Below are 51,059 nucleotides of genomic sequence, written 5' to 3' on the forward strand. Positions count from 1 at the left end.
TGACCAACATCAATGGCACACTCTACTTTGTGGCAGATGACGGTACTGGTGAGGAGTTGTGGAAGATAAACGGCCCTGGAGTTAACTCTTCACCCATAGTAGCCAATGCGATCGCTGACCAAACAGCCACCGCCAACTCCGTCTTTACCTTCCAATTTGCCAATAATGCCTTTAGTGATGTAGAGGACGGCACCAACCTCACCTACACCGCCACCCTAGCAGATGATAGTCCCTTACCCGCTTGGTTAACCTTTAACCCAGATACTCGCACCTTCTCTGGTGAAACCACAACAGCAGACACATACACCATCAAAGTTACAGCCACAGATACAGCCAATGCAACTGTCAGTGATGAGTTTGTCTTAACCTTCAAAAATCTCATTTCTGGCGCAACAGCAGACCGAGACATCCTCAGAGGCAGCAACAACGACGACATCATCAACGGTGGCGAAGGTAACGACTACCTGCTAGGAGGTGGAGGTAAAGACGACCTCGATGGCGGCACTGGTAATGACTACGTATTCGGTGGCGCAGGGGATGACATCATTAACGGTGGCGACGATGCCGGCTTTGACCTACTCTACGGCAACGAAGGTAATGACACCCTCGATGGTGGCGACGGTGACGACAACCTCGACGGTGGAACCGGTGATGATAGCCTTGTTGGTGGAACAGGTAATGATAACTATACTGTCGATAGTGTTGGCGACACCGTAGTTGAGAATGACGGTGAAGGCAGAGATAAAGTTAACTCTTTCATCGACTACACACTCGGAAATCACTTAGAAAATCTCACCCTCTTGGGTAACGCCGCTAATGGTATTGGTAACAGCCTCAATAACCACATCATTGGTAATAATGCGGTCAATACCTTAGACGGTGATTTGGGTGATGATTGGTTAATGGGTAAGGGCGGTAACGACACCCTGTATGGTGGTGATGGTAATGACCGACTTGACGGTGGTAGTGGTGATGATAGTCTGGTTGGTGGTGCTGATAATGATATCTACGAAGTCGATAGTGCAGGCGACACGATTGTTGAACTCGCCGATGAAGGTATTGATACAGTCATCTCTATCATCAATTTCTCTTTAGGTGATAACGTAGAAAACCTCACCTTGGTGAGAAATGCTATCATAGGTCTAGGTAATGAACTCGATAACCGCATCTTTGGTAACAATCAAAATAATGTCTTGGTTGGTTTAGAAGGTGATGATTTTCTCTCTGGGGGAGCAGGGGAAGATTTCTTGGTTGGTGGTATTGGTTATGATACCCTAGATGGTGGTCGTGGTGCAGATATCTTTGACTTGACTGGTTTTCTGGATGATGGTAGTTTTGATACTATCAAAGATTTCCGCGCCAGTGACGGTGATATTATCCAACTGTCTGCATCTGAGTTGGGTATCACCGCAGAAATGGTAGCTGCTAATAACTGGTTTACCTTGGGTACAAGTGCGACTGAAACAACTCACCGCTTTATCTACGATCAAACTACAGGCGGACTATTTTATGATGCTGATGGTAGTGGTGATACTGCACAGGTACAAGTTGGCTTGTTCTCCAATCGTGCGGTGTTAACTGCTGCTAGTTTTAATGTAGTCGCAGCAGTTGAGCCAGCCTAACATAGCATAGCACAACAAATAGATTCCTGATTGATGTTAGGATTCAGGAATCTAGGTAATTGCCCCTCGCACTAATATGACTGTGCTATCTATACCAGAGGCGATCGCTTCTGGTATATTGCCTTGTATAGCCTGTTGTAATAAGCCCTCACGGGATGCACCCAAAACCACTACATCAAATCCTTCATTTTCTACTAAATTAATCACACCCTCAGCTACAGAATCAGCTTGTACTGGTGTCGCTACTACTGTACTCGCTAATTGACGGCGACGCATCAGTTGACGGATAGCTTGTTCTATCACTTGCATATCCGGCTTAAATTCTAATGGTTTAAATACCCGCGTTAAACAAATCTGCGGATGTTCTCCCAAGGTGACTAATGCTGGTAACAATTTTATTGCAATTCTGGCATTGGGGCCGCCAGCCATTGGCACTAGCCAACGGTTGAATTGGGGACTGGGGACTGGGGACTGGGGACTAGGGACTGGGGACTGGGAACTGCTACCTAGTTTGACTAGGACTACATCACAGGTGGCTTGACGGATGATAGTATCTACTACGTTACCGAAAATCCGTCCGGGTGTGGATGTGTTACCTTTCCAGCCCATGAGAATTAAATCTATGTGACGTTCGTTGATGGTTTCTAGAATGGCTTGGGCTGTATCGTGGGCGACACGGATTTGGGTATGTATAGGGATGTGCCATTTTTTGGCTAAGGCTTCGGCTTGTCTTAATAGGCGGCGACTTTTGGCGGTTCTAACTGTGGTTTCTGAGGGGGAACTGTGGCGCGATACTAAGATAACTTGTACACATTCTAGTTCATAGTGGCGATCGCGGGCAATGGCGGCGGCCATTTGTAATAATGTGCTGGCGGTGTCGGGGTTGGCGACGGGAACTAATAATCTACCTCTGCCAATACTAGGCGATCGCGTCTGGTAAACTACATAAGAAGGTTCAGGCTGTGGCCCTGGGGTAGCGTTTTGACCATTCAGATGATCTGCTTCAGCCCGGATAATGTCTGCACGGGTAATAATTCCAATCAGTTTTTTTCCTTCTACCACTGGTAAGCGACTCAGTTGATATCTATCCAGTAAATACAACACGTTACTTAAGTTATGCAGAGGTGTTACCGTCATTGGGTTGGCGGTCATAATCTCTTTTAAAAAGGTATCCTTTTGTAAGTGGCGATTTTGGATTTTAGTTAAATCTGATTGAGTGACAATTCCTACAAGTTTATTATTTTCTACCACAGGAAAGCCACGATGATGAGAACTGGAAAAGGCTTGTGTGACTTCTTCGAGTGTGATGTCTGCGTCTAGGGTTTCTACCCGTTGCTGCATCACATCTTTAGCTGTTAATTTGTTTAACACGCCTTCTACAGACACTTCTTTAGTCAAAGTGATGCCATTGAGTTGCAACAGCTTTTCATATAATGAACCAGGGAAGACTTTATCTGCGACTAAATAAGCTGTCACCGCCACAATCATCAAAGGTAACACCAGATTAAAATCGGTGGTCATTTCAAATATAATCACAATGGCGGTGATTGGTACTTTAGACACCGCACTAAAAAATCCGCCCATACCGGCTAAAGCATAGGTAATCGGCGCACCTTGAGCTAAAATCTGTTGAGAAAATACGCCTACCAAGTGACCCAAAACTGAACCTAAAATCAGACTGGGTGCAAATAACCCCCCTGGTGCGCCAGAACCCACAGCGATTAAGGTGAGGATAAATTGCGAAACAAAGGCGATCGCAGCTATGCTAGGATTAGCGTTACCAGTAATAATATATTCTCGTAAACCCGTATTATCTCGAAAAGATGCGGGCAAGAAAGAGACGACAAGTCCAGAAATTAACCCGGCTAAAGCCATCCTTAACGGTAAACTAATATGCAACCGTCGATAAAATTTGATACTAAAAATTATGCCTCGGTTAAATAACGCCCCTAGTACCCCAGCTAAAACACCCAACAACAAAAAGAAGGGAATTTCTGGCAAGGAAAAGCGACTCGCATAGTAAATTAATTCAATATTTAAGTTAAAACTGCCACCACCCAACAACCGAGACACGACCCCACCAATAAACGCTGCAATAATGGCAGTTCCTAGCGTCAGACCTGATAAATCTTGCAGTAATTCCTCAATAATAAATAATACACCAGCCAGGGGAGCATTAAACGCTGCTGCCAAACCTGCCCCAGCACCCGCCGCAATCATTTGTCGGCGATGGTCGGGAGAAGTAGGAACTAAGCGACTCATTCCCGCCGCCAAAGCTGCCCCCACTTGTACAGTCGGCCCTTGTCTGCCCAAAGTCATCCCCGAACCGAGGGTAATAATAGCAGTGCATAGCTTCACCAATGCTACCCGCCAAGATAATTTAGTGGGAACATTTGCCAAAGTGGCTTTAACTTGGGGAATACCACTACCCGCCGCCTGTGGTGCTAACCTCTGCACCAACCAGCCAGCCAAAAATCCAAAACTTAGCCCGATTAGAGGTAGTGCCAGCCACGCGGGTAAAATATGGGAACTCTGAACGCGGAATGCACCCAGCCAACCTGACCCCATCTTCAAGCAGACGGCAGATAAGGCAGCCACTAACCCAATAATACAAGCTTCTGCGATCGCTAAACCCCTTCTCGGCTGTAACCAGCTACGCAATAGCATAAAAATAGTCAATTGTCAAGAGTTATTAGTCATTAGTTATTAGTCATTAGTCATTAGTTATTAGTCATTAGTCATTAGATTTTCTCCCCTACTTCCCCTGCTGCCTCCGCTCCCCTGCTCAAGAGCTTCTTAACGCTCTCTCCCGGTTGTAGATAGTCCTGCCACGATTAAAGATGGAGTGTAACAAGAGCCATTCCAATCAGCATCACTACCTAATTCTACTTCTTTGAGGGCGGTGTAGATATTACCTGCGACCATCGTATCTTTAATACGTCCGATTACTTCGCCTTTGCGGACGCGATAACCTAATTCAATGTTGATGGAAAAGTCGCCCGAAATACTACCACCGCCACCTAACATCTGATCGACTATTAGACCATCATCAATTGTTTGAATTAACTCGTCTAGTGATGCTGTACCTGGCTGTATGAGGAAATTAAATAAACCAGGGGTGGGATAGCTTGCCAAACTAGGACGGAAACCATTCCCAGTTGTACCAGTACCTAACTTGCGTCCGGTGGTGCGATCGCAATAATAATGCTCTAAGATGCCATTGTTCACAAACACTAACGGAGAAGTAGGCGTACCCTCATCATCAAAAGGACAACTATAAGGCCCTGCTAGGGGATCTTGATAAAGCGTCAGACAAGAAGCCATAACTGGTTTACTGATGCGTTCAGCCCAAGGGGAGGCTGACTCTAACACCCGCTTACCATTTAAAGCAGCTTGGGCTGTTCCCCAAAGCATATCAGCTGCTTTAGAAGTAAATAATACCGGCAGGCGACCGTTAGGAGATGGGACATTTTCCTTCGCCCACATCAATCTTTGTAAGATTTGCTGGGCTAATTTTTCCGGTTCGAGAATATGACGCTGAGTTTGTCCATCGGAAACACTCAAAAAATCATCACCCCGTACCCACTCGGCTGACATATAACAACTCAGAGTAGTATCGGTGTAATGACAATCTAAACCTTGACTATTGACAATTCTGGTAATTTCTGTATCACATTCCCAGTCACTATTACAGACGACATCGGGGTAAGCATCACGGATAATCGCGATCGCTTCTTTGCCCCAATTTACCAAAACTTCTACAGGTACTGCTGCACCCAAGTCTGGGTAAGCTGGCTGAGAATTGCTGACTAATTCCAAAACTTCTGGTTGATTAAGATAGCTCAAAGCGATCGCTTTTTCTACCATTGCTTGTGGTTCTACAGAACCATAAGCTACCGTAAGTCCTGGACGGCCATTGCGCCATAGCCGCAGTACAGTGCCTTCAGATTGACTGGTTTCTAACTGCTTGAGTCGATTAGCCTCAAAAAACACTGGACGAGAAAACGTGAGCGACTGATACACCTCAGCTGCTTCTGCTCCCGATTTGATAGCTAACTCCAGCAGATATTCTGCTAGTGTATCCTGTGACAAATTTTCAGAACCCATGACATCGGTAAATTATGGATTTTGGATTTTGAACCGCCGAGCAACGCAGATCATTATCCCAAATATTGGGGACTGGGGATTGGAAGGGATTGGAAGGGACTGGAAGAGACTGGGGACTGGGAAATAATTTCTTCCTCCGCTCCCCCTGCTCTTCCTGCTCCCCCTGCTCCCCCTGCTCCGAAAGCACCGAAAGCACCCCTACATCCCTGTTAAGGCAAATTAATCTCTTGCAACAGCCAAAATCCAGCGAAAGCTTCCGCTTGGGGATCGGATTGCACACCCAGAAAATGCACACCATTGGCTTGTTGTTTGGTGGCTTCAAATCCTTTAGCTTCGGCTAAGGTGGTGGAATTTTTGATATTGGCTAAAATCCAACTTTCTGTAGAACCTGTTTCTAAAACTAATCTGGTTCCTTGATTGGAATCAACCCGCAAAAATGCCAACTCTAAACCAGACATCCAGCCAGCTACAGGTAAGGCTCTGGGTGAAAACATTAATACCCCAGGAATGCGGGTTTCCGGGGATAACTGCGCCAACTCTAGGGGAAAGGCTTCCTTAAAACCAATGTCCCATTCTGGCATTTCTGCTAACTCTGCCGCCGACAAGGAGACAAATACCCATTTTTGCCCTTCTAAAGCATCGGGTAATCTTTGCGGCAAGGGATTGTCTAACCGCACTGAGGGATTTGTCCCACCTTGATAGCCAGGCTCTTGCGGATAAACCTCGCTCATACGCTGATCTAACCATTGATTTAGTACCAATGTCCGACGACTGGGTAAGGCAGGAATACCCAAATCTTGGCAAGCTTTGGTAATCATATTGTTCATTTGACGGCGGAAAAAGCGAATTTTGATTGGTGCTTCTCCGGCTTGATCGATTGCTTCCTGTAACGCTGTGCGTAACCAAACAGAGTTTACCTGTGTACTAGGACAATATTTTGCATAGCGAAATAAAGAATCTAAGTTTGTGCGGATATCTGAGGGACTTTCACAGACTAAGACTTCCCAAACTTTTTTTTGATTTTCGTCCAAAATCGGACGCGAGTAAAAATCTATTTCCCAAATACTGCCCATGTTGTGCCGTAAAAATCTGGCGATTTGATATTTTGCTTATACTTTCACTCTACCCCTTCGGGGAATTCAAAAGTCAAAATTAGTTAGTCATTAGTCATTAGTCATTAGTCATTAGTCGTTAGTTTCTCTCCCCCTGCCTCAAGAGCCTCCCTAGTCCCTAGGTTCATAATACCGGCAACCCTGACAAGGGCCACTGGGGTTGATAGCACAACGGAGATAGCCAGAACGAGCATTAAATTTACAACTGATGTCACCAATTAAGAAGCCTACCCCTTCTAGATAATAGCGATCGCCTTCTATTGGTCTGAAATTTTGCCTGATTCTACCCCTAGAGGCATTGATGGCGGCTTGTATTAACCGGGAACGTGTCCTTAAGCGGGTTTTACGAATTACCCACAGGGAAATCAGGGACGGTAACAAACCGATGGTAATTACCAAAAGTGTTTTTAACACCTTGTCTCAACCTCTTTTATATGCCGAGCGATCGTCCTGTTTGCTTTCTCCAGTCTTGTGTTTAACTAGGACACAGTGACTATACTTCCACAGTAAACCAATCTCGGATCTTGCTGTATGGATTCTTCTTTAGTCATTAGTCATTAGTAAAAGTTCTTCTCCCCTGCTCCTAAAGAGTCCCCAATACCCAGTCATTCTTTCCGAAAAATTTTAATCCTGCTTTGGAGCTAAAGGTATCTTGTTGAGAGGTTTTTGATGAGATTACTGAAGCAACGACTGCAATTTTGGCAATTTGTACCGTCGCCAAATGTTGCTGAAAAATTAGCACAGCCATACAATCTTTCACCTTTGGAACAACGAGTGGTAGAGGAGATGAACAAAGTTCGCACAAATCCCCGCACGTATCTGCCAATCTTAGAAAATTATCGTCGGTGCTTTCAGGGTGATCAAGTCAAACTTGCTGAGTTCATGTATTTGCAAACCCAAGAAGGGGTAACAGCAGTTGATGAGGCGATCGCTTTTCTCCAATCAACCCATGCTCTAGGATCATTAACTATCTCTCAAGGTCTATCTTTAGCAGCTAAAGATCATGTTAAAGACCAAGGCTTAACAGGTGCCACAGGTCATCATGGTAGCGATGGGAGCAACCCCTTCACTCGTATGAGTCGCTACGGTAAATGGTTAATTACGGCAGGCGAAAACATCAGCTACGGTTCTCACACTGCCCAAGATATAGTCATGCAATTAATTATCGATGATGGAGTGCGATCGCGCGGTCATCGCACCAATATTTTTAACCCAGCTTTTCAGGTGACAGGAGTAGCTTTTGGTATTCACCCCACTTACAGACAAATCTGTGTAATTACCTATGCTGGAGGATACAGCACCTAGTCTATAAGTTACAGACAAATTTGATTAATGCTCTGTGGTATGGGGATGATGCTTGTTCCCAATCATCTGCTATGGTTGTGTAGTTAACCCGTGTAGCTGATTCAAAGCTTCCTAGTCGTACTGCACGAAAAAAACGAGTTTGGCAATTCGTTTGTACTCGTGCATACCCACTATCGGGATTAATCAAGTCATAGGTTAATATGTTGCCATTCTTTTCGATGCCATTCACGTTAATATACGCAGGTTCATCGAATTCACCTTGATCTGCCAATTTTGTCCCTGGAACTTCTCGCCAAGCCGGATTCTTGATTTCTCCCATCTCCGCTTTTGCTGGTATCGGGAGAAATAAAACAGCCATGAATAAAAATCCAGACATCAAACTTGATGCACTGATCACCTGAGTAGGCTTCTTCATCAGAAGTATAGAGGTTACTTAATGTTGCGGGTTTTCACCTGATTCACTGTAATTATATCACAAAAATGATTCGGTTTCTTCTGATTCAGCGTGAGCAATTGTTAGTAACTGTTAGCTTTTCGGCTACTGTTCATTAACCTCTGATGGGTTTGAAAATAAATTCGTATAATCGTTGTGTCTGTGGTCTGCTAGCTATAAGAAATTCTTACTTCAGCAGCACCAATATTACTCAGCACCTAACCACAATGCCTGATAGTTATACGAAAGCTGCTAATCTCAAAGTTGACATTCAAGGTCAAGGATTTCCGATTCTGGCATTACACGGTCATCCTGGTTGTGGTCGGAGTCTTTCAGTTTTTACTAATCACTTATCAAAACGTTATCAAACTTTTGCTCCTGATTTACGTGGATACGGCAAAAGTCGCTTTCAGGGGAATTTTGCCATGCAGGAGCATTTAACCGACTTAGAAGCCCTTTTAGACCGTTTCCAGATAGAAAAATGTTTGCTATTGGGATGGTCGTTAGGTGGTATTCTGGCGATGGAGTTGGCGTTGCGTCTACCACAACGGGTGACGGGTTTAATTTTGGTAGCGACAGCTGCTAGACCCCGTGGGAATCATCCTCCAATTACTTGGCAGGATAATTTATATACGGGTGTGGCGGGGCTGTTGAATTATATTAAACCTAGCTGGCGTTGGAATATCGAAACTTTTGGCAAGCGATCGCTATTTCGTCATCTGATCCAACAACACACACCTACAGCCTATAGTTATATTGCCCAAGAAGCAGTACCAGCCTACTTACAAACTTCCCCGGCTGCTACTCGCGCTCTTTACAATGCCCTGCGTTTAGGATATAACCGACTCCCAGACCTAGAGCTAATTAATTGTCCTAGTCTGGTGATGGCTGGTGGTCAAGACCGCCATATTACTGCTGAGTCAAGTTTAGAAACTGCTCAACATCTCAAATATAGTCAGTGGCGATGCTACCCTCACACCGCCCATCTGTTTCCCTGGGAAATACCCCAGCAGGTATTAAGCGATATTGACCATTGGTTAGCCAAGCACCCCCAGGTAATTGTTAGTCAGTAGTTCACAGTCCCATAACTAATGACTAATGACTAATGACTAATGACTAATCACCAATGACTAATTATTGCCTCACTTAAATCTGACCGCTAAAGGCAGGCGTTACTTTGCGGTCAAAAATTTCCCCCAGGTCATCAGCAATGGTCAAATTATCTGGCTTGCAACGTTTGACATTGACTACTATTCCTTGCGCTCCTTCCGCTTCTAAATCTTCTACATAGCCTTTGATTTCGATTTTGGCTTCAGTAGAACTGAGATATGGCCCAAAGTAGTAGGTACAACGGGGGTTTTGAGTTTCAATCTCTATCCACCAAGCCAAGCCGAATACACTGAGCGTATTAATTCCAGTTTCCTTCAGGTTATGCCAAATTGTTGTCATGGTTGCCGCCATTTGATCAAAGTGGTACTGAATGTTTGATTAGTTGTGCTGTTTGTTCTCGTTACATTTCTTTATACTCTTTTACTCGTGATTTTCAAAGAGGTTTTTGTAACTTATCTAGGTATAAAGTGTTTAAAGCACGTTGCCGGAAAATCTCATAGAGTGCCATACCAGCTGCAACTGAGGCATTCAGGCTAGGGGTTTTACCTAGGAGTGGAATTGAAACCAACACATCACAGGAACGCTGTGTCAACATACTCAGACCTTCGCCTTCTGAACCGATGACCAAGGCAATTGGCCCACGGAAGCTAACGGTGTGTAAGGGTTCGCTGCCATCTGCCGCCGTGCCGTAAATCCAAAAGCCGGCTTGTTTCAAGTCTTCTAAGGAACGGCTGAGGTTGACTACTCTGGCTACGGGGAAGTTTTCTAATGCACCTGCGGCTACTTTGACAACGGTGGAAGTAATGCCTGATGCCCGTCTTTGGGGAATGACTAAGCCTTGCGCGCCGATGGCTTCGGCTGTGCGAATGATTGCCCCTAAATTATGCGGGTCAGTGATCCCATCAGCTACGACAATTACGGGATCGGTGAGTGACTTAGCTTGCTCAATTAAGTCATGTAACTCTATGTAGCTGTAGGGCGCAATTTGGGCGGCGATGCCTTGGTGATTGGCTTGGTCTGTGATTTGGTCTAGACGCTTCGGTTCTACTTCGTCTATGACTGTGCCGTTTTCTTTCGCCCGTAGCACTAAGTTGTGAAACCTGGGATCGTAGCGCAGACGGGGGGTAATCCAGATCCGATTCAGATTGCGCTGATTTTCTAAGGCTGTCAAGACTGGATGACGACCATAGATAATGTCGCTATCTTCTGCGGGTGTTGGTGATGGAGACGCAACCGCAAATTGACGGCGTGGACGTGGGGGATGAGAGACAGAGTTACTTTCGCCATGTTTGGCATGACGAACCGGATTAGGCAATACTCGCTTGCCTTTGATTTTTAGGGCTGGACGGGGTTTTGGTTGGCCAGCAGTTTTGATTTTTTTAGCTTTATTAGTCATAAAAGAAAGTTTTGGGGATATCGCATGGGTAAACAGCCCAATTTCTGAACTTACTGAACCTCAACGTCTTGATTTTCCGATCATGGAGATAAAAGCTTTTAATTATTTCTCTAGATGGATTTTTTGCAACAATTCGGTTAAGCGTGGGAAATCGGTGAGATACAGGTAGCCGATTAAAGTTTCTAAACTTGTCGCCTGTTGATATATTTCGGGGTTAACCCGCTTCGGTCGTCCTGTGGCGGCGTTACGGCCACGACGGACAATTTCTAATTCGTGTGAGAGCAAGTAAGGAGTTAGCGATCGCAAATGTAGCGCCTGGGTTTCTGCTCTTACCTGTGCCACTACCAATCTATGATAAGCTTCTGGCTTCTGTGGTGGTAGCAGGTAATACATTCTAACATACAACTCATAAATTGCATCGCCTACATAAGCTAAAGCCGCAGGGGAAAGTTGCTGTATATGCGCCGGAGAAATTGCTTGTCTAAGTTGTGCTGTATTAGCCAAGAGTGATTGATGCCAAGACAGACCTATCAGGGGATCTTCATCTTGTTTTTCTAATAACTCTTCCTCCTGTGAATTCACCTGTTAAATATTCCTTAATGTGCTACATTTGGGAGGCATCTTTAAAAGTGACATTGATTTTTTTGAACTATGCTGTGTTTTTATACCCAGCATAATTAACACTATCAGAATTATTTCCTAAATTTTATCTTTTTGATTGTCAGTGAGTCTGAAAAAATTCTTTATTTATTTAAAATACTCTGTCCACAAAGTATAGTTTTACCATATTTCCAGATTTATTGGTGGCTTTCACCTCTCCCCAGGGAGAGGTTTTTGCCAGCCTTGGTGTCAAGTTAAGCTATGCCGAGCCAAAATTCAGATAGCTTAATGGTTCAATTTGGTCAAGCTCTCAAGATGACTTGATGTTTTCTAGAGCTGCGTCAACAGAGGTTTGCAGTGAGAGAAACTTCTCTAAGCGCACAAGCTTGACTGTTTGAGTTACACGGGCGTTGGTGACGATTTGCAAGGTTCCGTTGGCAGTTTGAGCTTGCTTGGCTAGCTGCACCAAAGCTCCCAAACCAGAGCTATCAACAAAGTCAATTTGTGAAAGATCCAAAATAATATGCTTTGGGCCTTCTTCAATTTTTGTGCTGAGAACCTTGCGGAATGTCGGTTCAGAAAAGGCATCTAACAAACCTGTGAGGCGGAATAGCTGACAATTATCCCGTGCTTCACGAGTACCTCTCAGGCTGACGGTTAGATTCAGTGGTTCAGCAATAATTCCCTCCTCGTGGTAAACAGTAAACGCTCAAGTATAGATGGTTTTTAGGTCTGTTGTCTACAGCCTGTTGGGGTAGTGGGGATTGGGGATTGGGGATTGGGGATTGGGGATTGGGGATTGGGTAAAGAAAATCTTTGTCCCTTTCACCTTTGATCGTTTAGGCTTTCCTCATCCCTAGTCAAGAGTCCCTAGTCCCTAGTCAAGAGTCCCCAGTCAAGAGTCCCTGATCCCTTATCCTTTTTTAACTCACTTCGGCGATATTTGCTTGACGAGCGGTGCGCATGGCTTGGACGAACTGCTCAAACAAGTAATCAGCGTCGTGAGGGCCGGGACTGGCTTCTGGGTGGTACTGCACTGAGAATATGGGTAGGGATTTGTGCCTTAACCCAGCGACGGTGCGATCGTTTAAGTTGAGGTGGCTAATTTCCACAACTGTATCCGGTAAGGAATCGGGATTGATCGCGAAGCTGTGGTTTTGGCTGGTAATCTCTACCTTTTGTTGTAAACCCGCCGGCTGATTTAAACCACGATGGCCAAATTTCAGCTTAAAGGTTTCTGCTCCCAGGGCGTGACCCAGAATTTGGTGACCCATACAAATGCCAAAGATCGGTTTTTGGCTTTGTAGTAGGGCTTGAGCCGTAGCAATACCTTCAGTCACTGCGGCTGGGTCGCCAGGCCCGTTGGAAAGGAAGATACCATCTGGATTGTATTTGAGAATTTCTGCTGGTGGTGTATCGGCAGGTACAACAATTACTCGACAACCATAACTAGCCAAGCGGCGTAAAATATTGCGTTTTACACCAAAGTCTAAGGCGACGACAGTTAAGGTTTCCTGATGATTATTTGCCGTAGCTTCCAAGTTGAATTCCCAAGTGGGGATGGTAGGCTCTGACCATTCGTAAACTTCGGGGGTGGTGACTTCCCGGACTAAATTCAAGCCTGCCATGCTGGGAGCTGCTAGTACCTGCTCTAACAACTCTGCTTCATCTAAGATTTCTGTAGAGATACCCCCGTTCATCGCTCCATACATCCGAATTTTCCGGGTGAGGGCGCGGGTATCTATGCCGTAAATCCCTGGTATTTGGTGTTGTTGCAGGTAGTCTGGTAAGGATTGTACTGCTCGCCAGTTACTCGGTTGATGACAAATATTGCGGGCGATCGCACCTTTTACTTGTGGTTTGGTCGATTCTTCGTCTTCTGGATTCACGCCGGTGTTCCCCAATTCCGGATAGGTGAACACGACTATTTGACCGCAATAACTAGGGTCGGTCAAAACTTCTTGATATCCAGTCATCCCAGTGTTAAAAACTACTTCGCCAATGGTGGTTCCCGTCGCACCGAAAGACCAACCACGGTAAGCAGTTCCATCTGCTAAGACAAGTAGAGCAGGTATTGCGTCAGACAGGGGCATAGGCGATGCAATAAAAAGGTTTAAGGTTTAGGATTGGGGATTGGGGTTTGGGTACTGGGGATTGGGTATGAGCAAAAATTTTGGCTTTTGGATTTGCATTTCTATATTAAACTTCAATCCAAAATCTCAAATCTAAAAATTCCTAGTCTCTAACCCCAATTCTCTTGTACCTTGTTATCAATGAGCAGTCTTTATTCCCCAAGTTAGTCAATACTGCGAGTGTTAATTATCCCATGAGTTCGCCAGCTTACGGCTTGGGCAGGTAATTAATTAAAAATTAAAATTGAGTCAGAGGATTTTAATCTATAAGGGGAAACGGTGGCAGGAGTGGTGATACAGTCCCAGGGACAGTTTAAATCAAAATTAATTATGCTTCAGCCCTTTTTTTCTCGTGCAACCCTAATTTTTCTTTCTGGTACTATTGCGATTGTAAATGTAGGATGTACTTCCGGTAAACCAAAGACAGCTATTTTGCGTAATCAAGAGTCTGTGGTGACTGATGATGTAGCCGCAGTGAATTTTCCGGTTGAACCTACAAAACCACCAGAAATCCCAGTTTTAACAAACCAGTCATCGCCAATAGAACCCAGTGCGTTTGAACAGGGACTAGATAAAGCCGCAGGTGCCACAAGTATTAGTCAATCGGCTCAATCGCCAGATGATTGGTATTTGGTGGCGAGTCAGTATCAGGATGCGATCGCGCTGATGCAAAAAGTAGAACGGCAAAGTCCAGAGTTTGCGATCGCTCAAACCAAAATTTCGCAATACAATCGGCAGATGAAGTCCGCTATCCAGCAAGCTAATGCTGCGGCGCGTCCATTACCTCCATCGGTAGCTGTACCATCTCCACCGGAAAGACTGGCGGTGGTGCGTCCCTCCTCTCCTCCCCCAGTAACGTCAACGTCTAACTCTAGTATTACTATTCCTGTCCCCCCACCCGGCACTACAGAATTACCCCCACAAACCAACTCTTTTCCTTTATCCGCCGCTATCACTCCTGAAAAAGTCTATATCGCCCCGATTAGACGAAGAGTTGGCGGTACGCCTGTAGTTTCTGTGACTTTTAATGGTCAACAGCAATTTGACATGATTGTGGATACGGGAGCGAGTGGAACTGTAATTACTCAAACAATGGCGAGTGCTTTAGGAGTTGTGCCAGTGGGCAAGGCTAAAGCTAACACGGCTAGTTCTAAGGCTGTCGAATTTGCGATTGGGTATGTGGATTCTATGAGTTTAGCAGGGGTGAGAGTGAATCGTGTACCTGTGGCGATCGCTGGGGCAGAACTGGAAACAGGGCTACTGGGACATGATTTTTTTGGTAATTATGATGTCACCATTAGACGCAATGTGGTAGAGTTCCGCCCCCAATCCCACGCCGAGGCTAACTCTGAAGGAATTCCACTAACTGTTCCAACTTTGTCCAGGCAGTACCAGTCTGTAGGATATCCTTAGCTACTTTCACACCTTGGGCATGATCTAACAATGGAATCACACCCGCTACCTGTAGGGCTAAGGAAGCATTTAAGGCTACAGCATCTTGTTGTGCTTGCGTACCTTTACCTTGTAACACCGCTTTTAAAATCACCGCATTTTCTTGGACATCCCCACCTTTGAGGGCTGTAATGGGTGCAGGTGTGACACCCACTTCCTGGGGATTGACTGTAGCTAACTTGACCTCACCGCCAGATAACACTGCCAAGTCTGTTATATCACCCAACCCTGCTTCGTCAAGTTTTTCTCGTCCGTGGAGAACTATCGCCTTTTCCTTACCTAAATTATCTAAAGCTTGAGCCACAGTTTCTAGAAGTTTCGGTGTAAATAAGCCTACCACCTGCCCAGTCGGACGCAGGGGATTTACTAAGGGGCCAAGTAAATTAAACACCGTGCGAATTCTTAAACTCCGGCGTAATTGTGCCACAGCTTTCAGCGCAGGATGCCAACCAGGAGCAAATAAGAATGTGATCCCGACTTCATGCAGTGCAGCTTGGACTTTTTCACTAGCCGCACCCAAATTTACACCTAACGCTTCTAAAACATCAGCACTACCCGTTAAACTCGATGCGGAACGATTACCATGTTTGGCGACAGGTACACCATAAGCAGCCACCACAAACGCCACGGCTGTAGAAATGTTGAAAGTTGAAGAACCATCCCCACCTGTGCCACAGGTATCGATGATAGTGCTAAGTTTGGGTGCAGTTGTCCCAGTCCCCGATTTTGATTGAGATTGGAGAACTTCAGCCATCCCGGTTAACTCGTCGGCGGAAATGCCTTTAAAGTTGAGTGCTGTTAAGATTGCGCCGGATAACTCCGGGGGGACAGCTTCACTCAGCCAACCTTGCATTAATTCCGCAGCTTGGGCGCGACTGAGAGATTCACCATCGATTAACTGTTGTAGGAGTAAAGACCAACTAATTGAGGATTCTGGGGAGGTGTTAGCAGGAGCAGTGGTCATATTAAATTGATAATGTTAGGGATAATTACATGAACATCATTAAATATAAAATGATTATGGGATAGATCCCCGACTTCTTAAAGAAGTCGGGGATTTGAGTATTAATTTTTTTTATATTGAATTTCATAGTTATTAATGAATAATTCTTTACCCTTATTTGCCCGTCCTTGCTTATAGTTATTCATCCCATATTGTAATTCCCAGGCGTAGATATTCGCCCATTTAAAGTTTTCTCTAATTATTGGTGAATCATCGTAAGTAATTAACCATTGATGAGGGCATTTTTGTAAAACGTCCGTAAATCTCTGATGGTCAAAAGATGTATGTAAATTGCCGTCTTTACCATATAATTTAGATTTAGTAGCACTAACATAAGGCGGGTCTAAAAATAAAAACACATTTTCACCTGCTGCGGTCACTAATTCGCTATAATCCAAGTTAGTGATTTGAATATCTGGAGTTAAAATATTTGCTAACTTTTCCAAACGTTCTATAGAAGAATAAGTAAAACGTTTATGAAAAGCTTCTTGAGAAAATCCCCCTGATTCTACAGTACCGCTAAAAGTAATTCTGTTGAGGACAAAAAAGCGTACTGCTCTTTCTAAATCAGACAGTTGATTAACATCTACACTGGTTAATTCTGTAAATAAGATTTTACCATCTGTATATTTATCTTTAATATGACGGACTTCAGCAACTAGCCGAGATATATCAGACTGGGCGATTTTCCAAAACAGAAATAACTCTTGATTTAAATCATTAATCCAAAACTTCAGATGCGGGAATTTTTGCTTTAAGTAAATAAAGACTGAACCACCACCGATAAATGGTTCACGAAATTCAGTAAAATTTTCTGGTAGATGTTCAACTATTTGATTAATTGCTTTTGACTTACCGCCAGGATATCTAAGAGGGCTTTTGAGCATCAGTTTACAAATATTCAAATAATTCTATAATGTATATTATTTTATCGGTGGTTAAAGAGTTGTTATGTCTCGTTCTGCTCCCTACCAACCTTTGTGGTTACGTATTCTGCATGGCGTAAGTGGAATTTTAGCGATCGCCGCCATCATTACCGGATTTTTAGTTTACAATACCTTCGATGGGAGATTTGGCAAAATAGTCTTACCCAGAGTTAATGATATTCAGGGTATTCACGGTACTTTTGCATTATTCTTTCTGCTAATATTACCAGCTTTCGCTTTTTATAGTTTTCATGCTGGGCAAAAACGTCTTCTGCAAGCACAAACTTTACAAAACTTAACTCAACTAGGTAAACCAATATGGTGGGTTAGCTTGCAGAGAATTGCTAATACATTGATGCTGTTAGCCTCGGTGTTAGCCGTCATTTCTGGCAGAATGATGAAAGAAGAATGGCTACCCCTCGGAGAGTTAAATCATATCTGGTACTACCTGCATTTGACAGCTTGGGTGGTGATGATTTGTTGTTTAGCAATTCACCTATTAATGTCTGCTAAAGTGGGTGGTGCGCCTTTATTAATCTCGATGTTTTTGTTAAAGTTACGCCCTGATGATAGCCCTAGTCATTGGTTAAATCGGTTAGGTAATTGGTGGAGTAATTTAACTGGTAATTTGGGAACAGAAATTCATAATTGGCAGCAAAATTATATACTTTTAAAAACTCTGGAAATAATAGTGGTGCTGGGAATTATTGCGGCGTTTATTTTACCTGTATTTTCTGCGGGTGCATCTTAACTATCAAACTACCAAGGTAATTTACTTCCATCCCATGATAAAAATGTTGATGACAGAAGCCAAATCTTAACTACTCCATCTGTAATTGATACAGACGTAAACCTTTTTTAGCATTCAAATCAAACTTCAAGCCAACTTCCATCCCAGTAGTTGTTTGTAAATCATTAACTGGATTATCATTAACATGAAGGCTCTTGATAGTAACCAAATAGCAACAAGATGTATCTTCACTTACTAGGAAAAGTTGGTTTCCAACTGATAATTTAATTTCCGCAACTTTTGCAACTCCAGCATTAGCCCTCTTGAACCACCCAATAATTGTGCCTACTTCTCGAATCTTACCTATTAATTTTTTGCGTTTAATAACCTGGTAAGTGACTAATTCAGCAAGTGCTTCACATAAAGCATCTATAAAGTCGCATAATTCTAATAATGCACTAGCACCTAGAACATCATCAGGCACACCGTGTGCTGCATCGTTACGATAGCTAATAAATTCATTAAGTTCCCCTTCCGCAGTATTTTGGTTTCCTCTAATCTCTTCTAAAAAATGTTTGATGGCTCTATGTTTTTCTACCCATACCCAAGCGTTTGATATTCCAGCATTAGCAAACAATCTTTCTAGAGTTTCCCTGCGTAAGTTCTGTTCATGAATAAGAAACGCATCTGGCAGTAATTCATACTCTTTTTCACCAGTATTTCCATAAAATAAACCTTGCATAACTTTCTCAGAAGTGAGATGTTCATATCGGCTTTTATTCAATTCCACCAGTAATCTTCCCACTCCCACCCGATGAGTATTTCTGATTGTTTCTTCCAAATCTGAATAGCATGGATATAATTCTGGTAAAAGTATTAACCAATCACTAATTAATTCTTCTACAAAACGCTCATAAATTGCATATAATCGCGTTACTACAGCACAATGGTCGTAAATTCTCCACTCTCTTGCTTTCGGTATATCTTGCAGCAGGTTATTGAGGATTAAGTCTGCTTCTTCGCTTGTTTCTGTTTTTATTACAGCACCCGAAGCAAACGAAATTTCCATCAGCCTATTATTAGTTTTAATAATGGAACTAACAGTAGCAATATTAACTTTAACTGTCATTAGAATATCCTGAAACATCGCTTCTTAACCTGCGATGACTTGGGATAGCATTTCATCGAACAATCTGATGCTTTCTTTAATATCAGAATGAGTTCGACCTCCACCAGTAAATAGCTTTGATTTGTCTTCTCTAACAAGTCTTTTTGTTTCTTCAATCACTATTAATTTTTTTTGGACTAAAATATCTGCATTTGCTAAATGTCTACTAAATCCAACCATAACGGCATCATAATAAGCTTTATAGGCTTTTTCCTTCCATGTCTCAGTTGTAGGATCAAAAGGCTTAAATAAATTAGCTGAATAGATTTGGTGTGCTAAATTTATAGTTTGGAGAAAAATATTTTTGAGAATATTGACATCTTCATCGGTAAAATTGAGACTTTTAATCATGTAGAGATCAAGGAATCCTTCCATTCCTCGGCGGAAATCATTTACATGACGTAAAGCAAAAAAACGAAGAATTAATTCGGCATCTTCCATCTTTTTATATAAATTGTTCTTATTACGTTGTTTTTCATCATCAATTGGAATTCCCCAAGCCTCCGCAAATATAGAATTATTTGCTAGTTCAAGTAAAAGTTGATTAAATTTTCCAGAATACAAACAGTTACGTATTTCTTGACGACTTAAAGCGACACCACCTGTATTTAGTCTTTCAAAAGCAAGTTGCTTCAATAAAAATGCTTCTTCAGGATTGGATGCTGATTCTGTAATCAAAACTATGGATGATATAGAGCGACGATCAATACCTGCTCTAATTTTGGCAGGAAGATTAGCGTATGTTCTTCCGTTGAGTTCTCGCCAAAGTTCAAGTCCTGTCAATTTCAAGCGGTTATCATAAAAATCACGAAGAGCAGTAATTCTTTGTTGACCATCCATTACTTCATAACAGTTAAACTCTTTCTCATAAAGAATAATTGGAGGAACGGGAATATTAATCAAGAATGACTCGATGAGTCTTGATTGCATTGTTTCATCCCACCGAGTTCTTCTTTGGTAAAAAGGACGTACATCCATATATCCAGGTTTTTTTAAAGCTGCAACAAAGCTTGGCAACTTTTCACGGTTCATTTCAGTCAGTATTCTTTGTTCGCCAGATTCATACTTTTCGTTAATCTCAATATCGGACATCCTGATGTTATTTTTATAGGGTGATTTCTCCCACATTTGTTGTTCATTTGGTGCAAGTATCATTGACTACATCCCGCGCAATAGTGATTTTATTCAATATAAATCTCATAAGTATATTTTATCATTTTTTATGTAAAAATTCGGAACAGGTTAATTTTTAAGAAATGATAGACTTCATTTATCTTATGAAGATTAGTAATAATTAGTCAGCAAGACAACTATTGATTAAACTACCAAGGTAATTTACTTCCATCCCATGAGAAAAATTGTCCACTATCGCCTTTATTCAGTTTTTCAATCACGGCTAATAATTGGGTAACAGTGCGTTCAACTGAGAATAATTTATCAGCAGCTACGTTGCGTTGAAATGGACGAGAAAGGCTGGTATCTGTTGTACCAGGATGTAAAGTTACAACTATCGCATTTGGGCAAGTTCTACCATATTCAATCGCCACATTTCGCATAAACATATTCAATGCTGTTTTTGAGGCGCGATAACCATACCATCCACCGAGTTTGTTATCACCAATACTGGCTAATTTAGCTGATATAGTCGCAAAAACAGCAGTGTCATTATGGCGAAATAATGGTAAAAGATGTTTCGCTAAAAGTACAGCACCAATACTGTTTACTTGGAAGTAACGTAAAAGATTTTCTGGATTAATTTGTCTTAAACTTTTTTCTGGTTGTAAATCTCCTTCATGTAGTAAACCTACACAGTTTATTACTAAATGAAGTTGATTAATTTGAGTTCGGATTTTTTGGATAGCTTCAGCAATTTGCAACTCATCGGTAATGTCTACTACCAGACAAGTTAAACGATTAGAATATTTATCAGCTAAGTCTATTAATTCACAAGCTGCTTCTGGTTGGCGATAGGTTGCATAAATTTTGTTGATTCTGTCATTTTGTAGAAGTTTTTTTACAAACCCTAAACCAATTCCTTGGCTTGCTCCTACAATTAAAGCATTGTTATGATTCATTTCATCAATAAAATTCATATTATATCAACCTAGTTGTTAGTTTTTAAAAAGCTTGTTTTCAGGTAAGTACATGGCGTAAATGATTAAAGTTTGTAGTAAGGACTTTAGTCCTAAGAAAAGGGCTAAAGCCCTTACTACAAACTTAATTTGAATAATTTTACTTGGATATTCATGATGTTTACTGTTAGTGGATGAACAGATTTATTTACCGATGCAAAATTTACTAAAGATTCTATCAAGTACAGATTCAGTTACTTCTTCGCCGGTGATTTCTCCTAGTGCTTGAATTGCGCCTCTTAAGTCAATTGTCCAAAAGTCTAAGGGTAATTTTTGGGCAATTGTCGCCTGTACTTGTGTTAAAGCAATTTTAGCTTGTGTGAGTGCGGCTGCTTGTCTTTGGTTAATGGCTAAATCTATGTCAGCAGCAGCAACTTTTCCAGCTTGAACTATTTCTAAGATAGCTGTTTCTAAACTCTCAATACCTTGATTTTGAGCGGCGGCTGTGTAAACAATTTTATTAATGTTTTGGGGATATTTTAAAGTATCAATGACTGACTTTTCTACTAGGTCAATTTTATTAATTATCAGAATTAATGGACGGTGTTCTACTTGTGCGTAAATTTGTTGGTCGTCTTCTGTCCAACCTGTGGCTGCATCGATGGTGAATAAGACTAAATCGGCTGTGTTGGCAGCACGGCGCGATCGCTCGACTCCGATTTTCTCTACTTGGTCGGCAGTTTCCCGAATTCCTGCGGTATCTAGCACCTGCACCGGAATTCCTCCCACCACTAACTGCGACTCGACGACATCGCGGGTTGTCCCCGGTAAGTCGGTGACTATGGCGCGATCGCTCTGACTCCAAGCGTTCAACAAGCTGGATTTACCCACGTTCGGACGACCGACTATCGCCACTTTTAACCCTGTACGCAGCAGTTCCCCTTGATCTTTCGTTGCCAATAATTTAGAAATTTCTGCGGCAATGTTTTCAATTTCTGATATGATGTGTTTATCATCCAACGGGGGTAAGTCTTCCTCAAAATCAATCCGCGCTTCAATCTCTGCCAAAATATCTAAACAGTGAGCGCGTAACTGACGGATAGGATAAGCTAATTTTCCCTGTAACCCAGCTAAAGCAGTTTGAGCCGCTTGGGGTGATTTAGCTCCGACTAAATCGGCGATACTTTCGGCTTGGGTTAAATCTAATCTGCCATTCAAAAACGCACGCAGGGTAAATTCTCCCGGTTGCGCCAGTCTTGCGCCATTTTCCAAACACAACTGTAACACCTGCTGCACAGCCATAATTCCGCCATGACAGTGAAATTCCACCACATCCTCACGGGTGTAAGAACGAGGTGCTTTCATGATCAGTAACAAGGCTTCATCTACCAGTTGTCGCGTTTGGGGATGGCGGATGTTACCGTAGAGAATGCGGTGACTTTCCCAAACTTGCTTACCTGGAGTATAAAACAAAGTTTGAGCGATCGCCATTGCTAGAGAACCAGAAACCCGCACAATACCTACACTACCCTGTTGCGGGACAACAGCAGTAGCGATCGCGGCAATAGTTCCAGTTGTCGCCAACAGTTCGGACATGAGCTACCTTTTGAGCCAGAGATTATATAAGGATAGAGTAACAGGAATGGGAGATGAGGGGGATGAGGGGATGAGGGGGATGAGGGGATGAGGGGGATGAGGGGGATGAGGGAGATGAGGGAGCAGGGGAGAAAAGCTAATGACTAATGACTAATGACTAATGACTAATGACTAATGACTAATGACCAATGACTAATGACTAATAACTAATGACTAATGACCAATGACTATTATTCTAAAATGGTAAGGGTAGTTTGAATATTTTACGCAAAGTAGTCCCGACAGCTTTTAGTCTAGGGATATAGGGCGTTGTAGTTCGCCCCGTCGGGATTATTCCCGGCAAATGAAAGGCATGAGATATTTGTCTATGTTTTTTGCAACTATTTAGACTAACTTGTAAACAATAGCCAAGGTAAAATTAACCTTGAGGGTAGAAAAAAGCCCGAATTAGAGAGGAATTGACTGTGGAGCAGAAAATTAACTGCGCTGAAGCTTGCGTTAACGGTTGCGTTTTGGGTGATAAATGTCCCAACATTGAATATAGAGAAGCTGCGTCTAAATTCATTGCTGAGACTTCTTTAGACCAAATGCTAGCGATCGCCGAAGAACGTCTCAGGCGTAAAATGATGGAACCACCAAAATGGGTTTTACCTGAAGATAACTAAATCGCATCTGGATCTATACCTAATTCTCGCAGCTTCGCTTCCATGCGATCGCTGCGTTGTTTTTCTTGTTCAGCAACTTGCTGTATTTCCTCAGCACGCTGCATCTGTTGCTGTGCTACTTCTTGTGGTGTGGGTACAAGTTCCCCTTCCGCAGTGTAAAACCGTAAACTTTGCTGTTCAACCCCTAAAAATAACTCTAACTGCTGACTCCATAACCTACCTTGGGGGTTGGGTGTGATAGGCTCATATTTACCAGCGAGTAACACAAACCCAGCGAATTCTAAATTATGGGGATCAAACCAAAAGTATTCCGGGGTGCGGAATATATCTTGATAAATTTGTTTTTTTAAGCCTCTGTCAGTGGCGGCAGTAGAATCTGATAATAGTTCTATAATCACGTTGGGATACTTTCCCTCTTCTTCCCAGACTACCCAACTTTTACGGGGTTTGCGTTCCGTTCCCAGCACGACGAAAAAATCAGGCCCCCGAAATTGTTCTGATTTTAACTGTTTGGGACTGTAAAAAATCGTCAAATTACCCGCCGCAAAAAAATCATTGCGGTCTTGCCACCACCATTCCAAGCAGGTTAATAATAAAATTATTTGCTGTAAATGTAGATAACTTTCCAAAGGTGGCTCGTCACTGTATAAATCTCCTGGTGGAAAGATAACATATTCTGGGGTGGTGACATCTTTAGCTACAGACATAGCAGCAAGTCTCTACAGTCTTATAAGTTTAGCCTAGCAAAATTCACTCAGGATCAAGAACAATTGACAGAGCAATTTGATAAACTTGACGACGGTTTAAGGCAGTATATTGATTTAATTGTCGGCTAGCTTGCGATCGCGATACTCCTTGACGCATTAACTGTTCTAATTCGGCTCGTAATTGTGCTTCTGTCAGTAGCGGTTGACTCGGTGGATTTCCCGCTACGACTAGGGTATACTCTCCTTGGGGTTCTCGTTGTTGATAATGGGCGATCGCATCTCCTATACTTCCTCGCCAAAATTCCTCATACAATTTAGTTAACTCCCTTGCCAGCACAATTTGGCGATCGCTTCCCCACATCTCTGCTAAGTCTTGTAAAGTATCTCGCAATCGATGCGGCGATTCATATAAAATTATAGTGCGATATTCTGTCTGTAAAGCCTCCAGATGTTCCCGTCGTTGCTGACTTTTCGCAGGTAAAAATCCCTCAAACACAAACTTATCTGTAGGTAAACCCGCCGCACTCAAAGCCGTAATCACTGCACTCGCGCCAGGGATAGGAACTACAGGAATTTGTGCCTCAACACAAGCTTTCACCAATTCATAACCAGGATCAGAAATTCCCGGCATACCCGCATCACTCACCAAAGCTAAGGCTTTTCCAGTTTGTAAATGCTCTAAAATTTCCGGGATACGACTACTACTATTATGTTCATGGTAACTGATTTGCGGTGTTTTCACCTGCAAATGTTGTAATAGTTTACCAGTATGGCGCGTATCTTCAGCCGCAATCAAATCCACACCCTGCAAAATCCGCACCGCCCGCAAGGTGATATCTTCTAAATTGCCGATAGGTGTACCAACTATATATAGTGTTCCTGGTTTGGGTTCTGTCTGCATGAGATAAGGGAGATGAGGAAGATGAGGGGGAATTAGAATGATTTATCTGTTTTTATCTGCGTTTATCTGCGTCCATCTGCGTTCAATTATGCTTGATATTTGATTTTAGGCAGCTTCATATTAATTTGGTAGAAAAAATTTTTGAATTTTGAATTTTGAATTTTGAATTGATTTATGACTAATCATGGTTTATTCATCGGTTTAATCACTGTAGACTTAATTTACTTAGCTGCATCTGCTCCGCAAAATAATCAAAAGTTAGTCGCATCTGACTACACTGTAGCAGCAGGGGGGCCTGCTACCAATGCGGCGGTAACTTTTAGTTATTTAGGAAATCAAGCAACGCTTTTAGGTGTGTTGGGTTCGCACCCGATGACGCAGTTAATTCGAGGAGATTTAACTCAATATCATATAGGTATCGTTGACCTTGATCCTAGCGTCAACACACCACCACCTGTATCATCAATTATTGTCACCCAATCCACCGGGGAACGGGCGGTAATTTCGCTCAACGCTGTGAAAACTCCAGCCAGTGTTGCCGCTATCCCAGCAAATATCTTACATAATATAGATGTAGTGCTGATCGATGGTCATCAGATGCCAGTGGGATATGCGATCGCACAAATGGCAAAGGCGCATCATATCCCGATAATTATTGATGGTGGTAGTTGGAAACCTGGATTTCAAGAAGTCTTACCCTTAGTAGATTACGCTATTTGTTCAGCTAACTTTCGCCCTCCTGACTGTAACTCAGAAACAGAGGTTATTGATTATCTGCGCGGTTTAGGAATTCCTCACATCGCCATCACCCACGGCGAACAGCCAATTACCTACTGTAGTCATGGTAAAATTGGAGCGATCGCTGTTCCTAGTATCCAACCAGTTGATACACTAGGGGCTGGAGATATATTTCACGGTGCTTTTTGCCATTATATTTTACAAGCCAGTTTTACCGATGCCCTCGACCAAGCGGCGAAAATTGCGGCGAAAGCTTGTCAATATTTTGGTACACGTCGCTGGATGGATGAGAGGAGTGAGTAATCATGAAAGACTTAAACGAAATACTGGCGATCGCCCGCGCCGTTGGTTGGGGAGCCGCAGACATCTTACAATCTTATTATCACGGCACGGCTACCGACTCTAACCTGAAAGTCGAATATCAACAAAATGAACCCGTCACCGTTGCTGATGTAGCTGTCAGTCAATACATCCTCGAACAACTACAAACCGCCTTGGGTGACAAAGATTTTGCTTACATCAGCGAAGAAACCTATAAAAATCAACTCAATCAAAATCCAGAGTCTACACCTGATTGGGTCTGGATTATCGACCCTCTCGACGGTACTCGTGATTTTATTGACAAAACCGGGGACTATGCAGTTCACATCGCCTTAGTCAAAGACCATAGACCAATTTTAGCAGTAGTCGCCGTACCAGAACAACAGAAATTATATTACGCTACCAAAGGCGGCGGCACATTTGTCGAAACCCGCAATGGTGTTACTCAAATCCAACTACCTAGTCAAAACACTAAACCTATAGAAGATTTAACTATCGTTGTCAGTCGCTCTCACCGTAATGACAGATTAAATTATTTATTACAAAATTTACCTTTTGGCAATCATAAACCCGTTGGTAGCGTCGGTTGTAAAATTGCCACAATTCTGGAACAACAAGCCGACGTTTACATTTCGATTTCTGGCAAATCTGCCCCTAAAGATTGGGATATAGCAGCACCGGAACTAATTTTAACAGAAGCCGGTGGTAAATTCACCCATTGTAATGGAAATTTCTTAAAATACAACACTGGCGACATCAGTCAATGGGGAGATTTATTAGCTAGTAACGGTCAATATCATGAGATTTTATGTCAGGAAGCCGCCAGAATATTAGCTCAGTTGGGGGAATAATTAAAATTTTATGAATTTGTGTGTTAACAAACAGTCCTAAAAATTTTGTCCCAAGAAGCTAGTCCTTCACAGCTAAGATCGAATCACTGTGTTATGCTGGTAGATATCAGAATTATTTTCGGTTGAGTTACTTCTTTTGGTTTCTAAAAAGCGTCTCTCCGAATTTAACTCTCTACATTTGCTCAATTCGGAGACATTATATGTCAATTTACATCGGTAACTTGTCCTATCAAGTTACAGAGGAAGACCTGAAGCTTGCTTTCGCAGAATATGGGAAAGTAAACAGCGTTCAGCTACCCACTGACCGTGAAACAGGCCGTCCTCGTGGGTTTGCCTTTGTCGTAATGGAAACAGAAGCCCAAGAAACTGCTGCTATTGAAGCACTGGATGGTGCTGAATGGATGGGGCGGGATCTGAAGGTAAACAAGGCTAAACCCCGTGAAGAAAGAACTTCTTCTCGTGGTGGTGGTGGTGGTGGTTGGGGTAATAACAATCGCGGCCGACGCTACTAAAAGTTTTTAGAAAACAAACTCCAGAGTCTCCAGCAGATAAAGCTAAAAGCTCGACTCTGCTGGAATATTTTTTTCCAGGTTTCCACTATTCATTCACATAAAGGAGGAATGAGTATGACACAAGTAGTTTTAGGAGAGAATGAAGGGATTGAATCAGCGTTAAGGAGATTTAAACGGGAAGTTGCCAAAGCGGGAATTTTCCAAGATATGCGGAAAAAACGCCACTTTGAGACACCGCTAGAAAAAGAAAAGCGGAAAGCAGTTGCGAGGCATAAGCAAAATCATAGAAGTCGCTCTTACTACAGACAAACTGCCAATAATTCCACCAGCAACAAATAGCTAGACTTTTAGATCCCCGACTTCTTTGAGAAGTCGGGGATCTGGGTATTACTTTTTTTCAAGTTGACTTACTTATTAACTATATTACTATAGATACTAAAAGATTTGTAGAAACGTGGGATCTGCAATCTTTTTATTTGGGTTTAAAAAAATGCTGCGTGTTTATCATCTATTAATCGGTGCGGTTTTATTAGTTGTAGTCCCCATAGGAACTAGATTTGTATTACCCCAATCGTCTCAAAAGCCAGAAACACCATCTAATAATCTAGTATCACCGACAGCCACGCCTACGTCTGCCAGCAATTCCCCAACTGATTCCAGCGTCAACACTGAAAATATTTGGCTGACAGTGTTGGGTAAGACTGCATCCCCTGATGGTTGGCAAGTTTTACCCTGTCAAGATAACGCTTCTTTGTTGTGTGTTTCGGCAAATGGTAAACCTGTGGGAACTGTGAAACTAGAAGTTTACCCAGTTAAAGATAATCCAGATTTTCAAAAGCATTTAACAGCAGTTGGTATTCCTTTCGGGTCTCCTGCAAATAACCAAAATAATGAGTACCAAAATCAGGTAAGCAAAGCTTTAGAAGCTTGGGTGACAGATTTTTATGCTACTGTTGCTAACAAAGGTAAAGCCAACAATGCTAATAAAGTTATTGTTTCTACTTATCCACCGCAACAGATAACAATTGGTAAACTACCGGGTATCCGCTCTGGTTATTTAAAAATTAAACCGGAGGGGGGAGTAGAAGAGCAGCAGATTAGCCATGTTACTTATGATGGTACCACACTATACGTGATGAGTACAAGTTTTGCTCCGGGTGCGGTGCGGGGTAGCTTTGAAAACCTGGAAAGTTTGGCGATTTTTCAACCTTATTTAGATGCGATCGCTGCTAATTTAAACTTACCTGTGCAGAATTCCGAGAGGAAGCCCTAGTCTGATGTAGGGTGCGTCAGAGTAGATAATTCCTTAACAATCAACAGATTTTTGACATCTGACGCACCCTACGAAAATTTTCGGTATTGACTTAAATCTCAGCTACAGCGCGTTCAATTAAACGCCGGGCGAGGGTTTGTGTTCCTGTGTGTTCGTAGTAATTAGTGGCGACATCTAAAAATGCTGCGAGGTAGTCTAACTTATCATCAGCAATTTCCATAAAGCCTTGCAAGTGACTAACAACGCTTTGAGGATTTAAATTATTGCCGATAACAACACCACTCATCCAACCTTTAACAGCATCAAAACTTTCGCCTATGAAATTAAGTTTACTCCCAGCACTATTACCTGGAATTGCATCTTGCATGGTTTGGAAAGTGGAATTTTGCTGCAATTCTTGAGGATTCATCTGATTCAACATAGACAAAGCTTTATTGATGAAATCAGGCCCCAAAGGTATCAAACCATCAACACAAACTAATGCTACCATGCGAATTAGTGATTCACCGCTATACTCGCCTAGAGAAGCGACAAAATCACCAATGCTATCGCCAGGAATACCGTTAATTTGGCAGAAAGCGACTAATTCAGCTACTACTTTCAGGCATAAATCGATAGTTTGGGCTTTGTCTGCTTTCGGAGTTACTGAGTTTAAAAACCCCAAAAGTGGGATTTTTTCCCCAATTTTGTTAGCTAAAGCGGCTGCACCTAAAACTTTATCTGTACCGTCAACGGTTTGATACAGCCACATTGCTCTTTGATAGCCTTGGGATTTATCATTATAAAGATAAATTGCCCGTTCACCAATCTGCTGAATTAAGGCTTCATCAGTTTCACCTGTGACAGTTTTAATCGTATTCACAAAGCCGACAGTATTTTGCCATTCACCAGGAGCAACAAAATCTAAGGCGTTTAACAGCGAAACAGTCAAGCTGCTAGTTGGGAGTTGATCAACTAACTCAAAAATGGGTTTACTCACAATTGTCTCCTAATGTTAGATGTTGTTATTGCAGTTTAGCTAGGTCATCAAGATCAAACTTTTCTATCCAATCGGCGCGATCGCTTGCTGTAAATGACGGTGAACGAGATAATACTTTTACCTGATATTTGCCGACTAAAACCGCAGTTTGGGTATTACCTACTTCTACCGCCGGATAATCTGCGATTTTTTCGGTACTATTGGAAAATTTCGCAGCTGCTCCCGGTGTGCTGGTGGTGTCAGAAATAGATAACATCGCCACTTCTTTACCGTCTTTTTTTAACTTCGCTTCCGCAAAGCCTTTCTTTTCTTGGGTAAATACTCGCTGATAACCATCTTCTTCACTGGGGAAGAATTTATTGAACTCACTCCCCTGAGTAGCATTTTTAGCAACTGCTTGTCCGGTTTTTTGACGGCTACTTTCTTGTTGTACCTGATCAAAACGCCCTGGTGCTTTGGGAGTACAAGCTGTTGTCAGTAATAAAACTGACAGCAAAACAGCCGCGAACATCCTACGTGTACGAGGAACTATCATCTTTAGCTTCTCCTTATGGTTGAGCTTTGAGGCAATTATCTGTGTTGCTGTTGGGTTATAGCCAAAAAATTTACTTTTTGATAATTATCTCAGGGTTTGCGGTAGGCGATCGCTGCATAAAAGGGATCTCCCCCAGGCGCGCCTAACCACTGTAAAAAATTCGGTAATGTGGACTTCTTGACAATAATTTCTGGTGGCGTAAATCCCGGTACTGACGCAAAATAGCGTTTGACTAACTCCACTCGCCCTAATTCAGACGTATCTCGCCAAGCTTGTATTGCTTTTTGGAAAAACATCCGGTTAGAAAAGCTGATAATTACCACCCCACCCGGTTTGAGTATGCGGTGAATTTCTGAAAAGATAGCTTCTGGATATTGCAAATATTGTACAGATACACAATTAATCACCGCATCAAAATCTTGATCTGGTAGCGGTAAAGCCGGATTTTCGTTGAGATTCTGCACAAAGTAATGATTTAACCGGGGATTCCGTCCTAATTCCTCCGCATTAAGTCCATGTCCTTCAATATGAGAAAACTGGATTTCTTCCGGTAGATGAGACACCCAACTGCTCATCATATCTAGTATACGGCTGTTGGGTTGCAGTCGTTCCCTGTATAAATCCGTTAGCTGTTGGATAAAACCTTCATCAACATGGGTGACGAAGCGGGGATAAGCATAAAACAGCTGATCATCAGTGTCATCTAATTTTAAACGTTGATCTGGTCTAAGCAACATACTGAAAAACTTTTTCGCTAAAATTGTGCAACTTCAGATATTCTTTTAAACAAGTTCTCTTTAACATATTTTAACAGTTACTTACTCAAGCAAATTTACCCAGGATTTCATGTTGTATAGAATACAATCCTTGCCACCTGTTTGGCGGGAAATCAGTAAATCAGCAATATTCCCTTATCTGAGTTTGCTAGTTTGGACTATCCCCTTATTGCTATTCAACTCTGGCGAAAATAGCGTCATGGCTCATGATGAAGGGCTTTATGCTTGGAGAGCGCGCCAGATGTTTGATTCTGGCGACTGGATAGCACCTTGGGGTAATGCTCATCATAAAACCCCTGGTTTTTACTGGTTAATTGCTGCTTTTTATAAGTTATTAGGAATCAGCGAATTTAGTACAAGATTACCTAATATGATTCTGGGTGTTTTTTGCCTGTTATTAACTTATGAAATCGGCAGAATTATTTTAAATAAAAAGTTAGCTTTGTTAGCTGGGTTGATTTTAAGTGTAGAATTTCTCTGGTTACAATACTGTCGGTTAGGTACTCCTGATGTACCAATGATTTTTTTGGTACTTTTGGCGATTTATGCCTTGATACAATCAGAATTACAGCCGCAATATCGATATATTTTAGGTTTGATTGCTGGTTTAAGTTTCGGTTTAGGCTTTTTGATGAGAAGCTTTATGATTGTTTTACCTACTGTCGCTTTATTACCTTATTTAGTGGGTGAACATCGTCGCCATCGTCATTTGACTAACCCGTTTTTATATTTCGGTTTACTTGTCGGTTTCATGCCGACATTGATGTGGTTATGGTTTAATTGGCAACGCTACGGTAATAATAGTATAGCGGCTTTGTCTGGTTTTGTTGTCGATTTAGGCTCTAAAGAGCGTGCTGGCAATGGGATTATATTTTATCTGTGGAATGTACCTTTAAAAGCTTTTCCTTGGGTATTTTTTAGCCTGTTAGGATTATTTTTAGTTATCCGTCGCCCAATTCCTCGCTATCAATTAATACTGGTGGGTTTTCCAGTGGTTTTATTTATTGAATTAAGTATTTTTTCCACTCGTTTATCTCATTATAGTCTTGCGCTATATCCGTTTATCGCTTTATTAGCGGCGATAGGTTTAGACTGGTTAAGCAAAATTTATCAGATGGGATATGTGAACAAAAAAACCATTTTAAACAAGGGAAATCTGCCGCGAATTCTCAGTTATGCTGGCGGTGGATTAGGGATTTTATTTTTGTTAGCAGCAATAGGTGTGTTTGTGTGGGGCGATCGCCAATACGCCACCCTCGGTTTAATTGTAGGATTAAGTTGGTTAATTCTACCTCTAGTCTGGATTAGCCGTTACCATTTTGGTTGTCAGTTTCTCACGGCTGGTTATTGGATAGCTGGTTGGTTGCTTCCCTGTTGGTTAGCATTAGCGGTGGTTGGTAGCTGGGGTTTGTTGAGTGATTATAACCCTGCTTACAGAACTTTTTTACAAAAACCTGCGATCGCCTCTATTTTACAAACCCACCCCATTCATTCTGTGCAGTTGGGCGGTAAAAACGCTGTGTTACTTCGATTTTACACCCCCATTCACGGACAAAAAGTAGAAACCATTAGCCAACTACCAGCCTCTAGCTATGCTTGGGTGTATAAACCATCATCCTCGGAATCATCCCCACCTATTCGCGTTATCGGTGCAATTCAAGACTACAAATTAATTCAAATTTTACCTAGGGAATAGGGACTGGGGACACATCAATTCAAAATTCAAAATTCAAAATTCAAAAATTTTTGGGCATTGGGATCAAATCTTCTCTGCCCTGTGCGCCTCTGCTCCTTCTCTATTCCTGTCCTAACAAATATGATCAGTGTTCAATCGGACATGATCAGGACTTACGCAATAATCAGCTTTTCGTCCAGATGTTCCGTAAGTCCTAACATTGCCAAAAATATTAAATCAACTTATGATAATATTACGTACACTAAGTAATCAGCCAATGATTGCTCAACCCGATGATGCTCCTAATTCTGAATCATGGCGGCAAAACCTCGCCCCTTACAATTTAGGCTACAGAATCAAATTACTTTCACAATTGCTTACCCGCAAGTTTACGGATAGATTAGAACCCTTTGGATTAACGCCATTTCATTGGTTAGTTCTATGCTGTTTATGGCAAGAAGACGGTTTACCTACATCCAGCATTGGGGAGAAACTCCAACAAGTTGGCGGTACACTCACGGGTGTATTAGATCGGATGGAAGAACGGGGTTTAGTGCGTCGAGAACGAGATTTAAGCGATCGCCGTATCTGGCGAATCTGGTTAACTGATGCAGGTAAGGAATTAGAAACAATTTTACCACCAATTGCCGCCGAGTTGCGTGAGGAAGCAATGCAGGGAATTGCTGGGGCGGAACGTGAACTATTTTCTCAGATTTTAAATCGGGCGATCGCTAATCTTTCTTAGGTATTTTGACTTAATCATCCTCTTGGGTGAAGTCATCTCAGGTTTAATGACTGGATAATATTACGTATACTAAATAAATGTGGAAAAAATGATAGTCAATGAAAATTAAGCAGTTTAATTATTTAATACTTTATCACTCAGAATACACCCCACGAGTTAGATAAAAAAATATCTGTGGGCGTTAGTGTTGAACTGAGGTAATTCAGTTGTTATTTATCAGTCAAAATAATTCATGAATAGGCAAAATTGGCTAAACATACCAGCCTTTAGATCAAGGAACTATCGCCTGTTTTTTGGGGGACAGGGAATATCTCTAATTGGTACATGGATGACACAACTAGCGACAGTTTGGCTAGTTTATGATTTAACAAACTCAGCATTAATGTTAGGAGTTGTCGGATTTACCAGTCAAATTCCTAACTTTTTTCTAGCCCCATTTGGGGGAGTATTTGTTGATAGATTTTCCCGATATCGTACCTTAATCGGTACACAAGTTTTAGCAATGGTGCAGTCGCTAGTCTTAGCTGGACTGACTTTTACTGGTGTGATTCAAATTTGGCATATTATTGTTTTAAGCTTGTTCCAAGGATTTATTAATGCTTTAGATGCACCAGCACGCCAAGCATTTGTCCCTGAATTGGTGGAAAGTAGAGCAGATTTAGCGAATGCGATCGCCATCAACTCAACTATGATTAATGGAGCGCGATTAATCGGCCCAGCCATTGGTGGTGTATTAATTGCTAGCGTTGGTATAGCCTACTGTTTTCTAATTGATGGATTGAGTTATATAGCAGTCATCGCCGGTTTATTAGCGATGAAAGTTAAACCTTGGGAAATGTCAGTCAGTGCTGGTAATCCCATACAAAAAGTCAAAGAGGGATTTGTCTATGCTTTTAGTTTTCCCCCAATTCGTGCCATCTTATTGTTATCAGCTTTAGTCAGTTTGATGGGGCTACAAAATATGATTCTCGTGCCAATCTTTGCCGAAGAAATCTTAGCAGGTGGCGCAGAAACTCTAGGATTTTTAATGGCAGCATCAGGACTAGGAGCATTAACAGGCGGAATTTATCTAGCAACCCGTAGAACCATTTTAGGAATTGGTAAATTAATTGCGATCGCACCCACAATTTTAGGTGTTGGTTTAATAGCTTTTGCTACATCCAGATATTTACCATTGTCTCTATTTACAATGTTATTTGTAGGCTTAGGAACAATTTTACAAATAGCCGCTAGTAATACATTTCTGCAAACCATAGTAGACGAAGATAAACGCGGCAGATTAATGAGCCTCTACACCATGTCATTTTTAGGGATGATACCTTTAGGGAGTTTATTAGGTGGTGCAGTAGCCAGTCGTATTGGTGCGCCCAACACCTTAATTATTGATGGTATAGCCTGTATTATTGGTTCTGCAATTTTTTACAAAAAATTGCCTAGTTTAAAGAAATTAGTCCAGCCAATTTACGAACAGAAAGGAATCATAGCAATTCCCAAAAATTCTTAATATTGGTGTAATACCATTTTTTCACGAAGCTGCTCTGAATTCTGTACTGTAGAGACTAGCCATGCTTAGTCTCTACATTTGTAGGGTATCTCTACCCTACTTGTAATTGCTACCCTCTGAGAATAATTGCACTCAAGAGTAAAACCTTTGACACTTTTCTGGAAATAGTCATATCCTAGTTGTAGTTCAACTTGTCACTTATTACACAACTGCGTCTTATGTCTAGCCAACAACCCAACTCCAACCAAGCATCCAACAAAAAAGTAAATCAACCCAACAATGGTAGAAAACAACCACTAAATAATGGTAGACCCAAGAAAACTGACCATTAAATAAATATACATAAAAAGTAAAAGAGACGTAATAGGTGTTACGTCTCTAAAACTATTGTTACCTAAGAAGATACCCGACAAGATTTATTTATTTTTTACTTGGCTTTTGGCTTGCTCTAAAGCTATTTCTTTGATAGCTTGATAAGAATTCACATTAGCAGTACCTTCAATTGCTTTCACTGCCAAATCTTGAACTTGTTTGAGTGCTGATTCTAGTTGTTTAGACAGATTTTGGATGCGTGTCTCTTGATTAGTAATTGTTTGTTCTAGAGACTGCAATCTCTGTTGATAAAAACGCTTCTGCCCTTCCACTTCTTTAGCATATAAATCAGCCTTGACTTTAGCTTGGTAGTTAGCAATGCCTTTGCCTTCCTCAGTGGCTTTTTTAATCGCCGCTTCTTTCTCTTTGGGGAATGCTTCTACTTTAGCTTTGTACTCTTCAAACTTCTGTTCTTGTTCAGAAATTGTTTTTTCCCTTTCAGCCCACTGTTTGTCTGTTTCCTGTTGTAAATCTTCTAATTGTTTATATAACGCTTTTTGTTGTTGTTCATATTCTTCTTGTTCGAGTTGACGCTGACGTTCTAAATTATATTTATACTCTGCTGCGTTGCGTTGCCGAGTTTTATTAAGATTTTCATGACATTCTTTGATTCTGCTGTGGTATTCTTCTTGTTCTTTTTTCCAAGTATTCTTTTGTTCTAGTAATTCTTGCGTCAGTAATTCATCACGCTGGCTAAACTCCTCTTGATAAGCTTTAGCATTATCTTCGTAGGTGGTAATCAGTGCATCTAATGTATTGTCAGATATCTCTAGATTATGCAACTGTTTTAATTGCTCAACTTCAGTTTCTACGGCTTTTCTAATTTCACCTAAACGAGAAGCTTGTGTAGTTAGTTTTTCAGACAGTTCATTGACAGCACTACCAAAACCCAACTGAATTTTGACTAAGTTTTCAATTGTGTCATTCATTCTTTGTTGGAAGGTAGCAGACTTATTCATAAATTGATTTGCTTCTGTTTTGGGTTTTTCTTTATTGACAGCCTGGTTATTTTTTACAGCTTGGTTGAGTTGCGTTCTCATTGCTGAAGCTTCTTTAATCAAATCCTCATAAGCTTGTAAAATTTCCGCTTTGGTATTTTTTTCTGTTAATTTTTTGGCTGCCATAGAAACCCCTTATTATTCACACACAATTGATTGCAAATTTACTGTAAAATTATTTAGATGCTGAACTATCAAAAGCTTTCATTGCTAAGTCTTGTGCTTGTTTCAATGTGGCTTGCAGTTGGGTAGAAATACTTTCTATTTGTTCAGCTTGTTTTTGAATCGTTTCTTCTAAAGCTTGTATTTGTAATTCGTAACTTTGCTTACTTCCTTCCCATTCTTTTTCAAATAAATCGGCTTCAACTTTAGCTTTTTGGCTGGTTTCTTTAATGGCTTCTTCTCTGGATTTCTTAATCGCTTCTTCTAATTCTTTAGAGAAGTTTGCTACTTTTTGTTGATATTCATTAAATAAACTTTGCCGTTCTGCAATGACTTTTTCCCGTTCCGTCCAGTCTTTTTCTTTTTGTTGTGTGGTTTCTAAAATTTCTCTTTCCAAAAGACGTTTTTTTGACTCGTAGTTATCAGTGTTGAGTTGACGAGAGGTGGTTAATTTATATTGATATTCTTCTTGTTCCTGCTGGCGTTGCTTGGCTAACGAATCTTCATAAACTTGTAGTGCTTCTTCATACTCTGCTTGTTCTTTTTGCCAATCTTTGCGCTTAATTGATATTTCTTTTTCTAAGATTTCGCGCTTACTTGCAATATCTTGCTCTAAAGTTTTTAACTTTTCTTGATGTTCCTGATTTAAGATATCCAAAGCATCAGCAACAATTCTAATTTTTTGCAACTCTTGTAGATGTTGGGTTTCAATGTCTATCGCCCGATTGAGTTCGTCTAATTTGGCGTTTTCTGTCGTTAATTTTTCAGATAGGGAATTGATAGTGCTACCAAATTCTAACTGTAAATCTGCTAAACCTTTGACAATACTATCAACGGTGTAGGTGGAAGCAACAGCTAAAATTTCCTGATTTTTGGCTTTATCTGCTTCTTCTTGTTTCGTAGCAATTTTTGATTCTAGTTGCTTCTGTTCTGTAATAATTTGTTGAAATGCTTGTATTAGTTGCTGTTTACTATCTTTAATGGCAACTGTTGTCATATTTCCACTCCCTTAAAAATGTAGTGATTGAGTAGCAAGCCATACCAAGAACTACCCCATGCAGATATCAGGGTAGCCTTTTGATCATGATTGTTCACGCAGTATTATTGCTGAAATAGGCGCAATAACTTATACTCATTGAAAGTATGAGTGGTCTGCGACCATTGTTGGTGATTGTTGGGATAGCTTAATGGTACTGATGTACTAACTTAATATACTCAACTTCATCTGCTATTGTCAAGATAAAAGTGGTGTTGCTCAAAAACTGAAGACAGCAAATGCTCTCAATTAAATTGCTTGGTTGCAAAGTGAGTAATTTATGATATATGTAATATTGTTACAAACATTACTTTTTTGCAAAATAATTCACGATAGTGCAAGCGTGAATGCACTGAGAGCAGATAATTAAGTCAATAATCATATTGATACAAGCACAGGGCTAGAGTTTTGTGATATCAATGTACACCAGTGAATCAATCAAATATTCTGCTAGAGCAGACATTGGACAAACGAGCCGTGTTCTGGTGGTGGAAGATGAAGAACTAATTCAAGAGATGCTAGCTGTAGCATTAGAGGAAGAAGGTTATGGAGTAGTCACAGTGCCTGATGGGGGTTCGGCGTTGGAATATATCAAAGGCTTTGAGCCGCATGGGGGAGAATTTCCCTTTGATTTGATTATTCTGGATATCATGTTGCCCCAAATTAATGGGTTAGATATTTGCCGCTTGCTACGTCATCAAGGAAACCCAGTACCGATTTTGATGTTGAGTGCTAAAGGTAGCGAAACTGATCGCGTGTTAGGTTTAGAAGTAGGTGCAGATGACTACCTGACTAAACCTTTTAGTATGCGGGAGTTGGTAGCAAGGTGTCGCGCTTTACTCCGTCGTCAGCGTTTAAGCACCTTATCACAGCTACCTGTGCTGAAATATAAAGATGTGACTTTGAACCCCCAAGAGTGCCGGGTGCTGGTACGCGGACAAGAGGTGAATCTTTCCCCGAAAGAATTCCGCCTATTAGAATTATTTATGAGTTACGCGCGGCGGGTGTGGTCAAGGGAGCAGTTACTAGATCAGGTTTGGGGGCCTGATTTTGTCGGTGATAGCAAGACTGTAGACGTTCACATTCGCTGGTTGCGGGAAAAGCTAGAGCAAGACCCCAGCCATCCAGAATATATTGTGACTGTGAGAGGATTTGGCTATCGGTTCGGATAATCTGTTGAGATAGTTGTTAGTTTTTATTAGTCACCAAGCAACTGACAACTTCAACTCAAATGCTTTTATTGGGATTTTTTCTAGGTTTAGCGGTAGGCGTTGGGTTTTGGATTTGGCAACAAATTCAACTACATCGCTATCTAGGGCGATTACTCCAACCGTTAAACACTAACTCTTCTAAATTGACGCTTTCTTGGCTACCTCGCCTACGCCAAGAAATTACCATGCTCAAACAGCAGCGTCAAGAGTTGCAGGAGTCACTGCAAACTCACCAAGACCTACTGGACTTTGCGCCTGTGGGATATTTGCAAGTCGATGAAGAAAATCAACTGCTCTGGTGCAATCAGCAAGCCCGGAAAATCTTGTATTTACAACGATGGCAACCAGGGCAGGTGCGTCTGTTGCTAGAATTGGTGCGGTCGTATGAACTGGATCAGTTAGTTGAAAAAACTCGCGATCGCCAAAAACCACAAACCAAAGACTGGATATTTCATCCTTCTTGTGATAATGCGGCGGAAATGCCGACTATTAAATCATTGGCTTTACGCGCTTCTAGTCTACCTTTACCCCATGGACAGGTGGGTGTGTTTTTAGAAAATCGCCAACCGTTGCTAGATATGAATCAAGTCCGGGAGCGAGCCTTTTCTGATTTAGCCCATGAATTGAGAACGCCTTTGACTTCGATTCGGTTAGTGGTGGAGACTTTGCAAAACCGCTTAGAACCACCTTTAAATCGCTGGGTTGACCGTTTGATGCAGGAGGTGGATAGACTGATTAACTTGGTGCAAAGTTGGCTAGAACTCACCCAAATTGAAACTAACCCCGCCATGCAATTACAACTGGAGGATGTGGAGGTGCGATCGCTGATCACTTCTGTTTGGGAAACCTTAGAACCATTAGCACAGCGTCAACACCTGTCTTTGGCCTATTCCGGCCCTGAGCAGATTTGGATTAAAGGCGACTCAGCCCGCATTTACCAAGTTTTTCTCAACTTGCTGGATAACAGCATCAAGTACAGTTTTCCTGATACCAGCATTCAAATCCAGGCGAAAATTATATCATCAAAAGACAGTCCCAGTTTGGAAATAAATTTAATTGATTCTGGAGTAGGTTTTACTGAAGAAGATTTGCCCCACATTTTTGACAGATTTTACCGGGGAGATAAAGCACGGACTCATTCTTCTGTGCCGGAAAGTAGTTCTGTAGGTAGCATAGTGGGTAATGGTTTAGGATTAGCGATCGTGCGACAAATAGTTTTAGCACATGGTGGTTCAATCAAAGCCATGAATCATCCCGAAACCGGTGGCGCATGGATGCAACTTCAATTTTCCGAAGTGATGCCAAACTCCTAAAACTCAAAAATATAGTTTAAGTTAAAGATATCTTCACGTTTGAGACTACAAGTGTGAAAGCCGTTCTTTATAGTCCCAACCCTGACAGTCCCCAGTTAGCACGCGCCCTTAGACGCTTAGAAAGGGATGTATTACGCATGGGTGCTTTGGTAGAGAAATCATTCCGCCTCAGCCACCAAGCGTTATTTGCCCGTGATTTAATAGCAGCTGAGGAACTGCCTCGATTAGATAAAAAAATTGATCGTTTTTATAGACAGATAGAATCAGATTGTACGGCCATCATGACATTACAAGCACCAACAGCCCAAGATTTGCGCTGTTTAAGTGCTTTTATGCAACTTGTGCGAGACTTAGAGCGGATTGGCGATTATGCCGAAGATTTAGCCGATATTGCCGTTAAAATCTTTCCTTATCCTCCTCACCCGTCTTTACCAGAAATTGCTGTCATGTCTCACCACGCCCAAGCAATGTTAGCAACTAGCTTAGTCGCTTTGGCAGATTTAGATGAAGTCGGTGGGCAAAGTATCAAACACTTGGATGATGTCGTAGACAATGCTTATGATCGCCTTTATCTGACGTTAGCTCAACAACGAGATTTCCCAGGCGTTGTAGAACCAATTATATTGCTAGCATTAGCAATTCGTTGTCTAGAACGTATGGCAGATCATGCAACTAATATTGGTCAACGAGTAGCATACATCGTGACGGGACAACGCTCTTAAATTCAAGGCAACAGGGAACAGGGAACTCTTAACAGGAACTTGTAATGGTTGATTGAACCCCCATTAACGCCAACCGCCAATCGACGAGTGTCTTAAACCCTATTATTGGGAGAAGAAACAGCCAAAAAATCTCAATTAAACTCAAAAATTGACTGTTGCCCGTTGCCTATTCCTGGTTTACTCTCCTGATGGGAGATAACTTTCAGTTACGGCTAATTTAGGCATACATAACCCCGGTTTCTCCAAGAAACTGGGGTTTTAATTTTGTACTGAGCTGAATCGAGTCATAGAAAATCACAATGGCAATGATTAAATCTTCTTATATCTTGCAGCATTCTCAATCAGCATAAGGCGATGCACACCCAACAACCTAAAAATAAGGTTTTGAGCAACTTATAAGCAATGCCCAACCCTGCAAAAATTACCATCAAGGAACAGGTGCAATTAGTTAATCCCAGTAACATTTTACGAAATGCTTACCTTTTCTTAAACTTACACGATTAGATTGGCATAGTAACAGTTATAGGACTTACACAAGTGTCATCATCAAAGTCTCGTGTAGGGTGCGTCAGAAGCGATAATTGGGTCAAAAATCACAGATTTTCAACATCTGACGCACCCTACTAATGTGCCAGTTGCGTCAGTTGACAGTTAAACAATTTAACCCTAGTCAGCCTCATAAAGTAATGGTAAAATTTAATACTATCTTGCTAAAAGTCGATATGTAACTGCCAAGAATTCTACGTAAAATCCGATGCTCATGATTCAATCTGAATTGGCATTGCTGATTGGGACTATCATTCTAGATAAAATTTTAAACTATTGAGTTTTCTATATTCATTATCTAGGAATTGCTGATGATAAATATATCAAAATGGATAAAAATATGATATGTGTACATCACAGTAATAATTAGGTCTTAAGGTTTTAGATTAAAATATTTAAATCAATGAATTATCCAAAATAGAAAAATTTTATATTCAGGGATAAATTCCAGAATTCATTCATCATTAAATATTGTAGTCATAGCAATTTTTTGGATAAACCAGAAGTTTTAAGACAATCAAAAGTTTACTCATTCCCATCAAAAAACCGCTCCCCACAATGTCCTCGATAATTTTTACGCCAGATTCTACTACTGCATTCGACAAACCTAACTTTAGTGGGCATTTACCGCAACAACTATTTACCCGTAGAGAAGTCATCCCCAAGTGTAATGATGTACTGTGGCTGATTGAGCGTGGGGCAGTTCGGACTGTAACTTGGGGTGAAGATGGCACATTTATCACCTTGGGATATTGGGGGCCTGGTGATGTGATTGGATATGCTTTATCTAAAGTCAAACCATACCAAATTGAATGTTTGTCCAGTGTAGAAGTAACCACCTTACCGCCCCATATTTGGCATCAATATACAGATGCTTTATTGACGCATATTCAAAACTCAGAAGAGCTTTTAAGCATAGTTCACCGTAAACCTATTTCACTACGTTTGTGGCAATTTTTGTTGTGGTTAAGTGAAAGATTTGGACAAAACGTAGAACAAGGTACTCTCATTGAGTTATACATTACTCATCAGGAAATAGCAGAAGTTTTGAATACGACGAGAGTCACCATAACCAAGTTGCTACAGGAATTTGAAACTACAGGAATGCTCTTACGCTCTAAACGTCGAATTATTTTGCGTTCATCAAATAATTGAATAAAAAATATTAGTTGAAAAAATCAGTTATGCTCTTGTGCTAATCACTTCAGAAAATGTATAATCACTACTGAGATTATGTGTAAATTTCCTTATGAGCTTTTGGGTGAGGAATTTTACCATATATTGCAACGAGTTGGTGTGAGTGAAAGAGAAAATTATGACAAAACTATTTTGGAACGCTTTAAAGGTAAGTCCAGCACTCGTGGCCGCTACCTTTGTTGCAACCAATGCTGCATGGGCTGGGGAAGCTAATGAAAAGGTGACAAGTGTCTCCCAATTAGCCCAAGCCTCTCAAGAAATCGGTCAGGTAACATCTGTATCACAATTTTCTGACGTACAGCCTACAGACTGGGCTTTCCAGGCTCTGCAATCCTTGGTTGAGCGTTATGGTTGTATCGCAGGTTATCCCAACGGTACATATCGCGGTAATCGTGCTTTAACCCGCTATGAATTCGCTGCCGGTTTGAATGCTTGTTTAGATCGAGTTAACGAACTGATTGCAACAGCTACAGCTGATTTGGTAACAAGGGAAGACCTAGCTACTTTACAGCGTTTACAAGAAGAATTTTCTGCGGAATTGGCAACCCTGCGCGGTCGTGTAGATGCTTTAGAAGCTCGTACTTCTGAATTGGAAGCTAATCAGTTCTCTACTACCACTAAACTTTCTGGGGAAGCTATTTTCGCTGCATCGCAGGCGTTTGGTGAAGACAGAGCCGGCGGTGGAGACTTAGAATCTAACACCACCTTCTCTAACCGGGTGCGCTTAAGCTTAAATAGCAGCTTCACAGGTCAAGATAGATTGCAAATCCGGTTAAATTCTGGCAACATTGTCAACAATAGCTCCGTAACTGGTACCAACATGACCCGATTGGGTTTTGATGGTGTTACTGGTGAAGGTAACAACGTTGAAATCGATAAAGTCAACTACGCTTTCAACTTAGGCCCAGCACGCGTCAAGATAGATGCTACTGGTGCTGAGTTGAACGAAAACGTCAACGTTTTCCACCCTGACTTCAGCAGTAGCGGTAGTGGTGCGCTCTCCCGTTATGGACGCTTCAGCCCAATCTATCGTCTGGGTGCTGGTGGTGCTGGTTTGACTGTTGAATTCAATCCCCGTGGGCCTTTGACTTTGAGCGCAGCTTATTTAGCACCTAATGCTAATGACCCAGCTGATCGTAATGGTATCTTCGATGGTGCTAATGCTATCTTTGGTCAAGTCGCTTTCAAACCAAGCAAAGCATTCAATTTAGGTTTTACTTATGTTCGTGCTTATCAGAATAATGTAGATGGTGTAAACCTGACTAGCAGTACCGGAAGCGGTTTTGCTCGTAGACCTTTTGGTAATGTTGCTACCTCATCCAATAACTACGGTATCCAAGCTACCTTCCAACCTAGCTCTAAATTAACACTAGGTGGTTGGGTAGGTTACACTGATGCAAAATCTGAAGTTGGCCCTCAAGAAGCTGATCTTTGGTACTGGACTACTAGCTTGGCTGTGAAGGACTTCGGTAGAGAAGGTAACACCCTGGGCTTGATTTTTGGTCAACCACCCAAAGTTACTGATGGTAGCAATGGAGTCACTGAGGAATCTGATACTTCCTATCACTTAGAAGGACTCTACAAAATCAAGCTGACCGATAACATTCAGGTAACTCCTGGATTGTTGGTGATATTCAATCCTGAGCATAATGACAACAACAATACCATTTACGTTGGTACTCTCCGCACTACCTTCCGCTTCTAAAACAATATCAGTTGGTTAGTCAGCGTTGAATTACTGATTAACAATAAAAGCCCGTGTCAAAGCGGGCTTTTGTTTTTTACCTCACCCCCAACCCCTCTCCGGCGCGGAGAGGGGAGTAAAAAGACTAATTTGGCGTTACTCCTATCTCTCCTGCTAGAAAAGGGAGTCTGGGAGGGAAAGATTCAACGAACTCACATGATTTTAGGTAAAAATTTATTCAGTTTCAAAATCAGAATCTTGCTGCTTAGATAAATCTGAGGGTGGTCTGTCGCTACTCCAAGCCCACCAAGCACAACCACATTGGCAATTGTAAAACTCCTGCCATTTGCGGCGATGGTTTTCGGTAAACACAGGCGATCGCCGATTAATCCAAACTTGCAAAGCCTCTAAACTACTAGCACGGCAGTGAGGACAGCAAAACTCATAAGCGTGAACTGCCTTATGTGTCCATTCAGGCGGAGTGAGAGCAAAAGCGTCCATTAGAATAATGAGTAATTTTTAATTCGTAATAATACAATACACGGATAGGGAGTGTTGACTGTTGCCCAATGCCCAATGCCCAATGGAAGCCAATATTGAAATTCGCCGCTTGTTAGATGTAATGCCCGCGTCTGGGCGCATGACAACTAAAATTGTCAGTAAACCAGAACAATCTCAGGTGATAGATGCTGCATTTCCTTTACCTTGGGGTCAAGACCGACCAATATATATTAATTTTGATTTATGGGGTCGTCTGACGAAACCACAACGAGATTTACTGTTATTACAGAAGGTTGCTTGGTTAACTGGTGTGAGATGGTTTAAACCAGATATTTACCAAGGTGTAGCTTTGGCTGGGTTGTTGGGGGCTTTAGTGGAATCAGCACAATCAGATTTTGTGGGGGTGGCGGTTGGTGTGGGTTTAAGTGCGATCGCTCTCACACGAATTTGGCGCGTCAATAAGTCCTCAGAGTCACAGCTAAATGCTGATTTGGCAGCGATTAAAGTCGCACAACGACGGGGTTACTCAGAAACGGAAGCGGCTCAACATTTGTTAACGGCTATTGCAGCAGTGGCTAAGATAGAGGGGAATTCTAGTTTAGACTTTATTGATTTAATTCGTTGCCAAAATTTGAGAGCGATCGCTGGTTTGTCACCTATTGGTGTACCAGATAGTTCTGATTTTTAAACGCAGAGGAGCGCAGAGGAAACGCAGAGGTACGCGGAGGGTTAATGAATTAATTTTGATTTTCCCTACTCCCTATTCCCCTATCATCTTGGTAAGAATATTATTTGTGATGGCTTCTGCATCTGGGTTTAATAATGAGGGGCGTAACTTCGGTGCATTGTAATCATCTAGTCCCCAACTCCACTGCATCGAACCTGTGGCAAATACTATAGCCCCTGAATCTGCGGTGTACATTGTCATATCAGAATACCTAGTTTTGCCTTTGTAGCGATATGGTGAATGGGCTAGAAGAATTGTGTTTGTTGGGGCGTAACGAAACATCCGATCTACTTCGTAGCCTAAAAGTCCTGTGAGGCGCATTTCTTTGGGGGGTGTTTTGCTTTGGTTCTGTACGGATGCTGTACTATTATCGGGGCGTAATTGTGTACCAGCTAACAACCAATTCGGTGCTGTGTCTTTCACTACGATGTCAGAATTGACTTGAAAGGTTTCATACATGACTCCTATCAATGTTTCTTCTGGACGATTTACAGGTTGCTTGCGCCACAGTGTTGTTACTAAGAAATCATTGGTGGGATCATCATCTCTCACAAATGGATCTAAAGCCGCACTTTCTTTATACGTCACGATAGTACGGTTGATGTCTTTGGTAATTAGGCTAGGTTCAAAGCGAATTTGCCAATAGCAGGTGTTAGCAGAAAAAAAGCCGAGACTCACACCAGCATCTCTTGCTGTCTCCACATTTTGCCGCATTTTGGCTGACCAATATTCATCATGCCCTACTGAGAGAAACACTTTATGTAACCACAGCATGGGTTTAGTTGTATCCAAGTCTAAAGGATTTTCATGGGTATCAATATCTGTGATGTATGTCACATCATATCCAGAACGTTCTAGCCATCTGACCATGTTATATTCCCAACCAGCGTTAGAAGTTCTCCTTTTTGGTTGAAAGTTGGTTAAAAATTCTCCTGCACCAACTCCATAGGCGGCGGCTGAGTTGGGACTTGCAGCATAGGGACGGTTGAAAGACACTTTGTGTGCTTGTTTACCGCGACTGTTCCAACGGTACAGGGACATCCCACCCCAATTGTTGTAGGCTTGATAGGTGGTGACGCTGGATTGAAATACAATGTCAGAAGGGCGACTGTCATCACGCACCACAAAAATGATGTAGCTTTGCTTACCACTTTTGCTAGCAGTCAGTTTGGCTAAATAAAAACCACTAGCCCATTCTGTTAAATCTTGGGTACTATAGGGAATTTTGAGAATATATGGCTCTTGCCAATTACATTCAATCAAACCCGTGGCTTTATCTATAGTTGGCGGTGGTTGTCTTTTTCCGACTCGTTTAATTGCAGATGACATGAGTCTACCGCCAGCACCACCATACCAACCCATGCGAAAGATTTCTATGGTGTAACTTGGCTCTTTTGTATTCACGAATAATTTAATTGTGTCACCACGATTTACACTGGTGAGTGAAGCATAACCTTCTATTTCTCGCCTAGTAGCAGGATTAGTCAACTGCCAAGCCGTAGTACCGATTTTTTGATTTTCAATGATGATCGGGTTAGTTCTTTGATCTGCTAAAGCATCTGGTTGGTAAAAAATGACAACACTAGCGATAGTGAGTAATACTGGTATGACGAACTTGGTAACAAAGTTAAATCGTTGTCTAAAGCACATTACAGTCTCAGCAGTAGTAAGCAATCAAATTGGTAGTATGTTTGATTGTTTCACGTTGAGTGTTGTTTATGTGCGAAATTAGAACAGAAGGCAGGAGATAGCAGGGAAAATCTTACTATTCCTAGCATTCACGCTTTCAAAATATCTTAATTCCAAATATCCTCTGAGACATCCATCTATATCCTGATTTCATTGCAAGTTAAGTTCAGTCATGGTTTCTAGAACTTGACGATAGTTCATAGATTGGTTTTTTTGCAGATAAAGGTCTGCTGAACGAATTAAATTTTGAACAGCATCTTCTTTACGATTTAACTTAGCAAAAGATAAACCAGCATAGTAATAAGCTTCTGGTTGGTCTGGCCACATTTTTAAAGTAAAAACAAAATCTCGAATCGCTGCTTCGTACTGCCCTAAATTATAATACGCAATTCCCCTGGTGAGATAGGCCGGAAAAAATGTTTTTTCTTGAGTAATTAGTTGATTCATTTCCTCAACTACTTGCGTAAACTGACTCATTTGAATCCTGACGTTTGCCAGATTTAAACGAGTAATTGGTGTGGGTGCTAATTGTACTGATTTAGTTAAATCTTCCAGAGCTTTTTTAATTTGTCCAGAACGTTGATAAGCTAAAGCTCGATTATTATAAAGTGCAGGAGATAACTGTAATTTTGCCGCTTGATTAAAGCTTTTAATCGCTTCTGGTAATTGATTCAGTTCGCTCAGTGCAATCCCCTTAACAATAAAAACTTGAGCCGGGGTATTTTTACCTTGAATTTGAATGATTTGATTTAAATCTTGTAAAGCAAAATCATATTGTTTCAGCAAAATGTAAGTTTGCGAACGATTAAATAAAGCCGTGACTACATTAGTCCCATTTTTGATTTCACGGCTCCATTGTTGAATCGCACGCGTCAGATTCCCCTGCTGAAAGTTCTGTTCAGCACTGGAATTAGAGTTGGGAGATACAGGTTGATTATTAGGTGTTACTTGTGCTTGAACACTTGTCAAGCAACTTGCCCAAACTATTCCTATACCTAATATTAATTTTAAGCGATTAAAATGGCGTTCACGACTCAAACCAGACATAAAATTATGGGACATAATTAGTTTGGGCAGAACAGCGATCCAGTTCGGGTTTAACCATCAAGTTCACTAGACGAGGGCCATCTTGTCCTACTTTGCTAGCTAGGGCATTAATTTGTGCAAAAATCTGGGGAGTGTAGCGAGTTTTGTAAACGTTTAAGGCACATTGGCAGAAGTTTCTTTTAATCCTGAGTTTGGCAGGATCTGGGTTTTGATTCCCTACGCATCCTTGCATAAATTGCGTTTGAATATTAGTAAAGTTAGCCCAATTATTATTAGCTGTATTCTGATTATTATTGTTATTACTGGGTTGTGGGCGAGAATTCTGAGCTTGGCTAACTTGGGCAGTAAATATGAGAGTCAACAGTGATATAACCAACAGTGTAGTGCTGTTTTTAAATTTCATATTGTGGAATTTCCTGGGGTGAATTTTTGTTATGAAAGTAATTGAAAATAACTTTTCTTGGGAAATTAAAGATTAATTTTTTGCACGAACATTCTAGCACAATAAAAGTTAAATATGCAACTTTGATATACTTCTTAAAAAAAAGAAAATTTTCACATGATATCCAGTCCGGTTAATTACTGATAATTAACTGAAGATGCAGACTTTTCTCTGACTCTGTTAAGAGTTCCCTGTTTCTTGTTCCCTAGCCCTCACAGATATGATAACTATTCTAACGGACATGATATGAGTTGGATGAACCTCTCCCTCACCTCTCTCCATCTGCGAGAGAGGAATTTCAGGCTATATTAACAGGCTAAAAGTCAGTTTGTCAGGGACTTCCAGATAAAAAAACATCCAAAATGTAGGGTGCGTCAGGACGAGTAAACCTAGCTATACCAAGAAAATATTCATTCTGACGCACCCTACTAACTAACTACTAACTAACAGTCAATTTGGCTCATTTATTTTTTGGTGTTCCTTCAGCTTTTCTCCTGTGATTAAGAGAGGTTTGGAGAGGGGTGAAAATTATGCGTCGAACTCACGTTTATTAGGGTTAGAACTCAAAGAATAACCCTAAGCGTCCCATAAAGTTAGAGGCGTTATTGTAGATAGAAGAAGCCGCAGATGTAAAGGCTGCACCTGCATTAAAGGTAATGGTGCGATTCAGGCGTGCAACGCAACCAAAAGCACCCGCCCAAGAACTACCATAAACGCCAGTTCCTACACCGCAACCATTATTAACACCTTGTGGCAGGGTGTTGGGAATCGCTGATAAAGCAGCCGCTAGCGCACCCACAGATTCAATTTGTTTGCCCAATTGATGTAATCCTCTATCAATGGCAGAGGGATCGAAACTAGCAGTACCTAAATTGCCAGATTGATCTACGGTGACATAACGTGTATCACCGCTTTGATATCTATTGCCCACAAATGAGCCTGAAGAAGCTAGCCCTGGTAATGTGTAGTAACTGGCAGCAGTACCAAAAGCCATCTGTCCAGCCCCAGTAGCGATCGCACCTGTACCAATCGCAGTAGAATTGTCACCACTAGCCACCGCATTCGCTCCGAATGCTGTAGAGTTTACCCCAGTCGCACGAGTAGCAGTACCAATAGCTGTAGAATAATTCCCAGTTGCTTGAGAATTATAAGCAAATGCAGCAGCATCTATTCCTGAAGCAATTGCCGAATCACCAACTGCTGTTGCTGGATCACCTGTTGCTTGGGCATTACGACCAATGGCAATTGTGCCAATTTCGGTAGCTTGGGCATTTTGACCAATGGCAATAGCTCCCTCTGCACCAGCATTTGCACCATCACCAACAGCAGCAGCACTTACGCCACTGGCAGTAGCATTGTTACCAAAAGCAGAAGCATTTACTCCACTGGCATTACTATTACTACCATAGGCAGAACCACCTTCTCCACTGGCATTGCTATTATTACCATAGGCAGAAGCATTAGCTTGAGTAGCTTGGGATGCGTTACCAAAAGATGTGGAATTGTTACCATCAGCTTTACCAGTGATACCTATGGTAATAGCATTTTCTCCTACTGCAACCGAATTAGCTCCTATGGCGGTGGAATTTGTTCCTGTTGCCGAAGAATTAGCACCTGTAGCTGTAGCAAAGTCACCAGTGGCTCTAGCTCCTGCACCTGTAGCTGTAGCATTTGCTCCTACTGCTCTAGCATCTGCACCTGTAGCCGCAGCATTCAAACCTTCTGCATAAGCATCTCTACCTGTAGCAATCGAATTTTCACCCACTGCTTGAGCATTATCACCAGTAGCAATTGAACTCAGTCCTGATGCAGCTGCACCTTGACCAATGGCGGTAGAATTGTCACCACTAGCTCTAGCAGCATCACCGTAAGCCGAAGCAGAAATACCAGTGGCTTGGGCGGCATTACCTGTAGCGGTGGCAGAATTTTGGCTAGCACTTGCACCTGTACCGACAGCGATCGCATTTGTGACATTATCAACAATTGTTGCACCTTCACCTATGGCAGTTGAACCTGTCGCCCCTGTTCCAACTGTTGCACCTGTACCTGTGGCAATGCTGTTATTTGCACTGGCATTGGCATTAGAACCAGTGGCAACAGCACCCTGCCCACCTGCTGACGCTGCATTACCTGTGGCTAAGGAATCATTCCCCGATGCGATCGCACCTTGACCAATGGCGGTAGCATTTGTACCACTAGCTCTAGCAGCATCACCGTAAGCCGAAGCAGAAATACCAGTAGCTTGGGCGGCGTTACCTGTGGCGGTGGCAGAATTTTGGCTAGCACTTGCACCTGTACCGACAGCGATCGCATTTGTGGCATTATCACCTATTGTTGCACCTTCACCTATGGCAGTTGAACCTGTCGCCCCTGTTCCAACTGTTGAGTTTGTACCGAAAGCGATCGCATTTGTGACATTATCAACAATTGTTGCACCTTCACCTATGGCAGTTGAACCTGTCGCCC

General features: G+C 41.8%; 47 protein-coding genes and 1 pseudogene. 20 read left to right on the top strand and 28 right to left on the bottom strand.

Going from position 1 to position 51,059, the window contains the following annotated elements; all coding sequences use genetic code 11:
• Positions 1-1,622: putative Ig domain-containing protein (locus tag A3775_RS21610; protein WP_197480216.1), on the top strand; the 1,622-nt coding region annotated here is incomplete at its 5' end.
• 51 nt (positions 1,623-1,673) lie between these two features.
• Here A3775_RS21610 and A3775_RS21615 read toward each other — a convergent pair.
• From A3775_RS21615 to A3775_RS21635, 4 genes are all read right to left on the bottom strand, one after another.
• Positions 1,674-4,289: a chloride channel protein gene (locus A3775_RS21615; protein WP_066426744.1), complete on the bottom strand. Its 2,616-nt coding sequence runs from the start codon at positions 4,287-4,289 to the stop codon at positions 1,674-1,676.
• Between the two features lie 129 nt (positions 4,290-4,418).
• Positions 4,419-5,729 (bottom strand): TldD/PmbA family protein, encoded by a 1,311-nt coding sequence (locus A3775_RS21620; protein WP_066426749.1) that lies wholly within the window; start codon positions 5,727-5,729, stop codon positions 4,419-4,421.
• Between the two features lie 209 nt (positions 5,730-5,938).
• Complete coding sequence (locus A3775_RS21630) at positions 5,939-6,802, bottom strand: Tab2/Atab2 family RNA-binding protein (protein WP_066382981.1); 864 nt, start codon at positions 6,800-6,802, stop codon at positions 5,939-5,941.
• A gap of 150 nt (positions 6,803-6,952) precedes the next feature.
• On the bottom strand, positions 6,953-7,255 hold the full coding sequence (locus tag A3775_RS21635) for a DUF6464 family protein (RefSeq protein WP_066382983.1): 303 nt from the start codon (positions 7,253-7,255) through the stop codon (positions 6,953-6,955).
• Positions 7,256-7,510: 255 nt separating this feature from the next.
• On the opposite strand from A3775_RS21635, the gene A3775_RS21640 reads away from it, so the two are divergent.
• A complete protein-coding gene (locus A3775_RS21640; protein ID WP_066426751.1) occupies positions 7,511-8,146 on the top strand; it encodes a CAP domain-containing protein in 636 nt (211 codons plus the stop codon).
• A 1-nt stretch (position 8,147) separates the two neighbouring features.
• Here the strand turns inward: A3775_RS21640 and A3775_RS21645 are convergent, their stop codons facing one another.
• On the bottom strand, positions 8,148-8,561 hold the full coding sequence (locus A3775_RS21645; RefSeq protein ID WP_156481706.1) for a hypothetical protein: 414 nt from the start codon (positions 8,559-8,561) through the stop codon (positions 8,148-8,150).
• A 245-nt stretch (positions 8,562-8,806) separates the two neighbouring features.
• Between A3775_RS21645 and A3775_RS21650 the strand changes: the two genes are divergently transcribed.
• Entirely contained in the window at positions 8,807-9,652 is an 846-nt protein-coding gene (locus A3775_RS21650) for an alpha/beta fold hydrolase (protein ID WP_066426753.1), read from the top strand.
• Positions 9,653-9,725: 73 nt separating this feature from the next.
• Here the strand turns inward: A3775_RS21650 and A3775_RS21655 are convergent, their stop codons facing one another.
• From A3775_RS21655 to carA, 5 genes are all read right to left on the bottom strand, one after another.
• The gene (locus A3775_RS21655; protein ID WP_066383281.1) at positions 9,726-10,028 is read right to left on the bottom strand and encodes a DUF1816 domain-containing protein; all 303 of its coding nucleotides are present in this window, start codon (positions 10,026-10,028) and stop codon (positions 9,726-9,728) included.
• 94 nt (positions 10,029-10,122) lie between these two features.
• On the bottom strand, positions 10,123-11,085 hold the full coding sequence (rlmB, locus tag A3775_RS21660; RefSeq protein ID WP_066382989.1) for a 23S rRNA (guanosine(2251)-2'-O)-methyltransferase RlmB: 963 nt from the start codon (positions 11,083-11,085) through the stop codon (positions 10,123-10,125).
• Positions 11,086-11,187: 102 nt separating this feature from the next.
• A complete protein-coding gene (locus A3775_RS21665; protein WP_066382990.1) occupies positions 11,188-11,667 on the bottom strand; it encodes a Mini-ribonuclease 3 in 480 nt (159 codons plus the stop codon).
• A 328-nt stretch (positions 11,668-11,995) separates the two neighbouring features.
• Positions 11,996-12,367 carry an STAS domain-containing protein gene (locus A3775_RS21670; RefSeq protein WP_082803820.1) on the bottom strand — a complete coding sequence of 124 codons (372 nt, stop codon included), beginning with the start codon at positions 12,365-12,367 and terminating at the stop codon, positions 11,996-11,998.
• Between the two features lie 241 nt (positions 12,368-12,608).
• A complete protein-coding gene (gene carA / locus A3775_RS21675) occupies positions 12,609-13,778 on the bottom strand; it encodes a glutamine-hydrolyzing carbamoyl-phosphate synthase small subunit (protein ID WP_066382993.1) in 1,170 nt (389 codons plus the stop codon).
• A gap of 369 nt (positions 13,779-14,147) precedes the next feature.
• On the opposite strand from carA, the gene A3775_RS21680 reads away from it, so the two are divergent.
• Positions 14,148-15,230 carry a TIGR02281 family clan AA aspartic protease gene (locus tag A3775_RS21680; protein ID WP_066383282.1) on the top strand — a complete coding sequence of 361 codons (1,083 nt, stop codon included), beginning with the start codon at positions 14,148-14,150 and terminating at the stop codon, positions 15,228-15,230.
• On the opposite strand, the gene trpD is transcribed toward A3775_RS21680, so the two are convergent.
• Together trpD and A3775_RS21690 are read right to left on the bottom strand one after the other, a co-directional pair.
• Positions 15,160-16,233: an anthranilate phosphoribosyltransferase gene (trpD, locus tag A3775_RS21685; protein ID WP_066382994.1), complete on the bottom strand. Its 1,074-nt coding sequence runs from the start codon at positions 16,231-16,233 to the stop codon at positions 15,160-15,162. The two genes, A3775_RS21680 and trpD, sit on opposite strands and share 71 nt — an antisense overlap.
• A 101-nt stretch (positions 16,234-16,334) precedes the next feature.
• On the bottom strand, positions 16,335-17,159 hold the full coding sequence (locus A3775_RS21690; RefSeq protein WP_066426755.1) for a DNA adenine methylase: 825 nt from the start codon (positions 17,157-17,159) through the stop codon (positions 16,335-16,337).
• 64 nt (positions 17,160-17,223) lie between these two features.
• On the opposite strand from A3775_RS21690, the gene A3775_RS21695 reads away from it, so the two are divergent.
• Positions 17,224-17,949 (top strand): cytochrome b/b6 domain-containing protein, encoded by a 726-nt coding sequence (locus tag A3775_RS21695; protein WP_066426758.1) that lies wholly within the window; start codon positions 17,224-17,226, stop codon positions 17,947-17,949.
• A 70-nt stretch (positions 17,950-18,019) separates the two neighbouring features.
• Here A3775_RS21695 and A3775_RS21700 read toward each other — a convergent pair whose 3' ends face one another.
• From A3775_RS21700 to mnmE, 4 genes are all read right to left on the bottom strand, one after another.
• A complete protein-coding gene (locus A3775_RS21700; RefSeq protein WP_231867054.1) occupies positions 18,020-19,057 on the bottom strand; it encodes an MAE_28990/MAE_18760 family HEPN-like nuclease in 1,038 nt (345 codons plus the stop codon).
• Positions 19,058-19,081: 24 nt separating this feature from the next.
• Positions 19,082-20,251 (bottom strand): DUF262 domain-containing protein, encoded by a 1,170-nt coding sequence (locus A3775_RS21705; protein WP_066383001.1) that lies wholly within the window; start codon positions 20,249-20,251, stop codon positions 19,082-19,084.
• 167 nt (positions 20,252-20,418) lie between these two features.
• Positions 20,419-21,189, bottom strand: coding sequence for an SDR family NAD(P)-dependent oxidoreductase (locus A3775_RS21710; RefSeq protein ID WP_066426761.1), 771 nt, complete (start codon positions 21,187-21,189; stop codon positions 20,419-20,421).
• Between the two features lie 183 nt (positions 21,190-21,372).
• Positions 21,373-22,764, bottom strand: coding sequence for a tRNA uridine-5-carboxymethylaminomethyl(34) synthesis GTPase MnmE (mnmE, locus tag A3775_RS21715; protein WP_066383006.1), 1,392 nt, complete (start codon positions 22,762-22,764; stop codon positions 21,373-21,375).
• Between the two features lie 464 nt (positions 22,765-23,228).
• On the opposite strand from mnmE, the gene A3775_RS21720 reads away from it, so the two are divergent.
• Positions 23,229-23,429: a hypothetical protein gene (locus A3775_RS21720; protein WP_066383011.1), complete on the top strand. Its 201-nt coding sequence runs from the start codon at positions 23,229-23,231 to the stop codon at positions 23,427-23,429.
• Here A3775_RS21720 and A3775_RS21725 read toward each other — a convergent pair.
• Together A3775_RS21725 and rsmI are read right to left on the bottom strand one after the other, a co-directional pair.
• Entirely contained in the window at positions 23,426-24,136 is a 711-nt protein-coding gene (locus tag A3775_RS21725) for a Uma2 family endonuclease (protein ID WP_066426764.1), read from the bottom strand. The genes A3775_RS21720 and A3775_RS21725 overlap by 4 nt on opposite strands.
• Positions 24,137-24,179: 43 nt before the next feature.
• Positions 24,180-25,037 carry a 16S rRNA (cytidine(1402)-2'-O)-methyltransferase gene (gene rsmI, locus A3775_RS21730; protein WP_066426766.1) on the bottom strand — a complete coding sequence of 286 codons (858 nt, stop codon included), beginning with the start codon at positions 25,035-25,037 and terminating at the stop codon, positions 24,180-24,182.
• Between the two features lie 174 nt (positions 25,038-25,211).
• Between rsmI and A3775_RS21735 the strand changes: the two genes are divergently transcribed.
• The 5 genes from A3775_RS21735 to A3775_RS21755 all read left to right on the top strand — a co-directional run bounded on the left by A3775_RS21735 (position 25,212) and on the right by A3775_RS21755 (position 28,732).
• Positions 25,212-26,078 carry a sugar kinase gene (locus A3775_RS21735; protein WP_066426768.1) on the top strand — a complete coding sequence of 289 codons (867 nt, stop codon included), beginning with the start codon at positions 25,212-25,214 and terminating at the stop codon, positions 26,076-26,078.
• A gap of 2 nt (positions 26,079-26,080) precedes the next feature.
• Positions 26,081-26,947, top strand: coding sequence for a 3'(2'),5'-bisphosphate nucleotidase CysQ (locus A3775_RS21740; RefSeq protein WP_066426770.1), 867 nt, complete (start codon positions 26,081-26,083; stop codon positions 26,945-26,947).
• Between the two features lie 200 nt (positions 26,948-27,147).
• Entirely contained in the window at positions 27,148-27,459 is a 312-nt protein-coding gene (locus tag A3775_RS21745) for an RNA-binding protein (RefSeq protein WP_066383020.1), read from the top strand.
• A 114-nt stretch (positions 27,460-27,573) separates the two neighbouring features.
• On the top strand, positions 27,574-27,798 hold the full coding sequence (gene rpsU, locus A3775_RS21750) for a 30S ribosomal protein S21 (protein ID WP_066383022.1): 225 nt from the start codon (positions 27,574-27,576) through the stop codon (positions 27,796-27,798).
• A gap of 151 nt (positions 27,799-27,949) precedes the next feature.
• Positions 27,950-28,732 (top strand): hypothetical protein, encoded by a 783-nt coding sequence (locus A3775_RS21755; RefSeq protein WP_066383283.1) that lies wholly within the window; start codon positions 27,950-27,952, stop codon positions 28,730-28,732.
• Positions 28,733-28,823: 91 nt separating this feature from the next.
• On the opposite strand, the gene A3775_RS21760 is transcribed toward A3775_RS21755, so the two are convergent.
• From A3775_RS21760 to A3775_RS21770, 3 genes are all read right to left on the bottom strand, one after another.
• Positions 28,824-29,711: a hypothetical protein gene (locus tag A3775_RS21760; protein ID WP_066383024.1), complete on the bottom strand. Its 888-nt coding sequence runs from the start codon at positions 29,709-29,711 to the stop codon at positions 28,824-28,826.
• 25 nt (positions 29,712-29,736) lie between these two features.
• The gene (locus A3775_RS21765; RefSeq protein WP_066426772.1) at positions 29,737-30,246 is read right to left on the bottom strand and encodes a hypothetical protein; all 510 of its coding nucleotides are present in this window, start codon (positions 30,244-30,246) and stop codon (positions 29,737-29,739) included.
• An 89-nt stretch (positions 30,247-30,335) separates the two neighbouring features.
• Complete coding sequence (locus tag A3775_RS21770) at positions 30,336-30,983, bottom strand: class I SAM-dependent methyltransferase (RefSeq protein ID WP_066383029.1); 648 nt, start codon at positions 30,981-30,983, stop codon at positions 30,336-30,338.
• A gap of 109 nt (positions 30,984-31,092) precedes the next feature.
• Between A3775_RS21770 and A3775_RS21775 the strand changes: the two genes are divergently transcribed.
• The 3 genes from A3775_RS21775 (at position 31,093) to A3775_RS21785 (ending at position 34,946) form a co-directional block, all read left to right on the top strand.
• Positions 31,093-32,718, top strand: a complete 1,626-nt coding sequence (locus tag A3775_RS21775; protein WP_066426774.1) for a glycosyltransferase family 39 protein — start codon at positions 31,093-31,095, stop codon at positions 32,716-32,718.
• Between the two features lie 256 nt (positions 32,719-32,974).
• Positions 32,975-33,442: a MarR family winged helix-turn-helix transcriptional regulator gene (locus A3775_RS21780; RefSeq protein WP_066426775.1), complete on the top strand. Its 468-nt coding sequence runs from the start codon at positions 32,975-32,977 to the stop codon at positions 33,440-33,442.
• Between the two features lie 232 nt (positions 33,443-33,674).
• Positions 33,675-34,946: an MFS transporter gene (locus A3775_RS21785; RefSeq protein ID WP_066383036.1), complete on the top strand. Its 1,272-nt coding sequence runs from the start codon at positions 33,675-33,677 to the stop codon at positions 34,944-34,946.
• Between the two features lie 416 nt (positions 34,947-35,362).
• On the opposite strand, the gene A3775_RS21790 is transcribed toward A3775_RS21785, so the two are convergent.
• Together A3775_RS21790 and A3775_RS21795 are read right to left on the bottom strand one after the other, a co-directional pair.
• Positions 35,363-36,442 carry a hypothetical protein gene (locus A3775_RS21790; RefSeq protein WP_066383038.1) on the bottom strand — a complete coding sequence of 360 codons (1,080 nt, stop codon included), beginning with the start codon at positions 36,440-36,442 and terminating at the stop codon, positions 35,363-35,365.
• Between the two features lie 49 nt (positions 36,443-36,491).
• Positions 36,492-37,475 (bottom strand): hypothetical protein, encoded by a 984-nt coding sequence (locus tag A3775_RS21795; protein ID WP_066383040.1) that lies wholly within the window; start codon positions 37,473-37,475, stop codon positions 36,492-36,494.
• A 458-nt stretch (positions 37,476-37,933) separates the two neighbouring features.
• Here A3775_RS21795 and A3775_RS21800 point away from each other — a divergent pair, with 458 nt between their 5' ends.
• The 5 genes from A3775_RS21800 to A3775_RS21820 all read left to right on the top strand — a co-directional run bounded on the left by A3775_RS21800 (position 37,934) and on the right by A3775_RS21820 (position 44,208).
• Positions 37,934-38,686: a winged helix-turn-helix domain-containing protein gene (locus A3775_RS21800; protein ID WP_066383042.1), complete on the top strand. Its 753-nt coding sequence runs from the start codon at positions 37,934-37,936 to the stop codon at positions 38,684-38,686.
• Between the two features lie 59 nt (positions 38,687-38,745).
• Positions 38,746-40,038, top strand: coding sequence for a cell wall metabolism sensor histidine kinase WalK (locus A3775_RS21805; RefSeq protein ID WP_066383044.1), 1,293 nt, complete (start codon positions 38,746-38,748; stop codon positions 40,036-40,038).
• Between the two features lie 53 nt (positions 40,039-40,091).
• Positions 40,092-40,760, top strand: a complete 669-nt coding sequence (phoU, locus tag A3775_RS21810) for a phosphate signaling complex protein PhoU (RefSeq protein WP_066383047.1) — start codon at positions 40,092-40,094, stop codon at positions 40,758-40,760.
• Positions 40,761-41,864: 1,104 nt separating this feature from the next.
• A complete protein-coding gene (locus A3775_RS21815; protein WP_082803821.1) occupies positions 41,865-42,461 on the top strand; it encodes a Crp/Fnr family transcriptional regulator in 597 nt (198 codons plus the stop codon).
• A 160-nt stretch (positions 42,462-42,621) separates the two neighbouring features.
• Positions 42,622-44,208, top strand: coding sequence for an iron uptake porin (locus tag A3775_RS21820; RefSeq protein ID WP_066383049.1), 1,587 nt, complete (start codon positions 42,622-42,624; stop codon positions 44,206-44,208).
• 213 nt (positions 44,209-44,421) lie between these two features.
• Here the strand turns inward: A3775_RS21820 and A3775_RS21825 are convergent, their stop codons facing one another.
• Positions 44,422-44,688 carry a hypothetical protein gene (locus tag A3775_RS21825; protein WP_066383051.1) on the bottom strand — a complete coding sequence of 89 codons (267 nt, stop codon included), beginning with the start codon at positions 44,686-44,688 and terminating at the stop codon, positions 44,422-44,424.
• 82 nt (positions 44,689-44,770) lie between these two features.
• Between A3775_RS21825 and A3775_RS21830 the strand changes: the two genes are divergently transcribed.
• Positions 44,771-45,376 (top strand): DUF3318 domain-containing protein, encoded by a 606-nt coding sequence (locus tag A3775_RS21830; RefSeq protein ID WP_066383055.1) that lies wholly within the window; start codon positions 44,771-44,773, stop codon positions 45,374-45,376.
• Between the two features lie 72 nt (positions 45,377-45,448).
• Here the strand turns inward: A3775_RS21830 and A3775_RS21835 are convergent, their stop codons facing one another.
• The 4 genes and pseudogenes from A3775_RS21835 to A3775_RS24800 all read right to left on the bottom strand — a co-directional run.
• Positions 45,449-47,065 carry a N,N-dimethylformamidase beta subunit family domain-containing protein gene (locus A3775_RS21835; protein ID WP_066426776.1) on the bottom strand — a complete coding sequence of 539 codons (1,617 nt, stop codon included), beginning with the start codon at positions 47,063-47,065 and terminating at the stop codon, positions 45,449-45,451.
• A 189-nt stretch (positions 47,066-47,254) separates the two neighbouring features.
• Positions 47,255-48,166, bottom strand: a complete 912-nt coding sequence (locus tag A3775_RS21840) for a tetratricopeptide repeat protein (protein ID WP_066426777.1) — start codon at positions 48,164-48,166, stop codon at positions 47,255-47,257.
• Positions 48,156-48,554 carry a hypothetical protein gene (locus A3775_RS21845; protein WP_066383061.1) on the bottom strand — a complete coding sequence of 133 codons (399 nt, stop codon included), beginning with the start codon at positions 48,552-48,554 and terminating at the stop codon, positions 48,156-48,158. The genes A3775_RS21840 and A3775_RS21845 overlap by 11 nt, the downstream gene beginning before the upstream one ends.
• Before the next feature lie 595 nt (positions 48,555-49,149).
• Positions 49,150-51,059, bottom strand: a pseudogene (locus A3775_RS24800) (YadA-like family protein); the annotation flags it as partial.

It is taken from the genome of Anabaena sp. 4-3 (assembly GCF_001597745.1).
Classification (GTDB): domain Bacteria; phylum Cyanobacteriota; class Cyanobacteriia; order Cyanobacteriales; family Nostocaceae; genus Trichormus.

Coding starts and splice junctions, on each gene's coding strand:
- A3775_RS21815 (WP_082803821.1), top strand. CDS start 41,865: ATGTCCTCGATAATTTTTACGCCAGATTCTACTACTGCATTCGACAAA.
- A3775_RS21755 (WP_066383283.1), top strand. CDS start 27,950: ATGCTGCGTGTTTATCATCTATTAATCGGTGCGGTTTTATTAGTTGTA.
- A3775_RS21700 (WP_231867054.1), bottom strand. CDS start 19,057: ATGACAGTTAAAGTTAATATTGCTACTGTTAGTTCCATTATTAAAACT.
- A3775_RS21795 (WP_066383040.1), bottom strand. CDS start 37,475: ATGACAACAGTTGCCATTAAAGATAGTAAACAGCAACTAATACAAGCA.
- A3775_RS21820 (WP_066383049.1), top strand. CDS start 42,622: ATGACAAAACTATTTTGGAACGCTTTAAAGGTAAGTCCAGCACTCGTG.
- rlmB (WP_066382989.1), bottom strand. CDS start 11,085: ATGACTAATAAAGCTAAAAAAATCAAAACTGCTGGCCAACCAAAACCC.
- A3775_RS21740 (WP_066426770.1), top strand. CDS start 26,081: ATGAAAGACTTAAACGAAATACTGGCGATCGCCCGCGCCGTTGGTTGG.
- A3775_RS21800 (WP_066383042.1), top strand. CDS start 37,934: ATGTACACCAGTGAATCAATCAAATATTCTGCTAGAGCAGACATTGGA.
- A3775_RS21630 (WP_066382981.1), bottom strand. CDS start 6,802: ATGGGCAGTATTTGGGAAATAGATTTTTACTCGCGTCCGATTTTGGAC.
- A3775_RS21705 (WP_066383001.1), bottom strand. CDS start 20,251: ATGATACTTGCACCAAATGAACAACAAATGTGGGAGAAATCACCCTAT.
- A3775_RS21770 (WP_066383029.1), bottom strand. CDS start 30,983: ATGTTGCTTAGACCAGATCAACGTTTAAAATTAGATGACACTGATGAT.
- A3775_RS21785 (WP_066383036.1), top strand. CDS start 33,675: ATGAATAGGCAAAATTGGCTAAACATACCAGCCTTTAGATCAAGGAAC.
- A3775_RS21830 (WP_066383055.1), top strand. CDS start 44,771: ATGGAAGCCAATATTGAAATTCGCCGCTTGTTAGATGTAATGCCCGCG.
- A3775_RS21840 (WP_066426777.1), bottom strand. CDS start 48,166: ATGTCCCATAATTTTATGTCTGGTTTGAGTCGTGAACGCCATTTTAAT.
- A3775_RS21690 (WP_066426755.1), bottom strand. CDS start 17,159: ATGCTCAAAAGCCCTCTTAGATATCCTGGCGGTAAGTCAAAAGCAATT.
- A3775_RS21645 (WP_156481706.1), bottom strand. CDS start 8,561: ATGAAGAAGCCTACTCAGGTGATCAGTGCATCAAGTTTGATGTCTGGA.
- A3775_RS21695 (WP_066426758.1), top strand. CDS start 17,224: ATGTCTCGTTCTGCTCCCTACCAACCTTTGTGGTTACGTATTCTGCAT.
- mnmE (WP_066383006.1), bottom strand. CDS start 22,764: ATGTCCGAACTGTTGGCGACAACTGGAACTATTGCCGCGATCGCTACT.
- A3775_RS21790 (WP_066383038.1), bottom strand. CDS start 36,442: ATGGCAGCCAAAAAATTAACAGAAAAAAATACCAAAGCGGAAATTTTA.
- trpD (WP_066382994.1), bottom strand. CDS start 16,233: ATGACCACTGCTCCTGCTAACACCTCCCCAGAATCCTCAATTAGTTGG.
- A3775_RS21735 (WP_066426768.1), top strand. CDS start 25,212: ATGACTAATCATGGTTTATTCATCGGTTTAATCACTGTAGACTTAATT.
- A3775_RS21655 (WP_066383281.1), bottom strand. CDS start 10,028: ATGACAACAATTTGGCATAACCTGAAGGAAACTGGAATTAATACGCTC.
- A3775_RS21615 (WP_066426744.1), bottom strand. CDS start 4,289: ATGCTATTGCGTAGCTGGTTACAGCCGAGAAGGGGTTTAGCGATCGCA.
- A3775_RS21725 (WP_066426764.1), bottom strand. CDS start 24,136: ATGTCTGTAGCTAAAGATGTCACCACCCCAGAATATGTTATCTTTCCA.
- A3775_RS21640 (WP_066426751.1), top strand. CDS start 7,511: ATGAGATTACTGAAGCAACGACTGCAATTTTGGCAATTTGTACCGTCG.
- A3775_RS21825 (WP_066383051.1), bottom strand. CDS start 44,688: ATGGACGCTTTTGCTCTCACTCCGCCTGAATGGACACATAAGGCAGTT.
- A3775_RS21845 (WP_066383061.1), bottom strand. CDS start 48,554: ATGAAATTTAAAAACAGCACTACACTGTTGGTTATATCACTGTTGACT.
- A3775_RS21835 (WP_066426776.1), bottom strand. CDS start 47,065: ATGTGCTTTAGACAACGATTTAACTTTGTTACCAAGTTCGTCATACCA.
- A3775_RS21650 (WP_066426753.1), top strand. CDS start 8,807: ATGCCTGATAGTTATACGAAAGCTGCTAATCTCAAAGTTGACATTCAA.
- A3775_RS21780 (WP_066426775.1), top strand. CDS start 32,975: ATGATTGCTCAACCCGATGATGCTCCTAATTCTGAATCATGGCGGCAA.
- carA (WP_066382993.1), bottom strand. CDS start 13,778: ATGCCCCTGTCTGACGCAATACCTGCTCTACTTGTCTTAGCAGATGGA.
- A3775_RS21680 (WP_066383282.1), top strand. CDS start 14,148: ATGCTTCAGCCCTTTTTTTCTCGTGCAACCCTAATTTTTCTTTCTGGT.
- A3775_RS21745 (WP_066383020.1), top strand. CDS start 27,148: ATGTCAATTTACATCGGTAACTTGTCCTATCAAGTTACAGAGGAAGAC.
- A3775_RS21710 (WP_066426761.1), bottom strand. CDS start 21,189: ATGAATTTTATTGATGAAATGAATCATAACAATGCTTTAATTGTAGGA.
- rsmI (WP_066426766.1), bottom strand. CDS start 25,037: ATGCAGACAGAACCCAAACCAGGAACACTATATATAGTTGGTACACCT.
- rpsU (WP_066383022.1), top strand. CDS start 27,574: ATGACACAAGTAGTTTTAGGAGAGAATGAAGGGATTGAATCAGCGTTA.
- A3775_RS21775 (WP_066426774.1), top strand. CDS start 31,093: ATGTTGTATAGAATACAATCCTTGCCACCTGTTTGGCGGGAAATCAGT.
- A3775_RS21620 (WP_066426749.1), bottom strand. CDS start 5,729: ATGGGTTCTGAAAATTTGTCACAGGATACACTAGCAGAATATCTGCTG.
- A3775_RS21765 (WP_066426772.1), bottom strand. CDS start 30,246: ATGATAGTTCCTCGTACACGTAGGATGTTCGCGGCTGTTTTGCTGTCA.
- A3775_RS21805 (WP_066383044.1), top strand. CDS start 38,746: ATGCTTTTATTGGGATTTTTTCTAGGTTTAGCGGTAGGCGTTGGGTTT.